The organism is Filomicrobium sp., from assembly GCF_025698805.1.
Taxonomy (GTDB): Bacteria; Pseudomonadota; Alphaproteobacteria; order Rhizobiales; family Hyphomicrobiaceae; genus Filomicrobium; species Filomicrobium insigne.
In genome coordinates this window covers 1-50,721 of the sequence record NZ_JAILWT010000012.1, presented here as the reverse complement: position 1 = coordinate 50,721, position 50,721 = coordinate 1, and the positions used below count along the sequence as shown (strand labels likewise).

General features: G+C 58.7%; 75 protein-coding genes and 1 tRNA gene (1 of these 76 only partly in view). 25 read left to right on the top strand and 51 right to left on the bottom strand.

Annotation, left to right across the window (positions count from 1 at the left end; translation table 11 throughout):
* Both K5845_RS19940 and K5845_RS19935 read left to right on the top strand, forming a co-directional pair.
* Positions 1 to 405, top strand: the 3' portion of a protein-coding gene (locus K5845_RS19940) for an SOS response-associated peptidase family protein (RefSeq protein WP_287959800.1). 45 nt of this gene lie to the left of the window's left edge; only the last 405 of its 450 coding nucleotides appear in the window; its start codon lies off the left edge, out of view; it ends in the stop codon at positions 403 to 405.
* Positions 406 to 408: 3 nt separating this feature from the next.
* Positions 409 to 825: a RidA family protein gene (locus tag K5845_RS19935; RefSeq protein WP_287959799.1), complete on the top strand. Its 417-nt coding sequence runs from the start codon at positions 409 to 411 to the stop codon at positions 823 to 825.
* On the opposite strand, the gene K5845_RS19930 is transcribed toward K5845_RS19935, so the two are convergent.
* From K5845_RS19930 to K5845_RS19880, 11 genes are all read right to left on the bottom strand, one after another.
* A complete protein-coding gene (locus tag K5845_RS19930; protein ID WP_287959798.1) occupies positions 822 to 1,163 on the bottom strand; it encodes a DUF1515 family protein in 342 nt (113 codons plus the stop codon). The two genes, K5845_RS19935 and K5845_RS19930, sit on opposite strands and share 4 nt — an antisense overlap.
* A 159-nt stretch (positions 1,164 to 1,322) precedes the next feature.
* Positions 1,323 to 1,592: a hypothetical protein gene (locus K5845_RS19925; protein ID WP_287959797.1), complete on the bottom strand. Its 270-nt coding sequence runs from the start codon at positions 1,590 to 1,592 to the stop codon at positions 1,323 to 1,325.
* On the bottom strand, positions 1,589 to 2,392 hold the full coding sequence (locus K5845_RS19920) for a lysozyme family protein (RefSeq protein WP_287959796.1): 804 nt from the start codon (positions 2,390 to 2,392) through the stop codon (positions 1,589 to 1,591). The genes K5845_RS19925 and K5845_RS19920 overlap by 4 nt, the downstream gene beginning before the upstream one ends.
* A 1,288-nt stretch (positions 2,393 to 3,680) precedes the next feature.
* The gene (nudI, locus tag K5845_RS19915) at positions 3,681 to 4,112 is read right to left on the bottom strand and encodes a nucleoside triphosphatase NudI (RefSeq protein WP_287959795.1); all 432 of its coding nucleotides are present in this window, start codon (positions 4,110 to 4,112) and stop codon (positions 3,681 to 3,683) included.
* A 275-nt stretch (positions 4,113 to 4,387) separates the two neighbouring features.
* Positions 4,388 to 4,933 (bottom strand): hypothetical protein, encoded by a 546-nt coding sequence (locus K5845_RS19910; protein ID WP_287959794.1) that lies wholly within the window; start codon positions 4,931 to 4,933, stop codon positions 4,388 to 4,390.
* Positions 4,893 to 5,819: a hypothetical protein gene (locus K5845_RS19905; RefSeq protein ID WP_287959793.1), complete on the bottom strand. Its 927-nt coding sequence runs from the start codon at positions 5,817 to 5,819 to the stop codon at positions 4,893 to 4,895. The genes K5845_RS19910 and K5845_RS19905 overlap by 41 nt, the downstream gene beginning before the upstream one ends.
* Before the next feature lie 90 nt (positions 5,820 to 5,909).
* Positions 5,910 to 6,392, bottom strand: a complete 483-nt coding sequence (locus K5845_RS19900) for a hypothetical protein (RefSeq protein WP_287959792.1) — start codon at positions 6,390 to 6,392, stop codon at positions 5,910 to 5,912.
* Complete coding sequence (locus tag K5845_RS19895; protein WP_287959791.1) at positions 6,376 to 7,287, bottom strand: ParB N-terminal domain-containing protein; 912 nt, start codon at positions 7,285 to 7,287, stop codon at positions 6,376 to 6,378. Before K5845_RS19895 ends, K5845_RS19900 begins: the two co-directional genes overlap by 17 nt.
* Positions 7,288 to 7,456: 169 nt before the next feature.
* Positions 7,457 to 7,789 (bottom strand): hypothetical protein, encoded by a 333-nt coding sequence (locus K5845_RS19890; protein ID WP_287959790.1) that lies wholly within the window; start codon positions 7,787 to 7,789, stop codon positions 7,457 to 7,459.
* The gene (locus K5845_RS19885) at positions 7,786 to 8,148 is read right to left on the bottom strand and encodes a hypothetical protein (RefSeq protein ID WP_287959789.1); all 363 of its coding nucleotides are present in this window, start codon (positions 8,146 to 8,148) and stop codon (positions 7,786 to 7,788) included. The genes K5845_RS19890 and K5845_RS19885 overlap by 4 nt, the downstream gene beginning before the upstream one ends.
* 12 nt (positions 8,149 to 8,160) lie before the next feature.
* Positions 8,161 to 8,454 (bottom strand): hypothetical protein, encoded by a 294-nt coding sequence (locus K5845_RS19880; protein ID WP_287959788.1) that lies wholly within the window; start codon positions 8,452 to 8,454, stop codon positions 8,161 to 8,163.
* 88 nt (positions 8,455 to 8,542) lie between these two features.
* On the opposite strand from K5845_RS19880, the gene K5845_RS19875 reads away from it, so the two are divergent.
* The gene (locus K5845_RS19875; protein WP_287959787.1) at positions 8,543 to 8,905 is read left to right on the top strand and encodes a ribbon-helix-helix domain-containing protein; all 363 of its coding nucleotides are present in this window, start codon (positions 8,543 to 8,545) and stop codon (positions 8,903 to 8,905) included.
* Positions 8,906 to 9,337: 432 nt separating this feature from the next.
* On the top strand, positions 9,338 to 9,844 hold the full coding sequence (locus tag K5845_RS19870; RefSeq protein WP_287959786.1) for a hypothetical protein: 507 nt from the start codon (positions 9,338 to 9,340) through the stop codon (positions 9,842 to 9,844).
* Between the two features lie 108 nt (positions 9,845 to 9,952).
* Here the strand turns inward: K5845_RS19870 and K5845_RS19865 are convergent, their stop codons facing one another.
* The 10 genes from K5845_RS19865 to K5845_RS19820 form a co-directional block, all read right to left on the bottom strand.
* Positions 9,953 to 12,178 (bottom strand): right-handed parallel beta-helix repeat-containing protein, encoded by a 2,226-nt coding sequence (locus K5845_RS19865; protein WP_287959785.1) that lies wholly within the window; start codon positions 12,176 to 12,178, stop codon positions 9,953 to 9,955.
* Between the two features lie 74 nt (positions 12,179 to 12,252).
* On the bottom strand, positions 12,253 to 14,448 hold the full coding sequence (locus K5845_RS19860) for a phage tail protein (protein WP_287959784.1): 2,196 nt from the start codon (positions 14,446 to 14,448) through the stop codon (positions 12,253 to 12,255).
* Between the two features lies 1 nt (position 14,449).
* Complete coding sequence (locus tag K5845_RS19855) at positions 14,450 to 14,854, bottom strand: DUF6950 family protein (protein ID WP_287959783.1); 405 nt, start codon at positions 14,852 to 14,854, stop codon at positions 14,450 to 14,452.
* Positions 14,851 to 15,432 (bottom strand): transcriptional regulator, encoded by a 582-nt coding sequence (locus K5845_RS19850; protein ID WP_287959782.1) that lies wholly within the window; start codon positions 15,430 to 15,432, stop codon positions 14,851 to 14,853. Before K5845_RS19850 ends, K5845_RS19855 begins: the two co-directional genes overlap by 4 nt.
* A complete protein-coding gene (locus K5845_RS19845; protein WP_287959781.1) occupies positions 15,429 to 16,130 on the bottom strand; it encodes a hypothetical protein in 702 nt (233 codons plus the stop codon). Before K5845_RS19845 ends, K5845_RS19850 begins: the two co-directional genes overlap by 4 nt.
* Positions 16,130 to 18,907, bottom strand: a complete 2,778-nt coding sequence (locus K5845_RS19840) for a phage tail tape measure protein (RefSeq protein WP_287959780.1) — start codon at positions 18,905 to 18,907, stop codon at positions 16,130 to 16,132. The genes K5845_RS19845 and K5845_RS19840 overlap by 1 nt, the downstream gene beginning before the upstream one ends.
* A 2-nt stretch (positions 18,908 to 18,909) precedes the next feature.
* Positions 18,910 to 19,227 carry a phage tail assembly chaperone gene (locus K5845_RS19835; RefSeq protein WP_502814150.1) on the bottom strand — a complete coding sequence of 106 codons (318 nt, stop codon included), beginning with the start codon at positions 19,225 to 19,227 and terminating at the stop codon, positions 18,910 to 18,912.
* Positions 19,228 to 19,349: 122 nt separating this feature from the next.
* The gene (locus K5845_RS19830) at positions 19,350 to 19,811 is read right to left on the bottom strand and encodes a branched-chain amino acid ABC transporter (protein ID WP_206552749.1); all 462 of its coding nucleotides are present in this window, start codon (positions 19,809 to 19,811) and stop codon (positions 19,350 to 19,352) included.
* A gap of 85 nt (positions 19,812 to 19,896) precedes the next feature.
* Positions 19,897 to 20,685: a hypothetical protein gene (locus K5845_RS19825; RefSeq protein ID WP_287959778.1), complete on the bottom strand. Its 789-nt coding sequence runs from the start codon at positions 20,683 to 20,685 to the stop codon at positions 19,897 to 19,899.
* Positions 20,686 to 20,762: 77 nt separating this feature from the next.
* Complete coding sequence (locus K5845_RS19820) at positions 20,763 to 21,173, bottom strand: DUF4128 domain-containing protein (RefSeq protein ID WP_287959777.1); 411 nt, start codon at positions 21,171 to 21,173, stop codon at positions 20,763 to 20,765.
* 3 nt (positions 21,174 to 21,176) lie between these two features.
* On the opposite strand from K5845_RS19820, the gene K5845_RS19815 reads away from it, so the two are divergent.
* Positions 21,177 to 21,380 (top strand): hypothetical protein, encoded by a 204-nt coding sequence (locus tag K5845_RS19815; RefSeq protein WP_287959776.1) that lies wholly within the window; start codon positions 21,177 to 21,179, stop codon positions 21,378 to 21,380.
* Here K5845_RS19815 and K5845_RS19810 read toward each other — a convergent pair.
* The 10 genes from K5845_RS19810 to K5845_RS19765 all read right to left on the bottom strand — a co-directional run bounded on the left by K5845_RS19810 (position 21,361) and on the right by K5845_RS19765 (position 29,791).
* On the bottom strand, positions 21,361 to 21,810 hold the full coding sequence (locus tag K5845_RS19810) for a hypothetical protein (protein ID WP_287959775.1): 450 nt from the start codon (positions 21,808 to 21,810) through the stop codon (positions 21,361 to 21,363). The genes K5845_RS19815 and K5845_RS19810 overlap by 20 nt on opposite strands.
* The gene (locus tag K5845_RS19805; protein ID WP_287959774.1) at positions 21,803 to 22,858 is read right to left on the bottom strand and encodes a phage minor head protein; all 1,056 of its coding nucleotides are present in this window, start codon (positions 22,856 to 22,858) and stop codon (positions 21,803 to 21,805) included. The genes K5845_RS19810 and K5845_RS19805 overlap by 8 nt, the downstream gene beginning before the upstream one ends.
* Entirely contained in the window at positions 22,858 to 23,250 is a 393-nt protein-coding gene (locus K5845_RS19800; protein ID WP_287959773.1) for a hypothetical protein, read from the bottom strand. Before K5845_RS19800 ends, K5845_RS19805 begins: the two co-directional genes overlap by 1 nt.
* 1 nt (position 23,251) lies before the next feature.
* Positions 23,252 to 23,770 carry a DnaT-like ssDNA-binding protein gene (locus tag K5845_RS19795; protein WP_287959772.1) on the bottom strand — a complete coding sequence of 173 codons (519 nt, stop codon included), beginning with the start codon at positions 23,768 to 23,770 and terminating at the stop codon, positions 23,252 to 23,254.
* 20 nt (positions 23,771 to 23,790) lie between these two features.
* Complete coding sequence (locus K5845_RS19790; protein WP_287959771.1) at positions 23,791 to 24,222, bottom strand: hypothetical protein; 432 nt, start codon at positions 24,220 to 24,222, stop codon at positions 23,791 to 23,793.
* 58 nt (positions 24,223 to 24,280) lie between these two features.
* Positions 24,281 to 25,249: a major capsid protein gene (locus tag K5845_RS19785; RefSeq protein WP_287959770.1), complete on the bottom strand. Its 969-nt coding sequence runs from the start codon at positions 25,247 to 25,249 to the stop codon at positions 24,281 to 24,283.
* Positions 25,250 to 25,367: 118 nt separating this feature from the next.
* Positions 25,368 to 26,117, bottom strand: coding sequence for a DUF6651 domain-containing protein (locus K5845_RS19780; RefSeq protein ID WP_287959769.1), 750 nt, complete (start codon positions 26,115 to 26,117; stop codon positions 25,368 to 25,370).
* Between the two features lie 92 nt (positions 26,118 to 26,209).
* On the bottom strand, positions 26,210 to 27,748 hold the full coding sequence (locus tag K5845_RS19775; RefSeq protein ID WP_287959768.1) for a DUF4055 domain-containing protein: 1,539 nt from the start codon (positions 27,746 to 27,748) through the stop codon (positions 26,210 to 26,212).
* Positions 27,748 to 29,274 (bottom strand): phage terminase large subunit, encoded by a 1,527-nt coding sequence (terL, locus tag K5845_RS19770; RefSeq protein ID WP_287959767.1) that lies wholly within the window; start codon positions 29,272 to 29,274, stop codon positions 27,748 to 27,750. The genes K5845_RS19775 and terL overlap by 1 nt, the downstream gene beginning before the upstream one ends.
* Positions 29,275 to 29,296: 22 nt before the next feature.
* Entirely contained in the window at positions 29,297 to 29,791 is a 495-nt protein-coding gene (locus K5845_RS19765; RefSeq protein ID WP_287959766.1) for a terminase small subunit, read from the bottom strand.
* 89 nt (positions 29,792 to 29,880) lie between these two features.
* Here K5845_RS19765 and K5845_RS19760 point away from each other — a divergent pair, with 89 nt between their 5' ends.
* From K5845_RS19760 to K5845_RS19750, 3 genes are all read left to right on the top strand, one after another.
* A complete protein-coding gene (locus K5845_RS19760) occupies positions 29,881 to 30,114 on the top strand; it encodes a hypothetical protein (protein WP_287959765.1) in 234 nt (77 codons plus the stop codon).
* A gap of 94 nt (positions 30,115 to 30,208) precedes the next feature.
* Positions 30,209 to 30,412: a hypothetical protein gene (locus tag K5845_RS19755; RefSeq protein WP_287959764.1), complete on the top strand. Its 204-nt coding sequence runs from the start codon at positions 30,209 to 30,211 to the stop codon at positions 30,410 to 30,412.
* Between the two features lie 73 nt (positions 30,413 to 30,485).
* Positions 30,486 to 30,797 carry a hypothetical protein gene (locus K5845_RS19750; RefSeq protein ID WP_287959763.1) on the top strand — a complete coding sequence of 104 codons (312 nt, stop codon included), beginning with the start codon at positions 30,486 to 30,488 and terminating at the stop codon, positions 30,795 to 30,797.
* A gap of 87 nt (positions 30,798 to 30,884) precedes the next feature.
* Here K5845_RS19750 and K5845_RS19745 read toward each other — a convergent pair whose 3' ends face one another.
* The gene (locus K5845_RS19745) at positions 30,885 to 31,142 is read right to left on the bottom strand and encodes a hypothetical protein (RefSeq protein WP_287959762.1); all 258 of its coding nucleotides are present in this window, start codon (positions 31,140 to 31,142) and stop codon (positions 30,885 to 30,887) included.
* 169 nt (positions 31,143 to 31,311) lie between these two features.
* On the opposite strand from K5845_RS19745, the gene K5845_RS19740 reads away from it, so the two are divergent.
* A complete protein-coding gene (locus tag K5845_RS19740; protein WP_206993632.1) occupies positions 31,312 to 31,527 on the top strand; it encodes a hypothetical protein in 216 nt (71 codons plus the stop codon).
* Between the two features lie 27 nt (positions 31,528 to 31,554).
* On the opposite strand, the gene K5845_RS19735 is transcribed toward K5845_RS19740, so the two are convergent.
* The 18 genes from K5845_RS19735 to K5845_RS19650 all read right to left on the bottom strand — a co-directional run bounded on the left by K5845_RS19735 (position 31,555) and on the right by K5845_RS19650 (position 41,930).
* Entirely contained in the window at positions 31,555 to 31,785 is a 231-nt protein-coding gene (locus K5845_RS19735; protein WP_287959761.1) for a hypothetical protein, read from the bottom strand.
* 74 nt (positions 31,786 to 31,859) lie between these two features.
* A tRNA-Met gene (locus K5845_RS19730) sits at positions 31,860 to 31,934 on the bottom strand.
* On the bottom strand, positions 31,925 to 32,440 hold the full coding sequence (locus K5845_RS19725) for a DUF305 domain-containing protein (protein ID WP_287959760.1): 516 nt from the start codon (positions 32,438 to 32,440) through the stop codon (positions 31,925 to 31,927). Before K5845_RS19725 ends, K5845_RS19730 begins: the two co-directional genes overlap by 10 nt.
* Positions 32,441 to 32,508: 68 nt before the next feature.
* A complete protein-coding gene (locus tag K5845_RS19720) occupies positions 32,509 to 33,225 on the bottom strand; it encodes a hypothetical protein (protein WP_287959759.1) in 717 nt (238 codons plus the stop codon).
* Entirely contained in the window at positions 33,222 to 33,683 is a 462-nt protein-coding gene (locus K5845_RS19715) for a hypothetical protein (protein ID WP_287959758.1), read from the bottom strand. Before K5845_RS19715 ends, K5845_RS19720 begins: the two co-directional genes overlap by 4 nt.
* Positions 33,680 to 33,991, bottom strand: coding sequence for a hypothetical protein (locus tag K5845_RS19710; RefSeq protein ID WP_287959757.1), 312 nt, complete (start codon positions 33,989 to 33,991; stop codon positions 33,680 to 33,682). Before K5845_RS19710 ends, K5845_RS19715 begins: the two co-directional genes overlap by 4 nt.
* Positions 33,988 to 35,424, bottom strand: coding sequence for a replicative DNA helicase (locus K5845_RS19705; RefSeq protein ID WP_287959756.1), 1,437 nt, complete (start codon positions 35,422 to 35,424; stop codon positions 33,988 to 33,990). The genes K5845_RS19710 and K5845_RS19705 overlap by 4 nt, the downstream gene beginning before the upstream one ends.
* Before the next feature lie 520 nt (positions 35,425 to 35,944).
* Entirely contained in the window at positions 35,945 to 36,499 is a 555-nt protein-coding gene (locus K5845_RS19700; protein ID WP_287959755.1) for a RuvC family protein, read from the bottom strand.
* Complete coding sequence (locus K5845_RS19695) at positions 36,500 to 37,072, bottom strand: MT-A70 family methyltransferase (protein ID WP_287959754.1); 573 nt, start codon at positions 37,070 to 37,072, stop codon at positions 36,500 to 36,502. It lies immediately after the preceding gene.
* A gap of 88 nt (positions 37,073 to 37,160) precedes the next feature.
* Complete coding sequence (locus K5845_RS19690; protein WP_287959753.1) at positions 37,161 to 38,048, bottom strand: hypothetical protein; 888 nt, start codon at positions 38,046 to 38,048, stop codon at positions 37,161 to 37,163.
* Positions 38,045 to 38,785, bottom strand: coding sequence for a hypothetical protein (locus K5845_RS19685; protein WP_287959752.1), 741 nt, complete (start codon positions 38,783 to 38,785; stop codon positions 38,045 to 38,047). Before K5845_RS19685 ends, K5845_RS19690 begins: the two co-directional genes overlap by 4 nt.
* Positions 38,786 to 38,841: 56 nt before the next feature.
* On the bottom strand, positions 38,842 to 39,381 hold the full coding sequence (locus K5845_RS19680) for a hypothetical protein (RefSeq protein WP_287959751.1): 540 nt from the start codon (positions 39,379 to 39,381) through the stop codon (positions 38,842 to 38,844).
* Positions 39,378 to 39,755 (bottom strand): hypothetical protein, encoded by a 378-nt coding sequence (locus K5845_RS19675; protein WP_287959750.1) that lies wholly within the window; start codon positions 39,753 to 39,755, stop codon positions 39,378 to 39,380. Before K5845_RS19675 ends, K5845_RS19680 begins: the two co-directional genes overlap by 4 nt.
* 199 nt (positions 39,756 to 39,954) lie before the next feature.
* Complete coding sequence (locus K5845_RS19670) at positions 39,955 to 40,137, bottom strand: hypothetical protein (protein WP_287959749.1); 183 nt, start codon at positions 40,135 to 40,137, stop codon at positions 39,955 to 39,957.
* A complete protein-coding gene (locus K5845_RS19665; RefSeq protein ID WP_287959748.1) occupies positions 40,134 to 40,325 on the bottom strand; it encodes a hypothetical protein in 192 nt (63 codons plus the stop codon). The genes K5845_RS19670 and K5845_RS19665 overlap by 4 nt, the downstream gene beginning before the upstream one ends.
* Positions 40,322 to 41,137 carry a GcrA family cell cycle regulator gene (locus K5845_RS19660; protein ID WP_287959747.1) on the bottom strand — a complete coding sequence of 272 codons (816 nt, stop codon included), beginning with the start codon at positions 41,135 to 41,137 and terminating at the stop codon, positions 40,322 to 40,324. Before K5845_RS19660 ends, K5845_RS19665 begins: the two co-directional genes overlap by 4 nt.
* Positions 41,134 to 41,700 (bottom strand): HNH endonuclease, encoded by a 567-nt coding sequence (locus K5845_RS19655; protein WP_287959746.1) that lies wholly within the window; start codon positions 41,698 to 41,700, stop codon positions 41,134 to 41,136. Before K5845_RS19655 ends, K5845_RS19660 begins: the two co-directional genes overlap by 4 nt.
* Entirely contained in the window at positions 41,697 to 41,930 is a 234-nt protein-coding gene (locus tag K5845_RS19650) for a hypothetical protein (RefSeq protein WP_287959745.1), read from the bottom strand. Before K5845_RS19650 ends, K5845_RS19655 begins: the two co-directional genes overlap by 4 nt.
* Before the next feature lie 82 nt (positions 41,931 to 42,012).
* On the opposite strand from K5845_RS19650, the gene K5845_RS19645 reads away from it, so the two are divergent.
* From K5845_RS19645 to K5845_RS19630, 4 genes are all read left to right on the top strand, one after another.
* Positions 42,013 to 42,621, top strand: a complete 609-nt coding sequence (locus K5845_RS19645; protein ID WP_287959744.1) for a S24 family peptidase — start codon at positions 42,013 to 42,015, stop codon at positions 42,619 to 42,621.
* 456 nt (positions 42,622 to 43,077) lie between these two features.
* Entirely contained in the window at positions 43,078 to 43,362 is a 285-nt protein-coding gene (locus K5845_RS19640) for a hypothetical protein (RefSeq protein ID WP_287959743.1), read from the top strand.
* 10 nt (positions 43,363 to 43,372) lie between these two features.
* Entirely contained in the window at positions 43,373 to 43,510 is a 138-nt protein-coding gene (locus K5845_RS19635) for a hypothetical protein (RefSeq protein ID WP_287959742.1), read from the top strand.
* A gap of 79 nt (positions 43,511 to 43,589) precedes the next feature.
* The gene (locus tag K5845_RS19630; protein WP_287959741.1) at positions 43,590 to 44,048 is read left to right on the top strand and encodes a hypothetical protein; all 459 of its coding nucleotides are present in this window, start codon (positions 43,590 to 43,592) and stop codon (positions 44,046 to 44,048) included.
* Between the two features lie 163 nt (positions 44,049 to 44,211).
* On the opposite strand, the gene K5845_RS19625 is transcribed toward K5845_RS19630, so the two are convergent.
* On the bottom strand, positions 44,212 to 44,538 hold the full coding sequence (locus K5845_RS19625) for a helix-turn-helix domain-containing protein (protein WP_287959740.1): 327 nt from the start codon (positions 44,536 to 44,538) through the stop codon (positions 44,212 to 44,214).
* Positions 44,539 to 44,732: 194 nt separating this feature from the next.
* On the opposite strand from K5845_RS19625, the gene K5845_RS19620 reads away from it, so the two are divergent.
* The 12 genes from K5845_RS19620 (at position 44,733) to K5845_RS19565 (ending at position 50,645) form a co-directional block, all read left to right on the top strand.
* The gene (locus K5845_RS19620) at positions 44,733 to 45,047 is read left to right on the top strand and encodes a hypothetical protein (RefSeq protein WP_287959739.1); all 315 of its coding nucleotides are present in this window, start codon (positions 44,733 to 44,735) and stop codon (positions 45,045 to 45,047) included.
* Positions 45,047 to 45,229 carry a hypothetical protein gene (locus K5845_RS19615; protein WP_287959738.1) on the top strand — a complete coding sequence of 61 codons (183 nt, stop codon included), beginning with the start codon at positions 45,047 to 45,049 and terminating at the stop codon, positions 45,227 to 45,229. Before K5845_RS19620 ends, K5845_RS19615 begins: the two co-directional genes overlap by 1 nt.
* Complete coding sequence (locus tag K5845_RS19610) at positions 45,226 to 45,450, top strand: hypothetical protein (RefSeq protein WP_287959737.1); 225 nt, start codon at positions 45,226 to 45,228, stop codon at positions 45,448 to 45,450. The genes K5845_RS19615 and K5845_RS19610 overlap by 4 nt, the downstream gene beginning before the upstream one ends.
* Positions 45,447 to 45,761 carry a hypothetical protein gene (locus K5845_RS19605; protein ID WP_287959736.1) on the top strand — a complete coding sequence of 105 codons (315 nt, stop codon included), beginning with the start codon at positions 45,447 to 45,449 and terminating at the stop codon, positions 45,759 to 45,761. Before K5845_RS19610 ends, K5845_RS19605 begins: the two co-directional genes overlap by 4 nt.
* Positions 45,762 to 45,874: 113 nt before the next feature.
* On the top strand, positions 45,875 to 46,882 hold the full coding sequence (locus K5845_RS19600; protein WP_287959735.1) for a hypothetical protein: 1,008 nt from the start codon (positions 45,875 to 45,877) through the stop codon (positions 46,880 to 46,882).
* A 2-nt stretch (positions 46,883 to 46,884) separates the two neighbouring features.
* Entirely contained in the window at positions 46,885 to 47,763 is an 879-nt protein-coding gene (locus K5845_RS19595; protein WP_287959734.1) for a RecT family recombinase, read from the top strand.
* Positions 47,756 to 48,592 carry a hypothetical protein gene (locus K5845_RS19590; RefSeq protein WP_287959733.1) on the top strand — a complete coding sequence of 279 codons (837 nt, stop codon included), beginning with the start codon at positions 47,756 to 47,758 and terminating at the stop codon, positions 48,590 to 48,592. Before K5845_RS19595 ends, K5845_RS19590 begins: the two co-directional genes overlap by 8 nt.
* Positions 48,589 to 48,777 (top strand): hypothetical protein, encoded by a 189-nt coding sequence (locus K5845_RS19585; protein WP_206549241.1) that lies wholly within the window; start codon positions 48,589 to 48,591, stop codon positions 48,775 to 48,777. Before K5845_RS19590 ends, K5845_RS19585 begins: the two co-directional genes overlap by 4 nt.
* Positions 48,777 to 48,932 carry a hypothetical protein gene (locus K5845_RS19580; protein ID WP_287959732.1) on the top strand — a complete coding sequence of 52 codons (156 nt, stop codon included), beginning with the start codon at positions 48,777 to 48,779 and terminating at the stop codon, positions 48,930 to 48,932. Before K5845_RS19585 ends, K5845_RS19580 begins: the two co-directional genes overlap by 1 nt.
* Positions 48,932 to 49,321 (top strand): DUF968 domain-containing protein, encoded by a 390-nt coding sequence (locus K5845_RS19575; RefSeq protein WP_287959731.1) that lies wholly within the window; start codon positions 48,932 to 48,934, stop codon positions 49,319 to 49,321. Before K5845_RS19580 ends, K5845_RS19575 begins: the two co-directional genes overlap by 1 nt.
* On the top strand, positions 49,318 to 49,569 hold the full coding sequence (locus tag K5845_RS19570; protein ID WP_287959730.1) for a hypothetical protein: 252 nt from the start codon (positions 49,318 to 49,320) through the stop codon (positions 49,567 to 49,569). The genes K5845_RS19575 and K5845_RS19570 overlap by 4 nt, the downstream gene beginning before the upstream one ends.
* Positions 49,570 to 49,577: 8 nt before the next feature.
* Positions 49,578 to 50,645 carry a tyrosine-type recombinase/integrase gene (locus K5845_RS19565; protein ID WP_287959729.1) on the top strand — a complete coding sequence of 356 codons (1,068 nt, stop codon included), beginning with the start codon at positions 49,578 to 49,580 and terminating at the stop codon, positions 50,643 to 50,645.
* Positions 50,646 to 50,721 lie beyond the last annotated feature (76 nt).

Here is a 50,721-nt window from a genome sequence, read left to right as displayed (position 1 = left end):
GGAGGAGACAAGCGCACGCCGAACGCATGGTTTGCGCTAAATGAGGATCGGCCGCTATTCATCTTCGCCGGCCTCTGGACGCCGTGGCATGGCAAGCGCATGGCGCGCGAGGAACCAGCCGACCATGAGGTCTATGGCTTCCTGACCACCGAGCCCAACAGCGTTGTCGAGCCCGTTCACAAAAAGGCGATGCCGGTCATCCTCACCAGCGACGATGAAATGACCGCGTGGCTTACGGAGCCATGGGAGGAAGCGAAGAAGCTTCAACGCCCCCCTGCCCGACGACAAGCTTATGATCGTGGATGCGCCGGAGTTGCCCGAATAATCCCGCCATCAGAGAAAGCGACGATGGCTGATCTGTCATCTTTGAACTACCATCCGACAACACGCCGTCTGAGGGAGTAGGTCATGAAGTTCGACAGAGAACTGATCTCCAACGGAAATCCTATGGAGGCAATTGTCGGTTTTAGCCGTGCCATCAGGGTTGGTCCGTTCATCACAATCGGAGGAACAGCGCCAGTTGGGCCAGACGGCAAAACCGTTGGCGTAGGCGATGTTGCCGCCCAAACCCGTCAGTGCATTGAAATCATCAAGGACGCCCTCGAACAGGCTGGCTCGGGCCTTCATGACGTAGTGCGGACACGAGTGATACTCACGGACATAGACAATTGGAGAGCGGCAATCGACGTTCGGAAGGAGTTCTTCAAGGATATTCGGCCCGTGGACACAATCATGGCCATAGACCGCTTTGTGAACCCCGAGTGGCTCGTTGAACTCGAGGCCGATGCCGTTATCTCAGACTGGGGTGAAGGGGCGAACGTCTAGGGTGGTGGTCGACCTGTCAACCAGGTGTAGATGCCGACCAGCCAGCCGGCGAACCCCACAATGCCGATGCCAAGACGGATCAACCAACGGCCCGCAGTCCCCGCGCCCTGAGCCTGCGACCTCAGCCGAACAACATCATCAGTGACAGATTGCATTTGATCGACCTTGGCCTTTGTCGTCTCTGCCTCACCTTCGAGATGCGACAGCCGGTTGCTGACTTCATCCAACCGGCGATGCACCACGGCACGGCTGTCATCCGCGCGCATCAAGCGGTCATCGATGCCCTTCAGCTCACCAAGGATTTGACCAAGGGACCGCTCAACACTCGCTTCTGACATTCGCGTTGTCCATCAACTGTATGTGATCACTTCCCGCAGCGGTATTTCTGATACCGGCCACGATGCTGCGCGATGGCGACGGCGGCCACGCGGTCATTCGCCACCAGGTAAAAGTTTGTGGCCGGCGCCGGGTTGATCGGCACCAGCACGTCGCAGGGCTCAGTGATCGCCGCCGTCTGGCAGCTCGCAGCCGCCAAGAAGGGCACACAGGCCAGTGTCGTCAGCGCCAAGCGCTTCCTCATCGATCTTCTTTCCATCTTTCAGGACTGTGATGCGTTCGGATTGAAGCCGCTGCAGAACCGACGCAGCGCCGCGCTGGTGCCCGTAAAGGTAAATCCCACCAGCGACGGCGGAGACAGCCAGAACCGCAGCCAGAGCCTTCCCCAGCGGCGAGAGCAGGGCTTTGAAGATGGGACCGAACCAGGTCACGCCCTGCCCTCCATTTCGGCTTTCATCGAGCGATACACCTTCGCGATGTCGCGCCGCCGCTTGATCGCATAGACTGCGAACCCCGCCACGATCAGAACGATGGCAAGCTGAACCCGCCAGTCATCGAAGACGGCCAGCACCGGGACGATGATCGAGGTGATAGCCCACTGCCAGACCGTCTTGGATTTGGTCAGCGGCTTGTCGAGGTGTTCGGGGTCTTCGAGCACCGGCTTCTCGACCACGGGCAATTCGTTCCGCGCCGCCGCGAGAACCTGATCGAGCACCGCCTCGACATTCTCAGGCGAGACCAGTGCCTTGTTCAGGCTATCGCCGGCGAAATAGCTCTGCCCGCGCAGGATATGCCGGTGCGCGCCGCGCGTGTCCGCCAGAACTGGGAATGATGCCCACTCCCCCGAAAGCCGACGGCCGAACTCGGTGCGGCTGATCTCGCCATTGATGAACTGATGATAACCGCGCCGGATCAGGAGATGATAGGCCAGCCGGTCCTGAAGGTCGCCGTCAAACACCTGGGTGCCGCGCAGACCAAGCTCCTCTTTGAGCCCCATCAGCGTCTTGCGGATGAACTGCGGCGCCCCGGCGGCCGAGGAACCATGATGACGCGACCAGGTGCGCTGTGCGGCGATCACCTCGTCAACGGTCATGCGCGTGAGCGGCTTCGGCAAGCGATTCTGCCGGTGCGCGTAGATCACTTCATAGCATTCGGGCGGCCTGCGGCTCGTTTCCGTCTCATAGACGAACGCAAGCAGCAGCGCCGCGCCTGCGGGCACGGTGCGGTCCATCGGATTTTCCTTTCAAGTTGTCAGTGGTAGGTTTGAGACAGTCCCTAGTGGGGACCTGCTTCCTGACGGCTATAACCTCGGACCGTTATTCGTCCGCATCGGGGAGCCACTTCGCCCCTGCTGGCTTCAGAGCGCTCCACCCACACTCACGCCAGCAGGGGTTTTCCTAATTCTAAGCCAGCCCACTTACTCATACACTGGGGGTCTCAGCGCTCGCTTACCGAACAAGGTCCGCCCTGCAACACAGTTGAGCCAAGGATTCGACAAATGTTCATGTTCTTGGTTTTATTCGGCGTTGCTCTGAAAAGAGCTCCCCCTGCCGGCATTGACGCTTCCCCAACACCGTCGGCAGGGACTTTTTCTTTTGGTGATTTACACTTAAGCTCACAGAGCTGGCGGGTGCTTAGAGCGCCCCACGTTCAGAGCGAAAAGCCTTCCCCAATCCGAGGTTTACCCGCCAGCTCCTCTTACAAGATGTAAAGGATCGTTATTGGCACCACGGTGTCGAATCTAATCAACTCCCATCGCGGCGGACCTGGCGAGGCCCGCTAGGCCGGTGCCCCCATCCGCCCGATAGAGTGGCACCGGCCGCTCCCCTTGCCGATATTGCAGAGCCCCTCGATTTGGCTTCTGGTGGACGAACATGTAGCCTTTGAGGGCTGGCGGACTGTTTGGGTTTCAGGGAACTCTAGAGCAGCATTGGCCATAGTTCGACGCATGGCCCCGCCAGCACCAATTGTCGCTCCGCTTTACCAATCATCAACAGCTTGCGCTAAGAATGGAATGGCCAGCGCGCGTTATGTTCGGGCATAAAGCCCACCCGCTTAACCCAACAAGCCCCGCGCGCTGGCATACTCTTCCCGAAGCGATCTTGCCGCCTGCCGCAACGGAAACCAGTCGTTCAGATTTCACCGGTAGACTTGTTCAGCTGGCGGGTCGAAGAATCTGGGGCTCTTCTGAGAGATAGGCGGGGGCTTTTACCCTATCCACCTGCCAGCGCCTTCCGCAGGTGTGCTAAAGCACCATTCAATCGATCAGGCTTAGGACATACCTTCCGGTCGCCAACTCACACACGACTCCCGGCAGTCAGATGGTGAGCAAGCATCCAGCATGTTACAGCCTCCTCTGCCCCGCCGAACTGAGCCCCAACTCATTAAGCGTTCGGCGGGGATTTTTCGCACCTGAGTTTCGATGTTTGTCTGAAAGCACGCACCAAGCCTGGACCGGCAGAAAGCGCACCATTAGGCAGGTAGTGGAGATGGTGTCGCCATAAACTAGAAGTGGCGCACTACGAGGTTATCAGGCCTTTGGCCGCGAGAGTGACACGCGTCGCCTCATTCAGATCGTACTGCCCAAGGTCACCGGGCAGAACCCACGCAAAGTCCTCGAATTCGTCGTTGATTGAGACGTTACGATTGGCCGCCCTGCAGTCAAAAATCAGATAGATCATATAGATCTGTTCGGATGTGCCGTCAGGATAGGTCTTCGTCCTTACATCGTCGCGGAATGTCCACGGCTGCACGTCCTCGATCGCCAGCTCGGACCCTAATTCTTCAGCGATCTCTCGAAGCAGCCCATCGGAAATGCTCTCACCTTGCTCCAAGCCACCACCTGAAAGCGCCCATTGACCGGGGAAGACGCCACGATCACTGGGCATCTTGCAAAGAAGGTACGCGCCTTCATTCTCGATCAACGGGCAGACAATAGTTCTTTGGCGCATTGCTCTCTCGATCCATCTTTTTGCGCGAGCAACATATCCGTTTCCCACGTACTGGCAATGACAGGATACCTCGCCAAGCAACCCTCGCCGCCGGCCCCTTCAAGTACCCGACACAGTTCAACGAGCGCTGGGCACAACCGTTTTGAGTTACGCGATCACACCAATGGTGCGATCACATCACTTTGCTACCTTAGATTGCCGACGAGCAAGGTAATCGCCCTTGAAGCCCCAAGCTCAAGACGTGAATTAGAACGCACTCGCTCGTCGGCAACCGACTAGTTCTTCTCAATCTTTGGACTTCCAGCCCTTCTAGACTCGACTACAGCGTCCAACCGGTCCATTTGTATTGCCATCAACGTCCAAGGGAGCCTGAACGAGAGGGTGAACGCTGTGGTGGCCAGACCGAAGTAGACCCGCTCCAGCCAAACTAATACCTCTTGGTGCTTTTCTCCGAGAAGCGACGATACAAAGATTATCGCAAGCGTTACCAGATACAGACAGAAGAGCCACTTTTGACGTGTCAACTTTGCCCGTATCCGGGTCTTGTAAACGCTGGCAAATCGCCAGCTTCCTGGAAGCATTGACTGATCACCAAGTAGCGTCATTACCGCGATCAAGAAGCCAGCCAAAATTGAAAACACGGTGACGATCACGCCTGTGGCGCGCTCATTGCCCCGGATCAATTCACCTCCCCAGAGAAATACCGCTACCCCCGCCAGAACACAGGTAGCGCCAAAGAACCAGTGCAACCACGGAAGTGAACGAACTGTTTTCCAGAGCTTAGACATTTTGCGAAGCGCGGATTTCTTGGTTGAACTCAATCAACCGTTCCCAAGCGTCCTCGTGTCTAACCGATTTTCCAAAGGCGGGCAGCATCACCGCCTTCGAAAGCAAAATGTCATCTGCACGGACCTTGCGGCCCGCAAGGGTTTCAATTGCGAACCCCCCATCCTCGTCATCCAAAATCGTCTCAGCCATCACTTGCAATTGACGCTTATCGATTTCGGTTCCTCGGCGTTTGTCAAACGTAAGTGAGACTTCAACCTTAAGATTTTCCGCATCTTCAGGAACTTCAGCCTCGACCCCCAAAATATCTCGCACCTCGTCAAAAATAACACCTGCGAACTTGCGTCGTACAGTGGATCGCTCAGCAGCATCAACGGAAACTGAATGCGCTAGAGCATTCATAGACAATCGATGCACGCCTTCCTTCTTGATCATCGCCATCTTGTCGATATCAATTCGCTTTCCAAGGTTGCATCTCACGATCTCTGACTCAAATCCGAGCTTCTCTCCAACCTGCTCAACAAAATTCAACATCGCGCTTTCTGAGAGACCACATTTACACATCAGGACGTCATTGCCCTGAACAAGTAACATCATTTCCCCATCGAGATATTCCGTCTCATCGGGCGGATCTGCCAGTTCCAACTCGGCATCGGTGTCGGTCAGGGGAACAACCTGCATCTTATCGTCTGGCACATACGCAACCAAATGCAAAAGGTGATAGGAGGTCTCATTCAGGAAATTGCGGGCCTGCACGATCAAGTTGCCAACTTTGGCCTTGCGGTCCGCATGGTTCAAGTCATCCGTGTGCGCGGAGCGCAGAAGCGATTCTAGACTACCCGGACCACCGCTCTCTGCACCGAAGTTATTGATATTATAGGCCTCACGTAAACTTAGCGTTCTATTTACGAGCTCCGCCATACTGCCTCCCCCTGTAGTAACTCAGGAGATGAAACCCAAGAACCGAAATAGAGTCGAGTCTAAACACTCCACCTGTTGATAAAGGGCTGCCTAAGCCGCCCTTCCCTTTCCCTTCTTCATGTCCCGGCTGATCGCCTTTACGCACTGCCCGAATGACCAGTCTGGGTGCTTACTCCAATATGGTCGCGCCAAACGTTCGGCGTTTTCCCACTCTTTGAGCGATGCCTGATCATCTTTGATCTGCTTTCGCCTGATATCGATAGCCCGCTTGAACTCGATCTGGCTTAAGGACTCCGTCAAACGGATTTTGTGAGAGTCAACGTCGATTGCGATTGCACCATCCAGTCGGAACGGCAGCTCGATCTGCTTTGCTCCAACTTGTTCAAATGCTCTCGCGGTGAGCGTCCGCGCCGTTCCTTTCATGCGTCGGATGATCTCGGCGATACCGCAAACGGCGCGGCTTTCTTCGTCCAGCTCCGCCCAGACCTTCGGAGCGATCAGTCGGGGCTCGAACCCATCATTGTTCAAGGCTTCCTGAACATGGCGGGTGATCGTATCACTCAGCTGCGTCAATGGTTTTCTCCTTGGCCTTCCATGCTGAAACGAACGCGTCGAACCATTTCGACACGCCTTCCAGCGATGGCATTTCTTCTCGGGTTGACGGCTCAAATGCCGGCGGAATCGTACTCACGGCTTCTTCCGGTGCCGGGAACTCCGCAACGGTTTTCGCGATGTTCCTGATCTCCCAAACAAGGCTACGCTGAGCTTCGGTCCCTACAGCTTCAGCCAGTGCCTCTTTGTCGTCTTCTGACATCGGCTCTGCGTCGGGCATCGCCTCGACCTCAGCGGCAAACTTCTGTGCCGCGCGAAGCTCACTCGCGGCCTTGTTCAAGCGCTTTTGATCCTTGGCGCTGATGATCTCGATTTGTTTATCGGCGGGCTGCTTGGCGATCACCGACGCTGCAGATACTGAGACTTCACCATCCTCGACTGCTTTGCTCAGCTCAGGTACGCCTCGCTTCTGAACCTGCTTGGCACTGCGAATGCTCCGGTCAGACACATTGAGCATGGTCGCTGCGTTGGATTGGGTCGGCAAATTTTCCGACCCTGTATGCTGGTTTGCTCCGACCGGCAGTTTCGCCAGCTTCGCGGCAACCATGCTCCGCTGACTTTCTGAAAGATGCCGACGCTTCAAATTCAGGCTGATCACAAACGCAGCCGGATCGCTGCCATGAAATTCAGCAAAACGTGGCTCGACACCGCCCTCCCGACAAGCTTTCAGCCGGTTACGGCCATCGAGAACCTCATCGTCCAAGAGAACGATGGGTTCTCGCAAGCCATGCTCCTTGATGTCGTGAACAAGGTCTGTGAACGCCTCGCCCTCCATCATGGGAAACAGGTCCGCCAGCGGATGCGCTTTCAGCGTATTAGGATCAGGTGTTTCCATTTTCTTGAACGCTATTGCCATTTGGTCTCCTTCGGCGCTCAGCCGGCCAAGCCAGAAAGCGCACTGGTCCGCAGACGCGGAACCGAGCACCGAAGGAGGTCTCGTGATCCGCGCTTCATCCCCTTGGCCAGGGAATTTCTTGTTATGAGTAGATGTCTCGAGCGGCGGGAAAGCCGCTCAAATCAGGCGATCAGTACAGATCGTCTTTCCAACCGTCTTCGCGGACGATGTAATTGCAGGCCAAACGATCAACCGTCATCGTGGTGACGCCGATCTCCTCGACAACCGTCCTGTGTCCTTCAACACGAAAGACAGGGGTCTGCCGGCCATGCTTGTGGGAACCGAACACCTGAATGCGACAGTCGGCAGGCACGATGTCTTCAAGGGCTTCACAGAACTCCATCCATGCACGAGCAGCTCGTTCTTCCGGTGGTAGTGCCTCCGCCTTCGCTTGGGCAAAGCCGGTAGCCACGGAAACACCAGACAGAGAAAGGGCTTTGAGAACACTGCGGCGGGTGGTCATTGTGCTATCTCCATCCGCAGGATGTGCTCGGCCCGAACCGCCACATCGGCAACGACAATGCCGAGGCAAATCTCCGAGAACTCATCGCGTGTCAGAAAGTGCTCGCTGTAGAGCTTGTTTTCGTGCCAGAGCCGCAACTTGCCGCCCAGCGTTGAATGCACGTTGCAGAAGCTCTTGCCGACGCCATCCGACCAAAGATAGGTGCCCTCGCCCTGATAGCTGTCGACCGGCTTGATAAGGACGAAATCGCGGCCACCACGCAAACGGGGTGCCATACTGTCGCCAATGATCGGCTCGATCCGCAACCGGTCGGAGTAGATCGTCTCGGGCGCGATAGTAACGGGGAATAGGTCTTTCATAGTTCCCTCCCCTTATGCGGCGATCTGGTGCAGTTCGGCTTCAAGCATCTGCTGCCGAGCAACTGTGTCGTAGCGCAGCGACTTGAACTTGAGGACTTCCAGCTCTGCACGAATGCTCGACGCGCGCGCTTCTCGTTTCGTCTGGCTCGACTTCGCAGCCTTCCAAGCGGCTCTCAAACCCCAAGAAAGCAGCTTGGCATAGGACCAATCACGACCAGCGTAGGTGCGAGCATAACGATGCGCAGCCCGCATAATTTCGGCACGGTCGATTTTGGACGGAATCGTGGTATTGGATGCAATAGCCATATCGAACTCCAGCTAGTTCGGTTTCGGTTAGGGTCGGTGTGGAAGTTGCAGCTTCCCATCGGCCTGTTAACTGTGGTATCAAGGTTTTATGAGCAAGTCAACAACTGTGATATCACAAAAAAAGCGTGGGCCGAAACCAACGGGTAAAGGCACGCCTGTAATGGTGCGCCTTCAGCCCGATTATTTGGCCGCACTGGATAAACTGGCTGAAGCTATAGAGGGCTCGCGCCCCGAAGCGTTGAGGTACGCGCTGAGCACCTATATGGAGTCTGATGGCTTCATACCGCATCAACCTCGAATTGGTCGGAACCTGCTTGTGAACCTCACTGCGCGCGAACTTGCAGCGCTGACAGAAGCAGTCGGTCCGGAATTCTCAGTCCAACAGAAAGCCGTTGAGGGCCAGGTCCGCGACTGGCTCCATTCCAAGGGCTACCTGAAGGAATCGGAATGAGGCACGAGCGGAGCGGCTAGTCTCGCCAATTTCCTTTTCCAAACAAAGCTTCCGGTCTGGTTTATTTGGTGGGAAAATGGGTAATTTGAAAATCAAGCACGCTCTCACGCATTAATTGCTTCTTAATCGGCGGGAACGTATTTTGTTGACATTCGTTTACACAAATTCCATGTTGAGGTTATCTAATGGGTAGCCGGCCTCGACACCCAAGCAAGGAAATCGAGGAAGCGGTTGCGCACCTTGAATCAATTGGTTGGACATGGAAAGAGACCGGAAAGAGTGCCCATGCTTGGGGGCGAATGCTCTGTCCGCAGAATGATTCTAGCGGTTGTCAGGTGTCTGTTTGGTCTACACCCCGCAACCCACAGAATCATGCCAAGCACCTGATCGGACTTGGAAAACGATGTGCACACGACAAATAGGAGGCATGTGATGAAAACCTTTGAATTCACGATTATTGCCTCGGGGCTTGATCACGAAGCGGACGATTTCGAAGATCGCTTCTTTGAAGCTGGCTGTGATGACGCGACGATTGCATTCGCTCGTGGCGCGATCCTTCTGCATTTCGCGCGTGAAGCGGAGAGCATAGAGCACGCAATCGAATCTGCTATCTCCGACGTGAGAAGTGCTGGCGCGCAGGTTGATCGTGTTGAGCCTGATAACCTTGTCAGCTTGTCGGAGATTGCCACCCGGGCGAATATGACTAAAGGGGCGATCTCGCACTACTCCAAAGGTGCGCGAGGGAGAGGCTTCCCTCACCCAGTGGCTCGGGTCACAACTGACTCTCCACTGTGGGACTGGGATCAGGTGTCCAAGTGGCTTGCAGATCGCGGCAAAATCGACGCCATCCTTGTAGCTGAAGCGTCTGCAGTTCGGAAGTTCAATACCAGGTTGGAAATCGAGCAATCCGAGTGCGCAGTCTACGCTGCTGTGCATTAGCCGCATCAACCCAAATAATACACCGATGACCATCGCCCCGCCTAGTGCGGGGCTTTGTGCTCCTGCCCCATGCGAAAGCGCCGCGCCCGGAAGGCACGGCAGGAGCTTTTAACCTCCCCCGCCCGCCATAAATTGCACCTCGACATTCCTCGCAGCACCAAATCGGTTTTCGATATAAAGGTTGCCATCCGAGTGTGCTGAAACCGTCATTTTCCCATCTGCGCCGGTCGTCCCGGTGAGAGGCCCTGTCGTGACAGCGGATGTTGCGCCAGACGGCTGTGCGATCACATCCAACGCTCCCGAAGAGGCCACGCGATACCATAAGAAAGCTCGTGTACATGCGGAGGATGCCGATTGTGTCGTTACAACCACCATGCCCTGCGTGTAAATCTCTGGAACTGCGACGATCCAAACGTCATCATCATCAACCGTGTTCGAAAGAATTCCATCAACCGTTGAAGTCGGTTCAGTGACGTTGAAAACGCCATCTGTCCCAGCGCCGACACGCTCGGTTGAAATGACATTCCCCGACCCACCGAATGCTCGAACCCCGTATAGGTGAGTTGCGCCCTCGATAACGTTCCTTACGACTCTTGTGGCAGAGCATGAAGTGAGCTGGATAGCATGATTAGGCGCAATGTTCCCGGCGTCTTTGATGTGGTTGCCCGTTACATCCGAACGCTCACATTCGCTCAGAAAAACAGCCTGCTCCCCAACGCCGTCGATGTCGTTCCCGACTACTTGCGCTCCATCCCAATAGCGCCCCCAGATAGCATACTGCACTGAGTTCTTAATGCTGTTGTTGATAATCTTGATCCCCCTGGGTTTAGTCGGAGGAACCGTCGAACCATGGGAACCCGCGAGAACCTGCATCCCATCGCTGTGGCAATTTTCGATGATCAGGTCATCGCAAACAGTATCGTCATAAGCCCCGAAGAGCGGAAAGCCGGAAGCGTAAGCGAAATCAATGTTGATTGCTTCTCGCCCGCTGTCTCCCACATCGAGTACTTGCCCTCCAAAATAGCAGTTCCTCACACGCCCCTTTCTAATCGCGCAAAGGTCCATGCAGTGGCCGCGCCAAAGGCTTTCAAATCGGCAATTCTCAACAAGAATGTTTTCGGCGTGGGCGAACTGGATAAAGGCGGTTTGATTAGAGCCGGGGGGACGCGGCAACGAGACATTATAGGTCCCGCCGTCAATGTGAATGTTCCCGTCGCCATTATAGCCAGCAGCGTAAGCGGCATTGCCAATCTCGCCATTAACGAACAGGCTATCTCCAGTGATGAGTACAGAGGCGTTAGGATGGAAAGTGATCCGCGTGTTCGCAAAGAGGCGAACAGGAGAGCCGACAACGTACTCCCCCGCCGGGAAATAGACGTGCTTATCGCCACCATCTAGCGCCAAGTTAATGGCCGCTGCATCATCTGTGACACCATCACCGGCTGCGCCAAACTCCTTGACGTTCAACGGGATCGAGGGCGACAAGTCAGCGCCAATTTTCGCCCGCGTCACGCCCCCATCGGCAACGATGGCATAAGGGAACGTCTGCCACGCGCTGCCATCCCAATACCGCCAGACATCAGCCGTGGTGTTGAAATAGATCGTGCCCTTCTGCTTGGTCAGGCCTTCAGCGGTCAGAAAGGCGTCTGCAGAAGCATTGTCCGGAAACGCGCCAACGGACTTCTCGCGCATCTCGGCCAGTGCGGCCTCTGCCGCAATCTGCGCAGCCTCGGCAGCAGCCTGAATGCCGGCGCTCGCCTGATCGGACAAGAGGCGGAAATCCCCGCCCTGCACAACGCCCAGCATGACCGAGCCCGCAGGAAGCCCGCCGGCAGCCACGTCATTGCCCGAGACGGTCTTCACCGTCAGCGCTGCCCCGCCATTGAACGCCACGGTCACGGGCGAAGCCGTGTTCGCGGCCGTGATGGGCAGAAGGATGAGCTGCGTTTCGTTCACGGCCACAGGCGCGGTGGCGGCAATGGCGTTCGCCGTCCCCGCCCCCGCGTTCGTGGCCTTGACGAAGCCCTGCCCCGGAACGTTGCCGATCTTCACCCACGAGCCCGAGCCGGATGCGCCTTGCTTCATGTAGAGGCCATCGTCGGCAATGCTCTCGCCTATCAGGATGGCGCCGGTATGGGCCGGGTGGTCGAGGTCGGCATTCAATGCGGTAAGGCTGCCATAGACCAGCAGGTCGCCGCCCTCGAGCGCCACCTGAATGATCCGCTCAACCTCTGTCGACCAGACCTGAGCGTCATGATTGATGACCTGGCGCGGGTTGCCGGCTGCATCCGTAGGCGCAAAGATGAGCGCGCCGAGCTTGGAAAAGATCGACATCAAGTATCTCCGATTTTGATAGGCTTCGCCGGCCGAGGCGCGCGGGCTTCGGTGGCTGGATCAGTGATCAGGAATTACGGGGTGGTGTTCGGATCCTGCGGGATCACATAAGTGAAGGTCGCAACCGGGCTCGGGGTGCCGTTCGATGAGTAGGCCGTGGCCGTGATCGTCACGTTGATCGCTGCCGGGCCGTTCGAGATTGTCCCATCGGCGGTGTAACCAAGCCCCGGTCGGGTATCGCCGTCATAGCCGGGCGTAATCTCTGGCTGATTGGAAGCGAGCACAAAGCGCACGGCATTCATCGCCGGTGAGTACGCCACCACCTCGAAGGTGTAATCACCCACACCGTTGTCCGTGACCTGCACATCCAGATAGGGCTCGGGCGGCGCGGAGTTATCGATCTGCATGTCCGGCACGTTCACGACATCGGAGAAGTAGGATGCCTCGTCTTCGCCATTGAACCAGCGCGCCCGGAAGTCCGCCTCTTTGCCGACGGTGTTTGCCGCCACATAACCGTAGTGGCCGTGCTCGCTGTATTCGATCATGGGAAGCCAGAGATCTGGCAGACCATCCGTGTAGGTCCGGTAGTTGGCTTCCGCTGTCGCGCCACCAGACACCCCGGAGAACTTCACCCGTGTCTCATAGGCTCCGCCCGGATACTGCACCACCGAACTTGCCAGAACGTCCGGCGTGTCCAGATCGCTCTCATACTGCATCGGCGGGGCCGGTTTCGGTGCCGGTGCTTCCATCGTGGCCGGGTTCCATGGGGCGTTCAGAAGCTCGTCAGGAATGATCTTGAACGGTGCATTCACCCTGCCCGTGTCCTGATCCTCTCTTGGAGATTCGATCTGCGCAATGACAGTCTCATCCATATCCGGCATCGGGAATGACACTGCACTCACGCCCCAACAGGCCATTCCGGAATAGAGCAAATCCATTTGACCAGACCGAGCACGTTCCATCAGGAACAGACGCCGCGCGATCCTTTGGGCCTGAGACGCAGACGGGCAAAACGGCAGCCTGACATCCAGATATTTCGGCCCGTACTTGTCGACCTCCTCCGGCACGGACGCCCAAGGCTGACCCGAGATATCGACTTCCGTCATTTCGAAATTGCGTTCCGGCGAGTAGTACCAGACCCGGCAGATGTTTTTGCGTCTTAGCCCATCGGGACCGTACTTGATCCCGAGCTTCAACAGATCGACGGTGGTGAACTCCACCTCGGGCTGCCGGGCATCATCGATCAGGGCAACGTAGTGCTTGTTCTCTCGCGTGGTTTTGATCTCACCACCGATTGAGCGCAGAACCTCCACCATGGTGTCGCCCTTGGCGGTTTCAGACAGCCAGACGCCAGAGAAGGTCGAACGCGGCTCCGTACCGGTCAGCGTCGCAACTGGCGCGTCTGCCTTGTCAGCCTCTGCCGCTATCTTACTCCAGTCGAAATCGGCACTGGTGAACTGCGGGTTCTGGCGCGCGATGTGGACTGCCCAAAGAACCCCGTTCATGCTCCATTTCCAAGTCGCAGGATTGTCGACGCTCTGCGTTCCGTCGCGCGGATCGTAGATTTCACCAATCCGTGCCGTTACCTCGATATCTGGATATCCACCGCCATACATCTTCTGGTGTTTGGCGGCATTATCGTTGCTTCCGAACCCTGGGCTTTCGTAGCGGATCAGGGATTGGAAGACGCCTCGCCCGCGATGGTTGACCGTCCAGAGCGAGGGAAACGCGGACAGCAGGTCCGGATAGGCTACCTCATCGTCCGAACCCGGTTTGGTTTTAACAAAGACCCACGAGGTTCCGGGTCTTGCAAACGGTGGCGAGCTCACCGCGCCGTCAGGATCGATGACGATTTCGCGTCCGCCGAGCAAATACTCCTCCAGCCCGACAGCGGGGCCACGACAGTGCCAGATCCAACGATATATCTTGTCACGCTTTGTGTTGCCGAAGGCCTTGAGCCCACCAAGGCGAACCCGACCTCCAGCATTCACCTCGGACATCTCCGAGTTCTCGAATTGGTTCTTGAACTGGCCGGGATCGATGTTTTGTGTGCCCCGCTGCTGGCCTGCCAGAAGTGAACCGCCAATAAGTGCACCGGCAGCTGCAAGCTGAGAAAACCCGACCAGTGCGGAGAACGAAAACACCGCTCCGAGCGGACTTGCAAACAGGGCATAGCCGAGCCCGATTACGATGCTCTCAATGGCATGAGCGTGCGCCGTCATCGCCAGCAGGGAAACGCCCGCCAGCGCAGCAATCCTGAATTTCTTCATGTCAGAAGGACCAGACCCTTTGGATCATTGAGGGGCGCGGCGAGAACCACCGGATTCCCTCCCCGGTGCGCCAGAACGAATAGCCGCCATGTGCGAAGATCACGCCGAAATGCACCCCCGGCGTTCGCTCGATGAGGCCGATATCACCCAAGGACGGTGTTTCGACCTCGAAGACAGGAAGATCAGCAAGGGCAGCATCCCAGAGCGCGACCAAGCCATGCCTCTCGATGAGCGCTTCGGCTTCCATTCGGCTGTGATACGGCTCCATCGGGACAGAGAAGCCGGCTTCGTGCTCCACCCAGCGGGCACAGAGTGCGGTGCAATCGTCCCCGTCAGCGCTGTCATAGACAATCGGCTTTCCCTGAAACGGCTCAAGGAACGCCCACAGACGGTCGGCGCGGCTCATAGATCGATCGTCTCGTTGACTTTGATGCCGATGAACTCGCCGCCCTCATCGTCTGGAAACCGCTTCAGCTGACCCGTGTAGCTCCATGTTCCGCCGTAGGGATCATCCTGGCTAAGCCACACGCTCTCTATGGTGAACCCCACGGTGCGCACCCCCGAGCCCTCCCACTGGATTGCGGGGGCACTCAGGAGCCCGGGAAATGGCTTGTGCATCCCGAATGGCGCGGTTCCGCTGTCAGCGTCGAATGCGGCCCAGTAGAGGTTTGCGGCCACCCCTTCAATGGAACCGGCATTCTCATGGATGTACCTGATGAAATCCCTATTCGCGCCAGAGATGACGATTTCCACGGAGACCGCCTGCCCGAAGCGAGGGTCCTCTACCGCATTGATGTACACGAGCTGCCCGCCCCCGTGCGCCATAGGATCGGAGACCCCGCGCCACTCATGCCCATCAATGATGAAGTTGCCAACACCGGGATGAACGCGCGAGATCCCGCTGGGCAAGTGAAGCTCGGCGAACCATGCACGGGCGACATGCGGCCGGCGCAGGAATGCCAGCTCTTCAGCTGACACCGTCACGTGACGTTCTCCCGAACAACATAGTCCTCAACCTGGCGCAGGATGATCGCGGTTCCCTCCATGTGGGTGCCGCCTCGGTAGAGCGTCACGGACTCCTCGCTCTCAATCGTCATCGCCATCACCGGATCGAGCGTGCAGTAATCCCCTGCCTCGATATCCTTGTGGAGCCACGGCCAGAGCAGATACTTGCCCGGCGCGATGACACGTCGAACCTGATGCATCCCGAAATAGAACGGGAAGAACCCCACAAACGACCCCCAGCCCAGCCGGTGGCCCCAGAACTCTTCTTCAAGCTCGATTACTGTGCCCTGTCGTGAGGCCGTGGCAGCCACCCTGACCGGCGGGCGTGACGGCCCCCAAGAGAGTCCATTCGACCATGGCTGACCGTTGCTCCATGTCTGGGGCGCGACGTTGAACATGCCGCACTCCTCGAATGTCATCCTGTCGGGGTCAAGGAACGGCAAGCGAGTGATATTTGCACCGCCCATCAGGTCCGCTACCCATCCACGGAACTGACGTGCCTCCTGTCCCTCTTGGGGGGCATACAGAAGGCGGATGCGCCACGAACCGAAAGGCGAGGAAAACCCTTGGACGTACCCGCCGATGGCTTCGTTCTGCCCTGCTTTTATCGAGCGCGGCCCCGACAGGGGCTCCCACCCGACAAGTTCCATATCGAGAGGCGGTGAGATGATCTCCATCAGGCCCTGACCTTTCGATATGAGCTGTCAAAATTGCGCTTGTCGACCATCTTCGGAATGTCACGGGCAAGCTTCTTGTCGCGCTCTTCAAGCATTCGCCTGAGTTCCTCACGCGTCTGCTTGTCCGGATTGCCATTGATGACGACCTGCGTGCCCTCAACAACGACATTGGCACCACGCTCGTTCGCAGGCGCATGCATGCGAGGAAGACCGACAGGGCCGCCCTCAGCGTAGCCCTTGGCCTGCTTGTGCATGCGGTCGAGATTGCCAATTCCGATGCGCTGGGTAGCGGCCTTCGAGAACACAAACTCGCCTTTGTGTACGATGCCTGCGGCCTGATGCTTTGCGCCGTGACCGGTGTAGCCGCCGCCAGCAAAACCAAACAGGCTTCCCACCACTCCGATCAGGCCACCAAGGAAACCGCCACCGCCGCCAAAGCCGCTGGCTGCGCCATTCAATTGGAACAGAGCGTCCAGAACGTCATTCAGAAGCTTGTCCACGATCTTGTCGAGCGCGTTAAGAGCAGCATTCTTGAAGCTTTCCCAGAAGCTCTCGCCCTGCTTGAGACCGGACCGAAGATCGGAGACAAAACCGCCAGCCACATCACGCGCGAAATCAAAGGTCTCTTTCAGAGCCTTGGTTGCCACTTCTGCAGCAGACATGCTCTGAGCAAGGCCAGAAATCTCTTCCTTCTGAGCGGCGGTGAGGTTGATGTTGTCGTTTGCCGCCTGATTGAGCATGTCCTGCTCATACCGAAGTGCATTGGCTGCCTGCTCCGTCATTCCCAGCGCGCGAGCTTCAAGCTCCTGAGTGGCGATGAACTCTTTGGCTCCATCAACGATCTTTCGGTAGGAGTTCGCCGCTTTCTCAGCAGAGCTTTGGCCACCGCCACCACCGATCTCGGGGACGGTCACGCCGCCGTTGTTCAGCTGGTCAATCAGCTTCTGCAGCTCAGCCACAGAGCTATCTGCGCTGCTCTTGGTTTCGCCATCGGAACCGAGTAGCCCGCCAATCGTGTCTCTGGACATGATCTCTTCGACATTGGCGCGATGGGCCTTGTTCGCCTTCTCCAAGCGCTCGGCGGCGGGGTTCGCCATCTCTTCCAGGTTCAACGAGCCGCCAACCTTGGCAATATCAATGCCAGGGATCTTATTGATCCCGTCGATCAACAGGTTGATGCCGGCTTTGGCGCTATCGATCAGCGCGTTGATCGCCCGGATCGCTATGTTCACGCCACCGATCACGGCAGCGCCCATGATGTCACCGAAGTTGCCCCAAATGAACTTCAGGTCTTCATAGGCTGCGGTAAACGAGTTCAGGATGAAGTTGCTGACCGTTTTGAAAACACCGACGACATCAACCCCGAACACCTCGGAGATCTTGTCCCGAAACTCATAGGCCGCGACAATCGCTGACGTGATGGCGACGAGCAGGAAGCCAATGGGGTTGGTCATCATTGCCGTGGTGATAGCCTTGATGCCGAAGATGACCGCGCCGACGAACGTTCCGAAACCCGTTGCCATAGCCGACAGGATCGCAGGACCGAACGCGACAAGCATCGCTGCGCCCGCTACTTTTACAAGGCTGGCAATGGTCCCCATGTTGTCGGCGACTGCCTTCAGCGCGGCCACAAGCGCCCCAGACATGGCGCCACTGACGCCCAGCACTTCGGCTTGCAGCGCCGACCAGACACGACCAGCCTGAAACCCCGGAGAGTTCGCCATCTTGTCGAACGCTTCCTCGGTTGCCCCGGCTTTAACACCCATCTGCTCCAAGATGGCCGCGAAATCCACTCCAGCCTGCCCGGAGAGCGCCAAGATGGGCACCAGAGCCTCAACACCGCCGAACAACTGCGCAAGCGCGTCAGTGCTGCCGCCTGTCTGCTTCACGAGATCCTGAACAAAGCCGGCGAAGCCTTTGGATTTCAAAGCAGCCGAGCTGAACTGGATACCCAGCTCCTTCGACAGGTCTGTCGCTTCCTTGGTCGGCTTTGCGACGGCTGCGAGAATGGCCCTGACACCGGTTACAGCCTCGGTGGTTGCGATACCGCCCTTGGTGAGCGCCGACACCGAAGCAACCAGTTCATCGAAGCTGACGCCGGTCTGTGCGGCCAATGGGGCAACCTTGCCCAAGCTGGCGGACAACTCGCCAATTGTCGTCTTGCCTGCGCGCATGCCAACAAAGAGGGCGTCGGAAACAGCGGTCGCACTCTCAACCTGGGAGCCATAGGCATTGAGAACAGATGTCAGACCATCGGCTGCGGTCCTGACATCGGTGACGCCACCAACGGCCAGCTTGTTTGCGGCAGTGAGGATGTCTGTTGCTTCGGCCGCTGACGATGCCCCGGCTGAAATCACCTGATAATACGCCTTGGCCTGACCGGCGGCGGTTCCGCCGAATGCTGCGGATTGCTCCAGCGCCGACTTCTCCAGCGACTGCATATCGAACGTCGCGATATCAACGAGCGTCGACACTTCCGCCAACGCATCCTTGAACGCGAACATGGGCTGGACCGAGAATGCAGCCGCTATCGCTGCTCCTAATGCGGGCGCAAGCCGCAACAGAACGCGATAAGAACCACTCAGCTTCTCGACCGATACCGCCGCCCTTCGATTGTCGTTCGCGACTTTGTTGGCCGCAGCACTCGCCTTGGTACCAAACCCGCCAGCGGCACTCTCTGCCTTCTTTGCTGCTGCGCTCAGCCGGTCGAGTTCTCGCGCTCCCTTCTCGACTGGCTTGCTGTCGACGGCCAAGCCCAGTGCTGCAACATCTTCCATGTTCAGCCTCGCTTTCTGACAACCGTTTTGTTCACGTTGGACGCATCTGGGTTCTTTAGCGACTTGCCCGAAACATCATCAGCCAAAACAGGAACTTGCGCCCGTTCGCTGAGGTAGATGTTGTCGATGTCTTCGAGCAGTTCGATTTCCCACGGAGCGAGCGTGATACCGGTTCTGCGAACAAAGGCATCCATGTCGATCCACTGGATTGGCTCAGGGCCGGCGTAGCCCATTGCCTTCCGGCTTCTCAGGCGTCCATAGGTGCGCCAGAGATAATCGAGGGCATGAGGGAAAGGCGGCATTGCAAGCTCAGCCGCCAGCGCATCAGCGATATCCGGCCGATTTTTGCGCTCTGCCCGATCAAGACGGGATTCCAGTCGATCCCGCCTTGTCCGCCCTTCCTCATCTTGGTTCAGATAGAAAGCACGCTCGGCAAAGGCTCTCAGGCTTTCTCCGAGCGAGGCATAAAAGCATTTTCGTCCCCGAGGAACTCAAGCGCCTGAATTAGCAGCGCCCCCTTCCTCGGATCAGCCAGCAACTTGCGGGCGTTCTCAGTCGAGAAGGGATAGGGCTCGCCATTCATCTTGACCGGGGACCAGTCGAGAAGTCGCTCGATCACGACATTGATGTTGCGCGCCTTCACCTCATCCGGGGTCTCTTCCGGTGGCTTCCACTTCTTGCCGTTGACCTGGGCCTGTTCCTGCATGCGCTCCCGGTGCAGACGCTCCCGTCCGAACCGGTTGGATTGCTCGATGGCCTTGGGGTGCCCGGGGCCGGCAAAGGTCCAGACCCACGAGGTCTCTTTGCCGTTTGAAAGCACGGTCATGTAGGACTCGTCCGCCGTGTCCAGTTCAGACAGGTCAAAATCGTCCATGGCAGCCTGTGCCGCTTTTTCCTTTGTCATGTCTCACCTATCGGGAATGTCGGGCGTCGGGACGGGCCGCTGATGCCCGACAACATCAGCAGCCCTGCTCTCTTGCGAGAGGTTCTTACGCGATGACGAGATCCGTGCCGCCGCTCTCTGCAACGGCATTCCCAGCACCATTCGTACCGGTTACCTGGACCCGGATGGAGTTGCCGACATCACCGGGCACGACCGTGTAGGTGCCGCCCGTAGCGCCGCCGATATTGACGTAGTTGTTGTCGCCGGCCGCATCCGCTTGCCACTGGTAGGTGAACGTCGGATTCCCGGTCCAAGCGCCGGTAATTGCGGTGAGCGTCTGCCCGTCTTGAGCGACACCGGAGATTGAGGGGAGCAACGTGTTGGTGGGAGCAACCTCCACCTGCGAGGACACCTCGAACACGGCAGTGTTGATGCCGACCGTAAAGGTCCGCCGCACCACATTGGAAACGTTGCCGAGATTGGTGGGAGTGCCCTGCACCATGCCGGCGTAATACTGGACCGAATTGCTGTAGGCGTCCGTTCGGGCGTCATCCAGCAGAACCTTCACGGGATAGTCGAACTTGGTCTTCTGCGCATCAATGAAGGCTTCCTGACCATCATCCAACGGGTCGCGCCCCGCTACAATGGTCTGGGTGCCTGCATTTCGCGGGCCCTTGAGCTTGCGAACACGCGCGTCTTTCAGCGAGGTGAAAGTGATCTCTTCCGAAGTGTCGCCAAGTTCGCCAAGGTCTTCCAGTTCCTCGACCTCGAGCCAATCATTGATCGCCTCGAAAAACGCCACGGCAGCGGCATCGCCCATGTCGTTGATGGTTTTGACGTTCACGGGCGTCGGCGAAATGAAGACGCGGGTTCCTGCATTCGTATGGATCGCCATCTGGGATGCTCCTTTTCAATGGCTCATGAAAAAGGCCCGCCGAAGCGGGCCGCGTTACCCGGATGGCCGGGAATGGTTTAGGCAAATGCCTCATAGCTGATGCTGACAGGCACGCTCCACGACACATCGGACTTGATCGGCGGAGGGATGTCTGGCGCTTTGGTGATCCTGACCCTGACACCATCGTTGTGAAGCGATAGGTCCGCCGGGAAATGCTCGGCCACCTGCCCCGCGATGTCTGTGGCGGCCGATCCTGTCGCCAAGGGCCAGACTACAGTGATCTGCAAGATGCCCATGCGCTGATGCGGGTTGCTCCCCTTGAGGAACCGCCTGCGACTTCGGTTCGGCAGGTGAGAGACCGTGAGATACTTTTTCGATGCCGGAACCGTGAACGGAACATTCGGCCGCGAGATCGGCAGCGCTGGCGAGAGTGCGAGATTGGCCACCCTCATGAACAGCGCGGCCTCAATGGTTTTCTCAATCGTCATGCCGTGCTATCCCTGTCCGCGATGTCGAACCCGCTATCCGATAATGAAGTCTATGAACGGCTGCACGCCGCGTGGCTTCTGTTCAACAATCAGGAAGTCCAGACCCCTTTGGGCCGGGATGTGCTTGCCATCATGCTTCGCCAGATTGAGACCATGCAGAAAGCCATGATCATCGTTCGCGAAGACCTCAAGGAAACGCCCGAATAGCCTTCGCGGCATTCGCATCCACGAATTCCTGCCAACGCTGTGCGGTCAGCCGGACGAACCCGTTGCCTTCCTCATTGTAGGTTCTTCCGAGGCTGTCAGTCCCGTTGAACCCGTATTCCCGTCTCCGGGCATGAGCGGCCTGAAATCCGAGATAGATGGTCTCGCCAATGTCGGCACCTGCGATGGTCAACGTGATCTGCCCGTCATTGTTCGGGAAATCCTCGGCATCGCTGATGCCTGGCATTGCCGCCGTCGAAGCCATGAGCGATCGGCGAAGCGCCCCTGTCAGAATAGGCATGTGACCGCCCTCAGACTTCGGCTTCTTGACCTCATTCGCGAGGTCTTGCGCAGCACCCCGAAAGGTGGCGGTCAGACGCTTCTTGTAGGCCGCGATACGCTCATCAACCTGGGCCGAAAAACTCTTAGCCATCGCCTCGTCCTTCAAAGAAATCGATATTGATCTCCTCGTCGCAGCGACACGCGACCACATCTTCTGCGCCGGCACCGAGAGACGTATCGAGCGGATGCATCATGCGAGCGCCTGTGACCGGCGAGACAAATGGTGCGCTGAGCCCCCGTACCGTCTGGCCATTCATCTCCTGATGAGAGTGCCTGACCTTCCCATCGCCTGCAGAACGCCATTTTCGCGTGACGGCCTGCTCGGTATAGCCCGACTTTTCCAGCCCCTGGCGGAATGCCTCGTGCTTGGCGGCCATGACGGCATTGCCGGTCTCAGTTCGGGCGATCATCTGCCCTCGCAGTTTCACGGCGTTGTCGGCATAGCGGCCGTACATCTTGTTGACCACGTCGGACGGTAGAGCCTTGCCCTCCTCAATCGCCTTCATGATGGTGCGGTCGAAGCGCTTATCGCGCAGGTTCATCCCGAGCACCTTGCGCATTTCCACCGTATCACCCGACAACAGCCGGTCGCGAAGATTCTGCGCAGCCTCTGCCTGCGGTGAGGTCATTCCGAGGACGCCGCCCTCCCGGCGCCCTGTCGCCCGCGAGATACGTCCTGCCAGATCGAGACCAATCCTGTGCGGATGCGCGCCTTGTGAAAACCCATCCAGAATGGTGTTGCGCGCGACGACAATGGTGTCATCCACGATGCCCGTGATCAGCTTTCCCGCATGGCGCGCGATCTGTGCCTCGGCGCGAAGGTCCGCAACATCGAATCGAACGACAACTCGCGCACCGGTCTGATCCCTCAAAACCGGCATTGCGGCGATGGTTGCCTCACCACCTGCGCCATAAGCTTGCTCGACCGCTCTCCGCAGCGGTGAGAATGCAGCGCGATCTATGTTGAGCGCACGAATGGCTCGATCAACGTCACGCGCTTCCAGCGCCTCCACGACCTGCTTGAGTACGATCTGGTTCCGAAGGTCGCTGACGGACTTGAGGAAAGCCTCTTGAAGCGAGGGCTCCAGATCATCGATCAGAGAGCGGATACGGCGATAGAGGGGAATTTTACGGGCCATCAGAACGCCACCTGGCAAGTCCATAGAACAACAGTGCCGCCGGGTTCCAGCGGATCGACCCGCACCACCTCGTGCGCCCTGCCCTTGATCACGATCTGATCGCGTTCTGTCGGGGCGTTTCCGCTGGCCGGCGCATCTGCGTAGGCCGGGATCGAGACGCCCTCCGTCGAGATCAGAACCTTCTTGTCGGATGTCCCAATGAGCGAGCTCTCGCGCTCCTTGAGGCTGTATTCCGTCACGACCAGCGTGCAGGGATAGTCGATGTCCTGAGTTTCGGGGTTCCAATCGGTCCCACCCGTTCTGGTCTTTCGGCGGATTGCGCCCGTCTGGCCGAAGCGCTTGATAAGACGCGCTGCAGTTTGGGCCGATTTCGCATAGTTGAAGCCCGCCATGTCAGCCCCGCGCCGCAGTTGCGAAATTCAGGCTGGCCTTGGATGCCACCAGACCGCGCAATAGGCCATCGACGGCGGTCACAACCGGCAACACGTCAGTAACGCCCCCGGCGCCGTCCTTGTAGGTCACAGAAAGCGGGCCAACCTGCTCCTGCTTTACGCCCTCCGCCGGCACATAGTCGGGCGAAAGGCTGTTTGGCTCCGTCGCTTCCCGCCATGCGGCTTCACTGGCGGCGTTCTTGACATTCCGGGGTATCTCATCACTCGGGAGCGCCTCACCGCGATACACGGCGTCCTGACGAGGCCACTCCAAGCTTTGGTCAAAGGTCGATGTCTTGCCGATGAAGCGCGCGCCATAGGTGCCATCGAGCCAAGCCGTGCCACGACGCAAGGCCTGCTCGAGCTCGGCATCAGCCATAGCGCTGTAATCCCGCCCGATGCTGTCCCAATAGGCCTTTGCTTCGACCAGGGTGGGGTAGCTATCTGCCGCCGGATCGCCGGGGGTGGTGTTAAGAGCCATCGCTGGTGCCTTTGTGCTGGTTAAGCGCGCTGTTCCCGCTCCAGATCGCGCAGAGCGGCGAGATCTTCCAGCGCGTCTTCTGCATTGAACTCAACGTTCATGGCGACCAGATCGGCTTCGATCTCGCGGCGGGTCAGGCCATTGGAAGCCTCTTCTTCCTGATCGGCCGGCATGTTTAGCGCGTTGAATGCCTCGATCAGCTTTTCACGGCCCAGCTTGTGGTGTGGTGCCTTGCCTGTCGCTTCCTTGATCGCGGCCCGGAGCTGGTCGTCGCTGAAGCCGGCACCGCTGTCCGTGCCCAGTTCGATCTTCTGCCCACCGCCTTCGATCTCGTCGGCACCCTTCGGCTTGAAGCGCGCATCGATGATCCTGAAGCCCTTGGCGACCAGTTCGGCCTTCTTCTTCGCTGACACCGGATGCTTCACGTATGCGATCTGACGCTCTTTCGTCATGGTTCTTTCTCCTGAAAAGGGGGAAGGAAAAGGGCGAGCCGTGGCCCGCCCCAATCGCTTACTGGGCAGCGTCTGCGATGGTCACGACGCCTGCGGTGTGCTTCACGCTGGAAGCCGTGCGGTCCCAATTGGCACCCGTAGCAAGCGCCGCATCCGAGGGAGACTTGCCGCCGCTGGCCTCATCCCAGGTGTAGCCCTTGAGGCCGACACCGAAGGTGTAGTCCATCTGCAGGGTGGTCTCGATCCGCTCCTTGCCGTTGGCGGTCTCGATATTGGTGATGACATCGCCACCATCCATGACCGTTGCAGCGCCCTCGGAGAGAGACAGCACCTTGAGCTTGTTCGGCGTGCCGGCCTCGTACAGCGCCGGAGCATCCGTCACCACGACAGCCTTGCCGAGAATGTCCACGACGCGGACGTTCTGGGCCTGAAAGAGCTGCTGCGTGTTGGTGAGGTTGTTGCCGATCAGCTTGTGATAGGCGCTGCCGTTCATCACCTGGGCGATCAGATTGCCGGAGTGATCACCGAACTTCGCATGCGCGTCGTTCATCGCAGTGTAGGAGATGCCGCCGGTACCAGACACGTCATTGGTCGCGTCCGCCTGATTGGAGATTGCAGCCACAAGCACGGCAATCGCCGTGTTGAGCTGGTCGGCCATCAGCGCTTCCGCAAAGTTGCGGGATGCAACCTCGATGCCCTCGGCAGTCGGCTTGTTCAGCCAAGTCATCTGCGAAGGCTCGTAGCGGATCGGGCCGAAGCCGCCCGCGATCTTCACCGAAGAATGCTTGACCTGGGTCAGATCGGTTGCCGCCTGCGCACCATTGGCCGCATAGCGATCAACACGGCGCTGTGCGGAGTGGATGGAGGCGAAGAACGACTCCTGAAGAAAATCGCCGTCGAAACCCTCGGTGGTGAGGCGGATCGAGCCGTTTGAAGCGGTGTTGAACTGCTCCACCATCTGATCCAGCGTCTCGATGATCGCCGGCATGTAATAGGTGTTGAACACCTGCATTTGAGAGAGAGACATGGTTTTGTCCTATGCTGATTTCGGTTGAGTTGGCTGGCACATCGCAGCCCGTTGCGTGAGGCATCCGCCCCTATGCGCCGCCACTCATCCGAGCGGGCAGCAAGTCGTGACGCGGGCCTCAGCCCTGCGCCAGATCCGGGTATTTCGCGGCAATGGCTGCCGTGCGCTCTTGGCGATTGCCGCCCATGTTGCCCTTGGAGACACCCTGCCCCTTGCCGCCACCGCGCTCGATGTCGCCACCGCTGGCAGACTTGGCCTTGATGATGGTGTCCTTGTATTCGAACTGATCGACCAGCACTTCCAGCGCTTCATCGAAGTCCGCCAGCTCGCCGGGACGCGACGTGGAATAGATGCGGTTGCCGTTCTTGTCGGTGGCAACGATCTTGCCTTCTTCGATTGCGAAGTTGTCGCCGAACGTCTTCTCCACCATCGGGACCGGAACCGTCAGCTTTTCGCCGATGAACTTGGACCGAGCGAAGGAGCCGCCAATCTTCTCCTGATAGAGTGCGCTTTCGGCCTTCTCGCGCGCCGTGTTCGCCTCGGCTAGCTGGGTTTCATACGCCTTGCTGATCTCGGCCTTGACGGTTTCGATCTCGCCGGCGTCCACCAGCTTCTTCTGATCGAGGTTCTTGACGGTCTCCAGCGCCTTGCGAGCGGCCGCAGCGTCTTCGATGCCCTCGAAGCCCTTCAGCTTGCCCTCGGCGGCTTCCTTGGCCTCTCGGTGGGATTTCGCTTCGGCATTCAGACGCGAGATCGTGGCGACGGTGCCCGGCACATCGACCGCGACTTCCTTTCCGTCATCCTTCACATAGACGGGCTTGCCGTCTTCCAGAACCGCATTGCCGTTTTCGTCCAGCTTCAGTTTCATGCTTCACCTTCCGGCCATCCGGCCATTGAACGGGCAATCCTGCCCCATTGCGCCCGCGCTCATCCGAACGGCGGGCAATAAAAAAGCCGCTCTCAGGCGGCGTCTGTCTGGTCTTCCTCTTCTTCATCGTTCTGATCGCCGGGCGGCATGGCGGCTTGCTGATCCTCCAGCCTCTCCGTGATCTGCTCGATGATCCGCTTGAGATCTTCGTCGCGGTCGTAGTCCGGCCCGATGATGTTGCGGCGCAGGGCCTCATCAATCACCTGGTCGGCGGAGATCAGCCCCTTTTCGTACATCTGGATGATGAGACCCATTTCCTCGGCGGTCTGCGCGCCGATTGCAAAGTCAGTGTTGACCTTGACGTTCGGGTGGTCCTTTTCGGAGAGCCCTAACCATTTGCAGGTGATGACGAACGCCTGTTCCAGCGCATCCTTGAGCGCCAGCGCCCACATCTCCACTGCGGAGTGCGCCTTGGCGTCGTTCACCATGACTTCGGTCGCGGTCAGGCTGCCGGAGAACTTGGTGAGCGGCTGCATTCCCGCCTCGCGCATTTCGCGCCGGAACTCGGTCAGGTCTTCCCGAAGCATGGTCCCGGCCGCGCCTGAAGGCTCCGCGAACTTGAAATCGCCAAGCTGGCCGCCCTCACCGGCCGGGGGAAAGAAGAACGCGGCGCGCGGGCCAAGCGTGACCTTTTCGCCATCGTCCGGCGCTTCCACACCCCTGAAAACCGAGACCGGAAAAGCGGTCATGGTCTGAACCCGCTTGCGATCACTCTCCATCTGGAACTCGGTGATCTGCATGTAAGCCAGATCGCGCAGAGGCGGACGGATTTCGAAAGAACCGTCTTCCCGATCACCAACCACGAAAGGAACGAGTGGGATCACATCGATGGAGATGCGGCCTTCCTCGATCACTGCCCAGCTTGCAGACCGGCGCCCTTTGACTTCCTTGCGCTCCCAGAGCTGATATGTCGGCTGGCCGTACCTGACCTTTGTGACGCCGTTTTCAACCGTCTCGATGCGCTCCCGGTCGAGAACCCGAACGCGCTCTATCGTCTCTTCGCCAAAGCCAACGCGGCGCTTGATGCTCTCATCAAAGCGGGCATGGACGATAAGCACCTCGCCCTCTACCACGTCTTCGTAGACCGCCAGCATTCGCTTTGCCGGAATGCGGGTCCAGTAGGGTCGGGCTTTGAGCGCCTTTCTGGTCGCGACGGATGCGCCTTCGGGCACGTCTGTGTGGCCGATCCAGATCCAGTCAATCGCGTTGTTGATGCCCGCTTCGAACACCTTGCGGGCGAAGACGTGAATATGGTTGCCGGCCGCATCGATGTTCTCAGAAAGCGTCTTCAGGTCGTCGTGCGCTTTCTCATCCAGCGCAAGCTCCTTGTTGAAGGGCTTGGATGCAAGGTTGCGGAACGCATCGGAATAGAGCGGCGTCCACGGCGCTGTTTTAACGCGCTCCTCGTATTCCTCCCTGTCTTCCTTCTCGAAGCGCGGGAGATAGCGCTCCTTGGCCGCCCGCATGGTCTTTGCACCGCCCATGATATCGTCAATCATGGTCCAGTAAGGCAGCATGGCGTCGTAATCCGAACTGGTATTGTTCGGCGGCGTGGTGGTCGTGTCTGCCATCAGTAGCTACCTATCTGCAGTTTCGGTGCGGCCCTGCCCACCAGGTCATTGAACGCGCGCGAAGCTGCATCCACGATGTCTTTCAGCTTGCCCGCCGGGAACACCTCCACCTCATCGAGGAACATGTCGTTCCACGCCCCTTCGAGGATATCGACGTTCCCCGCCTCGCATTGAGCGGCCAAGGGCTCGGCTCTCGTCACCTTGTCCCCGCTTTCAGGCGTGGCGCTGACCACATGGCCGGCGAGCATTGCCACAAGCTGCTGCGCCTGATCCTTGCCGGCCTGACCTGGGTCTTTTGGGAGCGAGACGCGGCAGCGCTCGCCATTTGCATCGTCCAGATCAGCGGTATTGCCGATCAGGGTGCGAACACGTGCGGGCGAAGCATGCTCAGCCACGCAATGCGCGATGACGAAACGCCCGTCAGGCATTTGCCCGATCTTCACGCCCGCCGTTCGCGCCGCATCCGGATTGTCATCCGTTGCCGCCAAGTCCCAGCCCCGGACGAACCGCGTTCCCGCAGGGATGGCCTTGATGGGCTTGAAATAGCTCCGTTTGAACAAGCTGCCACCACGCGGTGCCGGGCGCTGCTGGTTCTGCCCCGCATGACCCACGGACCCAAGAGAGACCTTGTCGCGCTCGACAACGGTCCGAGGGAAGCGCTCCTCGAACAGCAATTCCCCTTCAGCCGTTCGCCGGTCCTGCCGATAGACGGTCTTGGGCCCGGCTTTCTCGACGTATTCCTTCCGCCCGTCTGGAACCTCGGAGCCTTCCAGATACCAGACCTGCTTGAGCGCATCGTAACGCCCCTCCACCGGCTCGGCCTTCATGTAGCTCGGCTTCACCACGGTGTAACAGCACCTGTCGGGCTCGAACTCCATCGGGAGCATCAAATGCTCGTAGCCAAGGTTCTTTGCCAGCGCGATACCGGTCGTGTCGCCTTCGTGCAGGCGCTGCATGACCAGAACAATGGCCGACATCTCAGGGTCGCTGAGACGGTTCGGCACCGCCTCCAGAAACGTCTCCTGCGCATTCAGACGCTCTGCATCCGACTTGGCCTGATCCACCGACAGCGGGTCATCGATGATTACCCGGTCGCCGCGCTCGCCCGTCAGCGATTTAAAGGCCATCGCGGCCCGGAAGCCGGACTTGTCGTTCTCGAACTTCAGCGTCGAGTTCTGATCTGGCATCAGATCGAAGTTCTGACCCCACCGGTCTTGGAACCAGTCTGATTGCACCAGTCGGCGCGCCTTGATGTTGTCACGCTTGGCAAGGCTCTCCTTGTAGGAGGTTGCCAGTGTCCGCAGGTGGGGCTTGTTGAGCGGCCCCCATTCCCATGTCGGCCAGAACACGCCGACCGCCAGCGATTTCATGGTGCCCGGCGGCACGTTGATGATCAGCCGGTTGATCTGGTCATTGGTTATGGCGCCGAGGTGATCCGAGATCGCATCGATATGCCAGCCATGGCGATACGCCCTGCCCGGCTCCAGAACATGCCAGGCACCGCGAATATAGGCCGAGAGCGACACACCGGCCGCATCTGCTTCTTCCTCAATCCTCCGGTTCGCTTCCCGCGTCTGACGTTCCGCTCTGATCGCCTGCAGTGACAACCCCGAGCTTCTGCAGAACCGGAAATGCTCTTTCGAGGTCGGCAAGTTCATGGTCGCTCAGGTTCCTGAGTTGATCGGGCGTCACATTGAGAACCGTAACTTGACCAGAGTGATGGCGGCGCTCGATACCAAGACCGAACAGCTTCGCTTTACCCATTGTGGCCGCGACCGCCGCGCTAGATTGCTTCTCACCAATTGCAATGCTGCGCGCCTCTTCAAGCTCAAGAGCGAGGCTTTCAACGGTGATCTCCACCTTTTTGACAGCCTTGGACTGCAGTTCAGCCACTCGCTTCATAACGCTTTCATTTGCTTTCAAGCGAGTGGCATTCCCCCGGTTCGGGCTGTAGCCGGCCTTCTGGTATGCCTCATCGGCTGACAGGCCTTTTGCCAATCCCTGCGCGAAGGCTTCATGCTTGGCGTTTTTCAGGACGGGCATGTGAAGGCCTCAGATGATTGGCGGCATGGGAGTAAGCTTGCTGGCAATCGGTATGTGTGGTTACCTCATACTTGTCAGGAGGCCAATCCATGGATCTCATCGACATCAACGAGCCGGCGACCGTCAACTTTGGATCGCGCACCAGAGATTTCACGCATGTCATTAACGCGATCAAGTTCGCGTACGAAGAGTGTCAGCCCGAGGACCGGGGCAATCTGGTGATCACCATGAAATCAGGCAGACTGCTATATTGGCCTGAAGTGAACGTGCTTTACCGACGCCACCTGGCCAAATCGAGCTGGCCGAGCATCGTCATGCATTGACTGGCTCTCCGTTGGCTTCGTTTCAGATGCCCATGCCCTTAAGTGCCATGCACTGAGAACGATGCCTCACATCCCAGCAAACGAGAGACCCGTTATGCCAAAGTACTCTGTCCGCTTAATCAGCGGTGACACCATATCCATCGAAGACGACCGGAGTTTGAAAGAAATGGCTCTTGCCATCGGCAGGACTCCGCACTTCTCAACGAAAGAAGCGATTAACGGTGCTGAGCGCGCTTCCCGCGATAGAGAGATTCTTATCTATGGCCACGCAGTCGCATCAATCGCTGGCGCAGACTGATGGTGAACGCATCGCTGTGCTATTATCACTCTAAACGGGGGCTGACCAATCACATCGCCTGGCAGGAGATGTAATGATGAGCAAAGACACCCAAGAACACCAATTTCCGCCAGAAGTCAGAGCGGCAATTCACGAATTCCTGGACGACACTCATGGTGCTGACGGACCCTTTGCCTTATCCGAGGCAATCGAAGCAGTAAGGCGCGTCTTCCCTGATCTGGATATACCAGATGATGACCTTGCCGATGCAATCACGAGCGAAGCGTCTGTCGTTGGCTTCGACATCGAATACGACGAAGAGGCTGCACCAACGGCGATCAAACGCAAGGAGATTGACCGCTGGGATAATGAAGGCGGGGCAAGTGGCAAAACTGGTCGTGACTGACAAGTTGGTTAAAATCAGGTTTCGCTGGGGCTTTGACCGTTGAGTGGTATTCCTCCCCACGGAAGCCGACGAAGTGAGTGCATGCCCTCACCATGACGCATGAGGCTGGCTTGCTGCAGCTTTCCAATCACCGGCTTGGACATTGCCCAATGCCTGTACAGCGAACGCGACCGGCGCGAACTTTCCGATAGGGCTTCGCCTTGCCTGACCGGGCAGCGGCCACCATGCGCACCCTTGGCCGCGAAAGCCATAGACGGCGCGATAGACCCGGCCCGACGACATTTTGAGATCAGCGACCGTCCCATATCGAATATCGCGGGCCTCGCTGATCGGCTGCCACTGCATGCCAGGTCTCCACATACGAGAAGCCCCAGCGCAAGGCCGGGGCGTTCTGATCCATTCTCTTCTTATGCAACGACCACCACCGTGAGCATTTGTCGCAGTGAGCGGGCATTTGTTCGCCGTTTATTAGGCTATGTTGCGCCACACCTAATAAACACAGGAACTTAAACCTATGCTGGTACTAGCATGGAGGGCAATTCTCCTTGGCTTCCTTATTGCCGGTCTGGTGCACGTAGCGGCCGCCATAACCGTGATGTTCTTCGATGATCACCACTCGATGGCCGCGACCATTGTGCGATCCATCCTTATCACCGTCATCATCGCTCCTGTACTCTTCTACGTCCTATCGCAGAAAGGCTCACAAGAGCCGGAACGGGACGCCATCTGAAGCCTGCCAGCCCTGCCCTCGCGCCAGCTACCATTTCCGATTGAACTCGGGATAGTGATTGCGAGACCTCAGCATGGGGGCAAGCCACCACGCCAGCGGAACGGTCAACGCGATACTTGTCACGATCACGGCCGGCAGCAGATACTCGGCCATCGCAAACAGTGCCGGGACTGATAGAACCAGCACCGCTCCCGCTCCGAAGAGCATGGCGTTGATCGGAAGCGCGAGCATCCCTGTCATATACGTTCGAGTGCGCATCATCACCTCCTGTGGTGGTTGGTGTGCTGCACTGAAAACGTATCGCGTAGTGCCAGGTTCCGAGTTGTGATCGGTGGTTGCACCGGCGCGGATCGAACGCGCGACCTCCAGGTTATGAGCCTGGCGAGCTACCACTGCTCTACGGTGCTGTTGAAGCCAGTCCCTCGTCTGTGGACCGCGCCGGCAGATCGGGCGCGCCATCCGGTACAGGGTTCTTCTCAAGATCCGCGATCAACGCCTTCATCTCACCGATCTCGCGCACCTGTGCCTCGATGATCTCATCGGCCAGTTCGCGAACGCGCGGGTCTTTGATGTGCGCCCTCTCACTCGTCAGAATGGCGATGGAGTGATGCGGGATCATCGCCTTCATGTAGGAGACGTCATCGACCGTCTCCTGACTGCGCACCAGCCATAGCGACAGGGCAAACGCGACAGCGCCGGCTGCCAGAATACCGATATTGGCAGTTCGGCTGTTGTACATGGCCCACATGAACGAGAGCATCACCACGGCCATGGTTGCGCCCATCAGGAGGGCCATCCAAGCACGTGTTTGGCTGAACCAGATATGATCGAAAGCGTACGTGTTGAGGTACATGAGCCCGAACATGACGAGCGTCGAAGTGGCGATCATTGCGCCGAAGCGAACATAGCTCATTCTCTCCTCCACATCTCTCCATGAATGTGGGGGCAAGTCGTGAGCCGTTCGATTGTTCCAAGTTTGGTCTAAGCCGCTTCCTGCTTCCGCTTCTTGGCCTCTCTCTGCCGCCGGCGCTCGTTGCGCCGATCAGACCAGGAGAAGTCCGCCGGATCGTTTGAGAAGTAGCTGGTGAACGCCTCGTCTGAGGCCCATGACGTGACGCCTCTTTCTTCAACGCGCTCGTCTTCGATGTTGGGCTCAATATGCCCGTTTTCCGGGGAAACAGGGAACCCCTCATATTCGGGGTTATTGCAATTCTGCACACTCCTGCGAGCCAGATGTGCAAGAATTGACGAAAGAGCGCGATTTTTCCGCGCCCTTCCCGTCTTCGGCGTGATGTCCTGACCGGCGCACCAGTCCTTGAAGAACAGCCGCTTGTGGTCGGCCATGCAGCGCACCCAGGCAGCGAGCGCGGCCCTGTTGGCCTCGTTGTCGACCAACGCATACCATCCCTGCGCCTCCTCGGCCTCCGAGATGTCTCGCGCCGTGTATTCGGTCTTCTCGAAGAACTCCCGCCGATAGAGCGCATGGGCGTCCTCGTCCTCGCGGAGAAGGCGGCAGGCGTTGGCCAGAGGATCGCGGCTGCGGCGCTCCCCTCGCCTGTGGCCCCAGTTCCTCATGTCGTCGTCGGAATGGACGTAGGGAAGCTGCTGGGCGCGCAGCGGGGCCGGCCCGACACGGTTGCCGACGCTCTCGATCTCTGCCGCCCGGATAAGGCGCTCTGCGATCTCTTCGATGTTCATGTCATCCTCCGGCGGTCATCCAGCATGTCAAGTTGATCCGAGTTCGGACCGAAACGGCGAAACAGCCGCTCATAGACCATCCCGCCAAGGGCGAAGCGCGTCGGGACAACGCTCCTCAGCTCCTGCGCAACGAACTGCAGTTCACCGCCGGGAATCATGTCCCATGTCTCAAGCCATGCGCTTGCATCCCGCTCGATGATGCCCTGACAGGCCCTCACCATGTCCGAGACCATCCAGAAGCCCTCCTTATCCAAGAGGAGCTTGTTGTTGCCGGCCTCGATGATCGTGGTCATCACCATGCGGGCATGCTCCATGCCGTAGCGGTCGATGATACGCCGAAGGGTGTCCGGCGCGCGGGTCTGGCCGACCTCCGGGTATCTGGTGCCGGGGATGATCTCGACGCTGAACTCCCGGCAAAGCTCGATGACGCGCGGATCGATCATCCGATAGTCAATCACGCGCGCCTCCTGACCGTTTCAACCTTCGTGTATCGGCTCGACCCCTTCTGCCTGACCAGAGTCGGGAACAGCGCGTCGGCGGCTGCCTGGTGGCTGGATATAGTCTCCCCGCCGCGCACAAGCTTCAGATCCTCGATCTTGTGCTTGATCCTCCATGCGGCGAGCTCGGCCTCGCTGGCAGTATCGAAATAGAGAACCTCGCCATCCCGTTTGGTGCGGACGGCAAACGCCTCTGACCGCCATGCAAGCTGGAAATAGCCCACAAACCCGCGCATGGTCTCTTTGGCAAATGCATTCGACTGGTTCAAAGCATGGCCTCCTGCATTTCGCCAATATCCTGACGGTCTGACCGATACCGGGTGAACGTGGCTTCGAAGATCAGCCGGCTTGTGATGTGCGGGTTGCCGAACCGGCTCTTGATGACGCCAATCTCTGCGATGTCTTCGTTTTCCTCGCGCACGGCGGACGGAAACACCTTGTCGATTTTCTTCCAGTCCGAGCCGGTCGAGGCCGTCGATTTGGCCTGCTGATAGAACTTCAGGAAGCGGTAGAGGTAGAAGATCGCATCGAACGGGGCCAAGGCACCCTCACCGCCGAACAGGTCAGCGATGATCGGCCGGGGATTGTCGCGCCTCATGCCCGAGGTGTTGCGCTGGTTTAGGATCAGCCAAGCTGCGCGAGTCTGCTCAGCTCCGCCCTTGAGGATGTTGCCGATCTGGAGCGCTTTCGTGCCCTCGTCGGACCTGCGGTCCTCTGCCTTGATCGCCCGGATATGATCCACAACGACGAGAGGCACCTTGCCGTTGCCATTCGTGCGGATGAAAGACCGGGCCAGCCCGACGAGCTGCGGGGCGCTCTGATCCGTGCATTTGATGACCTTGAACGGCTGGCGGTCAATCCAGGTGGCGAAGTCGACCGCCTTTTTCATTTCCTTTTCCGACACGTCGCCGAAAAGCTGGCGCCGGGCCTCGATTGAGAACTCCTGTGCCACCATCTGCCGGATGCACTGATCGGCATTCTGGTCGAACGACAGGAACAAGACCGGATGCCCCTTCCTGAGCGCATGGGCGATGACCTGGAGCGTCAGAGAGCTTTTGCCCTCGCCACTGGATGCCAGAAGGCCATAGAGGTTGCCCGCTTCGAACACCGGTGACGAGATCACCTCGGATATCTCTTGCAGGCAGATCGGGACGCCAGAGACGCCCCCGCGCTGCTGCGCCTTCGTGATGCTGTCCAGATAGCTCTGCCCGTGCTGGCTGGCCTCGCCTGTCGCAATGCGCTGACCGCGCAGCTTGGCGATCCGGTCTTCGATTGGAGCAATGACTGCGAACGGATCGACATCAGGCTCACGATTGGCAAGCGCCATACGGGCGTCTTCAAGATCCGCCATCAAACCCCGTGACACCCAAAGATCGTGAATACCCAGTGCGTATTCCCGCGCCATGACCGGCGATGCAGCGTTGACCGCCAGTCGTGCCAGGTACTGCCCGAGGTTCAGATCGTCGGCGATCTTCGCATCTTCCGGCATATAGCTCTTGAGCGTGGTGGGGTTCACCTTCCGGCCGATGGTGATCATCTTCCCCATGGCCTCGAAAACGATCTGGTGAACCCGCTCATAGAAATGCTCGGGCTGCAGCGACCGGGCAACGAGGTCGAAGCAGTCGTTATTCATCAGGATGCAGCCCAGCAGCTCTTGCTCGAGCTCGATGTTGTGAGGGAGTGCTTTCTGGATATCGGTCAATGGAATATGCTCCCCAAACATGCGCCAATAGGAAGACTTTCTGGGGGGACGCTCGATCCATGCCGCTTTACCACTCGACTAGAAACGAGCTCGTATCGGGCGACGTGGTTGAACCCGGTAATTTCGGTAAAATAATTGCCGAGGCCGGGGAACAGCACAAACTCTGGGAGCGAGAGAATAAGCTTGAGGCTTTTAGGCAGCAGCACTACCCAGCCAAGCCCTCTCGACTGAGTGCTACATTTCACACAGACAAGCTTGATACCGCGGTCGCATACAGAGACTCTCGCACGCCAGGAGACACGATTTATGAAGTCGAACTCGTAGATATCGAGGCACCTGTGCATCGCGCGTGCATGCATGCAATCCAAGGTTACCCTGAAAGCGGATTTACCGAAGAACAGGTATTTCACGGATACTGGACAGGATCGCTCTGGTTCCCGGTCCATGGATACCCGGGCATCGTATGGGACGAGTTTGTAAGCCCATCTGCTCTGCGCGTTGTCGGTAAAGTATAAATACTTCACGCTGCCCTCCCCGTGCGCCGCATCAGCTTCAACTCCTGACAGTGACCGGCCGCCCACATTGCGATGATGCAGGCGTCCCTGCTGTCCATATTGGGCGAGACAATCCGGTGCATGTCGCAGAATGCCTTGGCGCGCTGCTTGGGCTTTCCCTTGATGTGCTTCGGGATGATCGTCTGCCAAGTACGGGCGGCGACTTCGACACACGGGATATTGTTGCCCATGACGGCCATCTCGGCCGCGCCGGCATACCGATTCAGAACGGCGATGGTCTTGGAGTTGATCGTCGTTTCCTGCTCTTGCTCCCCGAGCATGTCCTTCTTCGCTCGCGTGAACCGAGGCGCGATCTCCATCGGGGCTTCAATGGCCGCAAAGCTCGGCCGGTGTTCCTTGATCAGACGCGGCAGGTGCGAGCGCATGTAGCGAACCCGCTCAAACGGTGTCGCGCCCTGCAGGCGGAATGATCCTGAGACGATGGCTGAGGGCGTCTTGTCGGTGTCGTAAATCGCCCAGCCGGTCGTAGTGGCGATGTCCAGTCCGAGAATGAGTGCCATCTATGCTGCCTCCCCGAATTTGCCTGCCTCATCGCCCCAGACTGTCCAGCCTGGCCGGTTGGTGCGGCTGAAAAGCTCGATCCGGCGCGCGCGGGGCATCAACTGCTCGGCAGCCCGGTAAGCTTCTTCCGGTTTGCGGGAGTGCTCTCTAGCCTGCCCCATGATCAGCGATCGGACGGATTTGGTGGTCTTCGGCTCACCCCGCGTTCCGATCAGGATGGGTTCGTGAGCACTGCGAAAGATGTAGCCGGTGCCGAAGGCAAGCTTGCCGTTGACCGTCGTCTTGCCCCAAGCCCCGGCAGTCTTGAAGGTAAAGCCCCAGGCATTCAGAACCTCGAGCGCCTGCGGCAGCATTGGATTGGTGGCCCAGAGCCAAAGGAGCGCGTCCGGTGCAGCCAAGTCGAGAACCGGCAGCGCTTTGATCTCATCAAGGCTCTGGCAGCGGTATTGCGCCTGCGCCGACTTCCCCTCGCCCTTCCCCGAACGCAGTTCGAAGGTCCAAGCAGGATCTGCCATGATCAGGTCGAAGGAATGCGGGTTGATGTCGCCAAATGGCCAGTCGAACAATCGCATCACTCCCCTCCCCACATAGCCGCGCCAAGGATGAGAATGCCCGCAATGGCGATGGTCCAGTTCACGATCAAGAATCGGGTGCGCTCGGTCATAATCCGCACCCCGATTCGCAGACCATGAGCATGCCCTGCCCGCGCTCTTCATCCGTAGAGAGGTCGACCTGATCGAGCGGGACGCGGTCCTTGTGCAGAAAGAGGTTCGCGCGCATGCCGGGCGTGTCTCGGATCAGCCGGTCGATCTCGATAGCGTCGGCCCATGCTGCCGGCTCATTCTCTTTGAGCCAGCGCCATTCGGAATTCTCTCGATACGGGCAAAACGTACACTTGCTTCGCGGTGGCACCGGGTATCCATGGCGCGTAAGCCATGCAATGCAGTCGTTGATGTCCATCCGCGCCTCAAGCAGCGGGAAGCGATGAACCACCCACTTCTCAAATGCCGCTCCGGCCCGGACAACTTCGTCCGTCGAATAACCGATCCACACCTCGCAAGACGCGGCCGGAATGCGCTGGCGCGGCTTGTAGCCGAGAAGCTCGCGCTGTTTAGCGTTGAGGCGTTCGGATTTGTATTCGCGCGTGCATTGCCGCCGATCCATGCCCCTCGATGCCCCTGCGAGATGCGCGGGGATGGAGACGTACCTCTCTCCATTCTGGTTGACGCGATTTAAAATTGACTGCCGAAGGGAAACCTGCGGCTCGTCCAGTTCGATAATCGGCGTCGACAGCACGTTGCCAGATGCGAGCCAGCGGATATGGTCGCGTGTAGCCTGCGCGTCTCCGACTGGAGCGTAGAGCCAATAGTCCGGCTTCGGCCCAACTTCACCGTGCTCAGCCATCAGCGCGAGGGTTGTGGACTGGATACCACCGCCGAGCGACCCTACACGCAGCTTTGCGCCTTCTGCGGGTCCCCATGACCAACCCCCGCGGCGGACCCGACCAATTTTTGCCTTTGGCGCAGTAAGTTCGAAATGCTCGGTCATGCTGCGGCCCTCATCTTGCTCAGGCTCTCTTCCTTCTCTGCGAGAAAGGCCGGTGAGAACCGGAGAAAGCCATTTCGATCACGCTTGAAGAGACCATCTTCCAGCCCGTGGATCGCAGCCCAGACGGATTGTTCATTTCGGGACCACATGCCGACAAACTTGCCCTGCTGTGCTTCCGTCACTCTGACACTTTCGCTCCGCAGAAACGCTGCACTTCGGTCTTGCGGCTCCGCGCATTCGAACTCTGCCAAGACGCAGCGGGCGTTCTTGATCGAGAGACCGCCGTAGTCCATGTGGAAGCGGAGCCCATTCAGCACGGCGCTCTTGTCGGTGAAGTTCCGGGTTTCGAGCATCCCATGAAAATGCTCATCCGTGAGCAGATCGATCGCATGCCAGAAAGGGCCGATATCCCGGTTGCGCCCGAACTCATCGAGTGGTTGCCAGACCGGCCGTGTCCCGGTCGCATCCTCAATCGCGTCAAGCTCAGGGAAGCCCTCGAAGTCAGGATGACGCAGCCAGAGCTTGCTCTGACCGTCTGTCTGCCGCCGTCTCTCAACGAACTCGATGGGAAAGTTGAAGAGCCTCGAAGGAAGCTCGCCGAACGAGACCTGAATGGCGCGGTTAAGGCCCAGAAGATATTCGTTGTGGGCCAAACCCGCATCGACCAGCCGAGCAATCAACGGATCAGGCGGCAGCGGTGCGGGCTTCGGCTCTGCGAACAAATCAAGCTGTTGCATTCGTCTCTGACCTAGATTGGGATGCGCCGATAGCCCCGGCGCCGGGCACGCAACGGCTACTCGGCGGCGACGGCCGCAGGCTCTTCGTCGGGAAACTCGGGATCGACTTCGTTCAGGACGTGCGACAGATCCTTGTTGGCGAATGCGTGCCCGTCATTCAGACCGCGCTGCCACTCCTGCCCTGCCTTACTGTCGGCGCCATATGGGTTCGTCGCATCCTTGCGGAGCTTGCCGGCTGCAAGACCTTCCTCATAAGCGCGCTCTTCAATGGGAGTGCGATCCTCGTCGAACATGTCGAACTGGCGGGCGAGACCGTGGCCGAACATGCGAGCGATGCGGATGCGCCGCTGCATCGTCGCGATGATGTCGCCGGCGTCCTTGTCTTCGAGTTCCTTCGCCCACTTCACGTCGGCCTTCGTGAAACCCAGGTTCTTGATCCGGTCATAGACACCCGACATTTCCCCTTTGATGCCGGCCATGTCGGAGTCGTGCTCCTTGATCTGCCGGTAGGCATTGAGGAACTGCTGTTCCTCAAACTGCTCGCGTTCGGAGTTGTGGCCCACAGTGGCGGGCTCGGTCTTCTTCGACTTGCTCATGTCAGTTTCTCCTCGCTGTCTTCCGCGCACTGCTGCGCCTGCGCCATGCCTTGCAGAGCCGGCAGAGGGCTGTGATCAGTCGCATTGATTTCCTCGATTGCCTGCGCCTGGCGCTCCATCGCGTCGGCTTTGTTTTCGAGCCACGAGCAAAGGTGCCCGTATCGGTTACGGAGGCACCGGTAGACATCGCCGTTGACCGACTTCATCGTCTTCCAGTGCTTCCAAAGCCTCTCTGCCTGCGCCGGTGTGATCCCGGCTTCTTCGGCAGCCCTGTCGCGTGCCGCAGTCTGGGTATCGCCCCAACCGCGCCAAACATCTTTCGTGCCAGCGTTCAGGAGTTCGAACGCTTCATACGCAGCAACACTCGTACTCATGGTTTCACCCCGTTTCGGTGCGGATTCGCACCGTCTTGGTTCGGACATGACCCTTCCTTTCCGCCTAGATTGGTCACGTCCGTTGAGGCCGCACAGCCAAACGGTTTGATCGGAAAAGGAAGGAAAGGAACCCAGAATGCACAGCCAGAAGCAGCAACCTCAGTCTGTGCAGCTTGAGCTCTTTGAAGATTGGCGGGGGTCATTTGCGCCCCCGCTGAAACGGGCTCATGGCAATGGCGGCTACAACTGCCAGAGGCCAGACAACGCAAACTGCCCATTCACGGAGGCCCGTGGGCACATTCCGCCCATAGGCGTCCCGGCCTACAGAGGCCACCGCGCCAATCACGCCTAGGAGATAGAGGGAGATGGCGAGGATCGTCATGCGGACTGCTCCGCGAACGAAACACCGGCATTGCCCAGAACGCGCTCAACCTCATGGGGAGCGCAGGGCTTGCCCGTCACGCAACGGACAGTTCTCGCGATCTGGGTTGGCGTCTGACCGCGCCGTGCAGCTGCAAGCATCTGGTCGGTATCGGCCACTGTGAATTTTAAGTTCAAATGCCGGGTCATGACGCCTCCGCAAGGATCGGCGCCAGCCCCTCGGCGGTCCGGAACTCGTCGACCAGTTCCAGCACCTGCCGCCATGCAACGACCTTTGGGCGTCCGCGCCCGTTGCTGATGCTGTACTTGGCCCTCTGGAAATTCAGGCGATAGCCCCATTCCTCCAAGTAGGCCTTGATCGAGAGGTAGTCCGTATTGTCGCCTCTCTCGAACCTGCGAGGCTCGCCATGCTTTGCCTTCCAATCCGCGATCAGGAAATCAACGTCATGCGAGAAGACGCGCGGGGCCGGCTTTGCAGTGCTCTTCGGTTTGGCTTGGCGTTCCGGCTGCACCTTCACCGGGCGCATTCTCTTGCGCGGACCGCCAGTGGCGGAGAACTTGACGCCGGTACGGGTGGCGCGACCAAGGACGGCATTGCGCGACCGGCCAAGGGCCTCCCCCACATCCGTTGCAGACCGACCGTCCATCGCCATCTCGCGCATCAGGCGATCATCTTCCTCGGTCCAGCCTTTGCGAATGGGTGCCGAAGAGTCAGTGAATTCGTTGGCGGCGCGCAGCGATTTGCGGTGATGGGTAACGCCTTCGGCGTCCCGGCCTCTGTCGGGGATTCCGGTCCCGCCAGATTTTTGCGCCCGCAGAGCATCGCTGCTTGGTGTGCCCGGTATGCCGCCGGATACCGTGGGAGAGTGCGGGCCGGGGAATTCCGTCTCTTCGCGAACGAGTGCCGAGGGGGCCTCTTGGGGGGACCGGGTAGCCCCCTCGGCTGTAGCCGCGCTGGGGAGGAGAGAAGCGCGGCGTTCTTGTGTCTGGTGGGAGGTCATGCGGCGGCTCCCATGATGGTGCGCGCGTCGAAATCATCCCAAGGAGCGATATCTTGAACCGCAGCACGGATCTGATCACGAACAACCAGCTTCTCGACAACGGGCTTGCTTCCGACTGCCAGGTTGCAGGGCTCGCAGGCGATGCCGAGGTTGAACTCGTGGTTCGGCCCGCCCTTCGAGATCGGAACGAAATGCTCGAGAGTCGAGCTTTCACGCGTGACGAATTGCCCGCAGTAGCAGCAGCAAGCGTAGCCAGTTTCCCGCTCCAGCCGGTCGATGATCGAATTGCGCAGAGCCGCGCCGTTCTGCCGGCGCATCTTCTGGATGGCCTGTTCGCCCCCTGCCCCGGTCTCATCGAGGAACTGGCGGTAATCCGCCCTCGTTTCGTCGGAGACCGTCAGCTTCCCCTTCTTGTTGCGGTAGATGATCAGGGGCGACTTGCCGGTGAGACGGTAGCGGAGAACTTCCCACTCGCTGGTGGGGGCATCGACACTGCCGCCTTGTGCTTCGATCCATTCAGCAAAAGCTCGGAGTTTGAGCATGGTGGGCTGGAGGTCGCTCATGCGGCGACCTCCGCCGAGGCCCAGGCGCGCGCCAGCCACTCATACGTCACGCCCTCAATGCCTTGTTTCGAGCTTGCCTCGATGACAGCGGCCCAATGCCTTGGCGCGATGCTCTCGCGCTTCCGCATCTGCCTTGCAGCCTCGTATCCGCAACCAACTTCGGTCGCGAATTCAGCGATCGTTTTCCACTCATCAATGAGGGCCGAAATGGATGTAGGTTCCTGTGCCATGTCAAATTCGTACAATACGTACGATAGCAAATCAAGATACAATCGTACACCTTGGACGATGAATTTCGGCCATTCTGTACGAATGGAAGAACCGAAGGACAGATTGCGCCAAGCCATGATCGACGCGGGCTACAATACGCCCGCCGAGGCCGCGCGCGCATTTCGCGAGATCAATCAGAACACTTTAACCAGCAACCTAAACGGCAATCGTCCGATATCTCGGAAGGCCGCTGAAAAGTATGCCCGCCTGTTTGGGACACGCGCTGGATGGATCCTGTTTGACGAAGAAGCCGAAGAAGACCGGAGCGATATGGATGTGCCCCTCCTATCGATGGTCAGCGCCGGCCACCTGCGCGAGCAAACAGCCATCACGACCGACGACATCGAGCGATGGGTGCGCGTTGCTGACATGCCCAAAGGTGAATGGATTGCCCTGACCGTCGAAGGCGACTCCATGGACAGAGTGGCCCCTGACGGCGCAATCGTCCTCGTGAACCGCGCCGACGACCGCCTCATTGATGGACGCTATTACATCTTCTCGCACGGGAACGGGGCAGCTACGTTCAAACGCTATCGACGCAACCCAGAGCGTCTGCAACCATACTCCACAAACCCTGATCACACGTCGATCCCGGTGAATGGCGATCTATACGTTTTTGGCAGGGTCCGGAGGATTATCACGGACGTTTAAGGGAGGGGAAACCATGAAGAGGACAATCACAATTGTCGCCCTGGCACTGATAGCCATGACAAGCGCTGCAAATGCCCATGGAGGTGGATGCCGCAAAAGCTCACCACCTGGACAATGCTGCCACGCTGACAACAGCAACGGTGGTCGCGTGCACTGTCACTAAGGGCCGCTTTGATTAGTGGGAGGCGGCAACAGGCGGAGGAAGCTTGCAGCCATGCCTCTGACAGGCGTCCCGACAAAATGCCACAGCACTCATTGGCAGCGACGCGATGAACGAGCGATACCCTCCCCGTGAACGTGCCGCCCGCGCCCTATGCGCATCAGTAGGCATGTCAGAAAACTCAATGATCGAAGGACGTCCAATTTGGGAGAGCTTCCTTCCGGTGGTTGATACTGTACTCAAGGCGGCGCTGACACCAAAAGAGTGGATGCGCATTCGAGAGGAAGATGGGAGCCATGACTGACAAGCTCGCCGAAGAACTCCTCAAGGCCGCGAAGACGCTGCATGATTTCACACCCATGGAGATCCAGGCACTGCTGCGGCGGGCTGCATTTCGACTTCAAGGCAAGCTCGTCAAAGCCGGTGAGCTCACCCTGATTTCAGAAGTGGCCGATCTGGCTGACGAATTCGCTAAAGTGAACGACATGAGCCGGGATGAAGCCGTCAACGCGATCATACTGGATTGGGGAATCGAGGCCGGCCTGATCGAGATTGACGATCTGGACGAGGAAGACGAATAGAGGAAGCGTCGTGGGTCGCAAGAAGCCAAACCGAGAGCAGAAGGAGATGAACTGGCTCCTGCTCTTCATGTCCGTCGTGATCGCCGCAGCCTTCGTCTGGGTGGTCTATGAAGTTTTCCATCTGGCGCTAACACCAGCCGGCGAATAGGGAGGGGAGATGGAGTGGTCGACTGCAATCAGCGCGGTAGCCGCATTCATCCACAGGCGCAGGCCTAGCACTCGCGTATATGACCCGCCGCGACCAGATTTCGGTCAACCTCTTCTTCGCTTACAAGTCCCCAGTGGACGGCGGCAGCAAGCCATGGTCGCCCATTAGTCGAGATGACCTTCCCCAGGTGATCGAGATCAAATGCACGGTTAACAACCGTTCAAGCCATACTATCGCGTTGGATAGGATCGAGGCGGCAGGAATCCCGTTCACCTATGCCCGCCCGGACGGTGTTACCTATCTGACGGTTGACCATGAGATCGCATCAGGCGGCGAGCACACAGTCTCCTTTGAGGTGTCACCAGACTGGGTGTCCCTTCAATCACAGTTCGACGGCGGCGTTCGCAATCCCAGTTTGCGCGCGTCCGCAATCATCGACTGCAGAAGGCGGATGTATCGACACACTTCACGCACAGCCCATAAGATCGTCCCAGAAGAAATCATCAGAAAAAATGCAGTCACGGCGAGCCAGAATTGATCGCTCATAGCGCCCTTCCCTTCTACGTTTGAGAGTAGGGCCCTAGAGATATAATACTCCCTCTCCAGAGCCCTATAACCCTAATCATAAACTACCGTTATTATGATCTACCGTTATTAGGGGTATCACTGGTGACACCCAGTCTAAGTGTCACTGGTGACACCTAGGACTGCCACGGGAAGACCAGCCAGTAGAGATTCACGGCCCGGTTTCGACGCCCTCGCATGACCTGATCTCGATCGATCAACCCCTCCTCCCGCAGCTTCTTCACCGATCGCTTCACTGTCTCGATGCTGAGGTTCAAATCCTTGGCAATCGTCTTCTGCTGGTGCTTCGTGTGGTTATCCCGCCTGTTCATGTGCATGGCGATGAAGATGCCGACCCGTTGACAATCGGCGGTCAGGTAATCCCGCCCCAGAACATGCCTGATCCATTCATCCCGGTTTCGATACCATTGCCCGGCCGGCGTGAGTTCCGTCTCGTCGTTCATTGATTTCCCCTGAATTCCTGCCGCTCGCGCCATCGCGATGCATGGCCATTTGTACGGGCGCGATCAGCCTGTGTCAAAAAAATCGTACAAAACGTACTTGACCGCTAATCGTACATTTCGTACGTTATCAGCATTCCAACACGAAGAAGCGCCCCCGCGCCGATCTGCCGGACACAATGGAGAGGAAGAGAACGATGAGCCGATACGACTTCTGCCATACGATCCATGACGAGAAGCTTGGAATTGGCGTCGTCTACGACCTGGAATGCGAGGTTGAGCTTTCCGTCGAACTGGATGCGGGCGTCCCTATGGTGTCGGTGGATGCCGTCTACGTGGGCGGAAAGAACCTGTTCCACGGCTCCGCTCTGACGAAATCCATTGCCGCCGAGATTGCGAACGCAGCCGAGAACGATGAGGCCTTGCAGGCGCTCGCGGTTTCCGACGAGGGCTTCACCTATCGCGGTCTCGGCGGGAACGACCCTGAGGGCCGGTATGTGAGGGCGCTCTGATGGACGCCGAAGCCCTCCACATCACCCGCGCAGCCGCGTCCCTTGGCGATGAGTTCGTCAATGTCGACCAGCGGCTCCGCGAGATCGAACAGGCCCTTAAATTTGACCCGGACCACGATCACCGCCGCGAGCTGGTGCGTGAGTATCTGGATCTGACCGAACCGAAGGGGAGCGCAGCATGAAAGCCACCCGCGAAAGAAAGATCGAGTTCATGCAGGACCTTGGATACGCGCGCCTCGAAAAGGCCATCGCGCGCCGCGTCCGCCGGGTTGGGGCCGAGAACTTCCTGACCGATGAACAGCTTGACGAGATCGTCTCTGACGAGGTGGCGGACCTGCGCATCACCATACACCTCAACATGCTGAACCGGAGACACGCGCGGAACCGGAGGAACGTGGCATGAGCGAATTGTCGACAAATTGGCAGCAAGCCTTTCAGAGCTTCACCACCAGCACAGCCTTTGCGATGCAGCTTAGCCACGCGCAGGTTCGCGCCTTGGACGCCATCAAGAATGATACCTGGCAAGGCAACGACTACCACATGTTCTACGCGTCAGCGCGAGCTTTGCAGCGCCGTGGGCTGGTTGAATTCAACAGACCGGTCAAAGGCGAAAGTCGCTCTTGGATTTATCGCCTGACCCCAGCGGGCGAGCTGGTCCTCGACCTCATATTTCTGGCCGGCGCCGGTCCCCAGTCAGACGAGGCCGCCCCGTGACCTTTCTCGCCCTCCTTCCATTCCCCGAACACCCCACGGCCCGCGCTCTGGCTCTGATCGTCATCAGCGCAGTGCTCGTCGGGTTCTTTGAAACGCCAGCATAGGAAATCCCCATGGATACCGTCATGAACGCGGGCGAAGTCGCCCAGGTCGCAATCATCGAACGCTGGGGCTGGTGGCAAGGTGCCCTCGCCGATCCGTCCAAGATTGGAACGGAAGAACTGCCGATCCATCCCGGCGAGTATCAGCTCGGATACTACCGCACCCGCCGCAAGAATGGCCCTTGGGAGCCTGTCGGGATTTATCCGGACGAGAATGGCGTCGTTGTTGGGTTCCGCAACGGTCGGCAGGTCGAGGATCTGGTCGATCTGTTCCTTTGGTCCTGCCGCAACCCGATCAGCTACGAGGCCTATGTCAAAGCAGACGCAGGCGAAGGCTTCGATGACGAGCCGCCGGCACCGCCTATCGGTGACAACAGCGGCGCGTCTGATCCATTTAAAGCCCTGAAGCTCGAGCTAGCTGGTGAAGTCGAGCAGTTAACCGACTTCATGCGCAAGCCAGTGGAGACACAGGCCGACGCAGACCGGTGCGGCATCTGGGCAAAGAGATGCTCAGACCTTGCCAAACGCATCAACTCGCTGCGCGAAACCGTCAAGGCCCCGCACCTCGCCAAATGCCGTGAGATCGACGGCGAGTTCAAGCCGGTTGAGGCAGAGGCAAAGGAATGGGCCACCAAGGCGAAGCGCCATGTCGAGCCATTCCTGATCGCTGAGAAACGCAAGCGCGACGAAGAAGCCCGAAAGGCCCGCGAAGAGGCCGAGAGGAAGCGCCAAGAGGCAATGAAGGCCCAGAACGAGGAAGCGAAAGCGATCGCGCTCAAAGCCGCACAGGACGCCGAGAAGGCTACGGAAGCGCCCAAGGCCAGTGCAGGTCGAACAGGTGCGCGTGTGTCCATCCGCGTCGAGAAGCGTGGCGAGATCGTTGATCAGGACACGTTCTATCAAGCGGTTCGGGACCGGTCGGAAATCACCGACTTGTTGCAGTCGCTGGCGAACCGCGCCGCCAAGTCCGGTTTTGACTTGCCAGGCATGAAGATCGTTGAAATCGAGAAGGCTGTTTGACCATGAACGCCGTTACGAAGACCGAGGCGGCACGGCCGTCTCTCATCGCTACCATGGCCTCAAAGTTCAATATGGACCCGAAGGCGTTCGAGGCTACGGTTCGCTCAACTGTCATGCCCCAGCAGCACACGAACGAGCAGTTCGCCGCGCTGATGATGGTCGCCAAGGAATACGACCTGAACCCGCTGACGAAGGAAATCTATGCCTTCCCGGCGAAGGGCGGCGGTATCGTTCCCGTGGTCAGCATCGACGGGTGGCTCAATCTCGTGAACTCGCATCCGGCCTGCGATGGCTTCGAGATCGAGTTTCAGGACGATGACGCCGGCAACCCGGTCTCTTGCACATGCCGTATGTACCGGAAGGATCGCGGTCGTCCGACAACGGTGACAGAATACCTGTCCGAATGCATCCGCAACACTGACCCGTGGAAGATGAAGCACCGCATGCTTCGCCACAAGGCAGTGATCCAAGCGGCGCGTTATGCGTTCGGCTTCTCCGGCATCTATGACGAGGACGAAGGCGCGAAGATCGCAGAGATGCGCGATGTGACGCCACCAGCCCCGCCCAAGCCGCCAGTCCCGCCGACGCACCAGATTGCGCGAGCTGAGACCATCGATGCAGAGACCGGCGAGATCACCGAAGATCCGGTAGCCGACGGCATTGACGCTGATGGCGATGTCGAGGGCGAATTCCTCGATGACGGTGACTTTCTTCACAAGCTGGATGAAGACCTTGCCGTCTGCATGGATGAAGCCACGCTCGAAGAAGTGTGGAGCGACGCCGATCCTCTTGCTCGGTTCGAGGGCAACGAAGACGCTCAGAAGCTCGCGACTATCGTCCGCAAGCGCCACCTCAAGCGTATCGGAGGTGGCAATGCCTAAATCCGAAGCGCCGCCACTTCGCTTGATCCTCGACAAAGGACGTCTTGTCCCCGCATCGGCATGGGATGCTGAGCGGCTTGCAACATACCGCAACGGCTCCACCGTCAGCGCCCGCATCACGCAGGAGAAGAACCGCAAGCTGGAACGGAAATACTGGTCGATCCTCACGCGTGTGGTCGACACCTGCGCAGTCAAGCAGCGCACGTCAGAAGAGCTGCATCGGGCCATCAAATGGGAATTGGATATGGTCGAGGGTTTCTCGACCATCGACGGGCATCTTCGCGTCGAGGTGAAGAGCACCGCAGGCATGGAAGAGCCTGGGTATAGCCAGTTCTTCGAGGACGCGATGTGCTTACTCCGGGAGAAACTCGACATCGACCCTGAAACGCTCGGGGCAGAAGCCGCCGATGTCGGGGAAGATGATGACACCGAACACAGTTCACCGGCAGAAAGCCCCACCGGTGACGGCATCGGGGCGCTCGTCGCCACAAACTCAGATCGCTCCGCTGCCGACAATTCACCCGCCACGGCGGACGAGGCCGGCTCGCAAGACATGGGAGAGAGCGAAAGCGAGCCGGCTTCTGTCGATCCGGATTGGCTCAAGACGTTTGCCAAAGCGATCATCGGCGCCATCGGGGAGGATGAGGTTGTCGTCGTCAATCAGTCCAAGGGGCTCTTTGTCGAAGGCCTGAGCGACGATGTGCGGGCCAAGGCGAAGTCGATCACCAATTACGCCCGCGCCTGCTGCCGGAATGAAATCGAGCTTGATGACTGTCGGGCGACGATTGCCGGCGTTGTCGGGTGCGAGGAGAAGGATCTGGCGGCATGACCATCTCAGCCGACACCCTCGCCGAGGTTGCGCGCTCATTTCCGAAGGGCAGCCGTGGCGCTCGGGCAATTGCCAGAAAGACGCTCGACCTGCGCACCGATGAGCTTCGCCTCGACGTGATGTGCCTCGAACTGGCCCGTCTGGTTGAAGCGGAGATCGCGGAGCATCAACGGAGGACGCGGTGATGGCCAAGGTTCCACGCGAACACCGCGTCCCGATCATGCTCACCGACGACGAACTGCAAGCGATTGACGACTGGAGATTTGAGAACCGGGTTCCTACCCGCTCCGAAGCCATCCGGCGCTTGATCGAGATCGCTCTGCAATCGGAGGGCAACTGATGGCCTTCGAGATCGTCAAAGCCCCGACCGCCTTCGCACTCGATCCGTCGAGCAAGGCCACGGCCCGTATCAAGGACGAGCGCCACCTAGCTTGGATCAGAACCTTGCCAAGCGTGATCTCTGGCGAGATCGGCCGGTGCGAGGCCTGCCATATACGCTACGGCGACCCAATGTACCGGAAGAAGAGAACCGGCAAGGGTCAGAAGCCGGACGATTGCTGGACCGTCCCCATGACGCCCAGCGAGCATCGCGAACAGCACGACATGAACGAAAAGGCGTTCTGGGACTCGCAAGGGATCGACCCTTTGAGGATCGCCCACGCGCTATACACCGTCACTGGCGAGACCGAGGCAGCCATCAAGATCATTGTGAATGCGAGGGCGAGATGAACATGCACCACGCAGACCCCGCCAAACGCACTACCCGCATCAGAGCCAGCGCGAATGCGATCAAGGCCGCGCTCAGCGCCATGCAAGAGAGCGGCCTGAGCGTGGAAAGGGTGTGCGTTACAGGTGGAAAGGTCGAAATCCATTGCGGTGGCGTTGATGAACACCGGTCGACAAAGAACGATGGCAGCGTTGATGAGGCAATGGCCGCCGGACAATCAGACAAAGACGGCGGCCTTGAGGATTGGTGAAGTCGCCCATGAAGGTGCATTACCCAGGTTTGCTGATCGAACCTCTGCCCTCCGGAAATTCGCGCTATCGCGTCAGACCGGAGGGGGAGAAATCCCGGCGCATTCGCATCTATTGCGGCCCGGAAGATCCTGACTTTCAGCGTCAGTACCTCGCTGCGCGCCGTGGCGAGAAGCCAGAACCGCTTAAGGCCGCATCGGACTATGCAAAGCCCAGGTCAATCGCATGGCTCGTCAACTCGTACTTCGAATACCTCGAGCAGCGCGTCAAAGCTGGAACAACCAGCCCGAAGACCTTGAAGAAGAAACGCAATCTTCTGTCCCGCCTCCTCAAGCATCCTGACCGGAAAATGCTCATCCCCCACGAGAAGCTTATCGAGATGCAGGACGGCATGGGCGCAACACCGGCCCAGGCAGATGCATTCATCGAAGCAGTGGCCGTGATGTTCGATTGGGCGATTGAACGCAGATACCTGCAACAGAACCCAGCGCGCGGCATCAAGCCGATCTACCGCAAGGGTGATGGCGCGAAGCCTTGGAAAGCGGCTGACGTTCGAAACTTCCTGAAAGTGCATCTCCCCGGCTCCAAGGCACATGTGGCGCTGTCCGTCCTGCTCTGGACCGGTTGCCGTATTGAAGACCTGACGGTGCTGGGCCGCGAGCATGAGTGCCGGATCGAGGGCATTGAAGCGCTACGCTGGACGCCTCTCAAGAAAGGCTCGACCGAGGTATCGATTCCCCTGCTGGCGCCATTGAAAGATGCCACGCGCGCAATGAAGGTGCAGGGCACGACATATGTGCTTGGTCGGGGTGGAAAGCCCTTTGCCAGCGGAGACAGCATGTCGGCGATGTTCAAGCGCTGGTGCAAGGATGCCGGGCTGCCTCATCTCTCCGCTCACGGCGTCCGCAAGGGGCTTGCAGAACTCCTCGCGGAGCTGGGCTGCAGCCAGTATGAGATCATGGCCATCTTGGGCCATTCGGAAGCGAAAACGAGTGAGGTTTACACCCGGCGCGTGGAGCGTTGGAAGCTGGCCAAATCAGCGATCGAGAGGATTAACGTGTCCCACGCATGGGTCTGACGTGGGACACTTTCGCATCCAAGTCATTGAAAACCATACTCTTTGGGAGAGAGCTTGGTGCGGTCGAGAAGACTCG

What these genes read in the sequence shown, in the direction of transcription:
- K5845_RS19785 (WP_287959770.1), bottom strand. Translation starts at nt 25,249, where the DNA reads ATGTCTCTCTCTCAAATGCAGGTGTTCAACACCTATTACATGCCGGCG.
- K5845_RS19605 (WP_287959736.1), top strand. Translation starts at nt 45,447, where the DNA reads ATGAGCGAATTGTCGACAAATTGGCAGCAAGCCTTTCAGAGCTTCACC.
- K5845_RS19905 (WP_287959793.1), bottom strand. Translation starts at nt 5,819, where the DNA reads ATGGCGGAGCTCGTAAATAGAACGCTAAGTTTACGTGAGGCCTATAAT.
- K5845_RS19690 (WP_287959753.1), bottom strand. Translation starts at nt 38,048, where the DNA reads ATGACCGAGCATTTCGAACTTACTGCGCCAAAGGCAAAAATTGGTCGG.
- K5845_RS19615 (WP_287959738.1), top strand. Translation starts at nt 45,047, where the DNA reads ATGGACGCCGAAGCCCTCCACATCACCCGCGCAGCCGCGTCCCTTGGC.
- K5845_RS19695 (WP_287959754.1), bottom strand. Translation starts at nt 37,072, where the DNA reads ATGCGATTGTTCGACTGGCCATTTGGCGACATCAACCCGCATTCCTTC.
- K5845_RS19735 (WP_287959761.1), bottom strand. Translation starts at nt 31,785, where the DNA reads ATGCGCACTCGAACGTATATGACAGGGATGCTCGCGCTTCCGATCAAC.
- K5845_RS19660 (WP_287959747.1), bottom strand. Translation starts at nt 41,137, where the DNA reads ATGACCTCCCACCAGACACAAGAACGCCGCGCTTCTCTCCTCCCCAGC.
- K5845_RS19625 (WP_287959740.1), bottom strand. Translation starts at nt 44,538, where the DNA reads ATGAACGACGAGACGGAACTCACGCCGGCCGGGCAATGGTATCGAAAC.
- K5845_RS19805 (WP_287959774.1), bottom strand. Translation starts at nt 22,858, where the DNA reads ATGGCCCGTAAAATTCCCCTCTATCGCCGTATCCGCTCTCTGATCGAT.
- K5845_RS19575 (WP_287959731.1), top strand. Translation starts at nt 48,932, where the DNA reads ATGGCCTTCGAGATCGTCAAAGCCCCGACCGCCTTCGCACTCGATCCG.
- K5845_RS19670 (WP_287959749.1), bottom strand. Translation starts at nt 40,137, where the DNA reads ATGACGATCCTCGCCATCTCCCTCTATCTCCTAGGCGTGATTGGCGCG.
- K5845_RS19885 (WP_287959789.1), bottom strand. Translation starts at nt 8,148, where the DNA reads ATGAAAGACCTATTCCCCGTTACTATCGCGCCCGAGACGATCTACTCC.
- K5845_RS19595 (WP_287959734.1), top strand. Translation starts at nt 46,885, where the DNA reads ATGAACGCCGTTACGAAGACCGAGGCGGCACGGCCGTCTCTCATCGCT.
- K5845_RS19620 (WP_287959739.1), top strand. Translation starts at nt 44,733, where the DNA reads ATGAGCCGATACGACTTCTGCCATACGATCCATGACGAGAAGCTTGGA.
- K5845_RS19830 (WP_206552749.1), bottom strand. Translation starts at nt 19,811, where the DNA reads ATGACAAAGGAAAAAGCGGCACAGGCTGCCATGGACGATTTTGACCTG.
- K5845_RS19840 (WP_287959780.1), bottom strand. Translation starts at nt 18,907, where the DNA reads ATGGAAGATGTTGCAGCACTGGGCTTGGCCGTCGACAGCAAGCCAGTC.
- K5845_RS19720 (WP_287959759.1), bottom strand. Translation starts at nt 33,225, where the DNA reads ATGAACATCGAAGAGATCGCAGAGCGCCTTATCCGGGCGGCAGAGATC.
- K5845_RS19935 (WP_287959799.1), top strand. Translation starts at nt 409, where the DNA reads ATGAAGTTCGACAGAGAACTGATCTCCAACGGAAATCCTATGGAGGCA.
- K5845_RS19725 (WP_287959760.1), bottom strand. Translation starts at nt 32,440, where the DNA reads ATGAGCTATGTTCGCTTCGGCGCAATGATCGCCACTTCGACGCTCGTC.
- K5845_RS19855 (WP_287959783.1), bottom strand. Translation starts at nt 14,854, where the DNA reads ATGAGCCGCGCCGACCGTCTGTGGGCGTTCCTTGAGCCGTTTCAGGGA.
- K5845_RS19650 (WP_287959745.1), bottom strand. Translation starts at nt 41,930, where the DNA reads ATGGCACAGGAACCTACATCCATTTCGGCCCTCATTGATGAGTGGAAA.
- K5845_RS19680 (WP_287959751.1), bottom strand. Translation starts at nt 39,381, where the DNA reads ATGAGCAAGTCGAAGAAGACCGAGCCCGCCACTGTGGGCCACAACTCC.
- nudI (WP_287959795.1), bottom strand. Translation starts at nt 4,112, where the DNA reads ATGCGCCAAAGAACTATTGTCTGCCCGTTGATCGAGAATGAAGGCGCG.
- K5845_RS19795 (WP_287959772.1), bottom strand. Translation starts at nt 23,770, where the DNA reads ATGGCTCTTAACACCACCCCCGGCGATCCGGCGGCAGATAGCTACCCC.
- K5845_RS19860 (WP_287959784.1), bottom strand. Translation starts at nt 14,448, where the DNA reads ATGAAGAAATTCAGGATTGCTGCGCTGGCGGGCGTTTCCCTGCTGGCG.
- K5845_RS19565 (WP_287959729.1), top strand. Translation starts at nt 49,578, where the DNA reads ATGAAGGTGCATTACCCAGGTTTGCTGATCGAACCTCTGCCCTCCGGA.
- K5845_RS19765 (WP_287959766.1), bottom strand. Translation starts at nt 29,791, where the DNA reads ATGCCCGTCCTGAAAAACGCCAAGCATGAAGCCTTCGCGCAGGGATTG.
- K5845_RS19700 (WP_287959755.1), bottom strand. Translation starts at nt 36,499, where the DNA reads ATGGCACTCATTCTCGGACTGGACATCGCCACTACGACCGGCTGGGCG.
- K5845_RS19865 (WP_287959785.1), bottom strand. Translation starts at nt 12,178, where the DNA reads ATGTCGATCTTTTCCAAGCTCGGCGCGCTCATCTTTGCGCCTACGGAT.
- K5845_RS19875 (WP_287959787.1), top strand. Translation starts at nt 8,543, where the DNA reads ATGAGCAAGTCAACAACTGTGATATCACAAAAAAAGCGTGGGCCGAAA.
- K5845_RS19790 (WP_287959771.1), bottom strand. Translation starts at nt 24,222, where the DNA reads ATGACGAAAGAGCGTCAGATCGCATACGTGAAGCATCCGGTGTCAGCG.
- K5845_RS19820 (WP_287959777.1), bottom strand. Translation starts at nt 21,173, where the DNA reads ATGACGATTGAGAAAACCATTGAGGCCGCGCTGTTCATGAGGGTGGCC.
- K5845_RS19570 (WP_287959730.1), top strand. Translation starts at nt 49,318, where the DNA reads ATGAACATGCACCACGCAGACCCCGCCAAACGCACTACCCGCATCAGA.
- K5845_RS19740 (WP_206993632.1), top strand. Translation starts at nt 31,312, where the DNA reads ATGCTGGTACTAGCATGGAGGGCAATTCTCCTTGGCTTCCTTATTGCC.
- K5845_RS19640 (WP_287959743.1), top strand. Translation starts at nt 43,078, where the DNA reads ATGACTGACAAGCTCGCCGAAGAACTCCTCAAGGCCGCGAAGACGCTG.
- K5845_RS19895 (WP_287959791.1), bottom strand. Translation starts at nt 7,287, where the DNA reads ATGGCAATAGCGTTCAAGAAAATGGAAACACCTGATCCTAATACGCTG.
- K5845_RS19890 (WP_287959790.1), bottom strand. Translation starts at nt 7,789, where the DNA reads ATGACCACCCGCCGCAGTGTTCTCAAAGCCCTTTCTCTGTCTGGTGTT.
- K5845_RS19585 (WP_206549241.1), top strand. Translation starts at nt 48,589, where the DNA reads ATGACCATCTCAGCCGACACCCTCGCCGAGGTTGCGCGCTCATTTCCG.
- K5845_RS19600 (WP_287959735.1), top strand. Translation starts at nt 45,875, where the DNA reads ATGGATACCGTCATGAACGCGGGCGAAGTCGCCCAGGTCGCAATCATC.
- K5845_RS19775 (WP_287959768.1), bottom strand. Translation starts at nt 27,748, where the DNA reads ATGGCAGACACGACCACCACGCCGCCGAACAATACCAGTTCGGATTAC.
- K5845_RS19810 (WP_287959775.1), bottom strand. Translation starts at nt 21,810, where the DNA reads ATGGCTAAGAGTTTTTCGGCCCAGGTTGATGAGCGTATCGCGGCCTAC.
- K5845_RS19880 (WP_287959788.1), bottom strand. Translation starts at nt 8,454, where the DNA reads ATGGCTATTGCATCCAATACCACGATTCCGTCCAAAATCGACCGTGCC.
- K5845_RS19630 (WP_287959741.1), top strand. Translation starts at nt 43,590, where the DNA reads ATGACCCGCCGCGACCAGATTTCGGTCAACCTCTTCTTCGCTTACAAG.
- K5845_RS19800 (WP_287959773.1), bottom strand. Translation starts at nt 23,250, where the DNA reads ATGGCGGGCTTCAACTATGCGAAATCGGCCCAAACTGCAGCGCGTCTT.
- K5845_RS19825 (WP_287959778.1), bottom strand. Translation starts at nt 20,685, where the DNA reads ATGGCGATCCATACGAATGCAGGAACCCGCGTCTTCATTTCGCCGACG.
- K5845_RS19745 (WP_287959762.1), bottom strand. Translation starts at nt 31,142, where the DNA reads ATGCAGTGGCAGCCGATCAGCGAGGCCCGCGATATTCGATATGGGACG.
- K5845_RS19930 (WP_287959798.1), bottom strand. Translation starts at nt 1,163, where the DNA reads ATGTCAGAAGCGAGTGTTGAGCGGTCCCTTGGTCAAATCCTTGGTGAG.
- K5845_RS19610 (WP_287959737.1), top strand. Translation starts at nt 45,226, where the DNA reads ATGAAAGCCACCCGCGAAAGAAAGATCGAGTTCATGCAGGACCTTGGA.
- K5845_RS19665 (WP_287959748.1), bottom strand. Translation starts at nt 40,325, where the DNA reads ATGACCCGGCATTTGAACTTAAAATTCACAGTGGCCGATACCGACCAG.
- K5845_RS19870 (WP_287959786.1), top strand. Translation starts at nt 9,338, where the DNA reads ATGAAAACCTTTGAATTCACGATTATTGCCTCGGGGCTTGATCACGAA.
- K5845_RS19750 (WP_287959763.1), top strand. Translation starts at nt 30,486, where the DNA reads ATGATGAGCAAAGACACCCAAGAACACCAATTTCCGCCAGAAGTCAGA.
- K5845_RS19685 (WP_287959752.1), bottom strand. Translation starts at nt 38,785, where the DNA reads ATGCAACAGCTTGATTTGTTCGCAGAGCCGAAGCCCGCACCGCTGCCG.
- K5845_RS19780 (WP_287959769.1), bottom strand. Translation starts at nt 26,117, where the DNA reads ATGAAACTGAAGCTGGACGAAAACGGCAATGCGGTTCTGGAAGACGGC.
- K5845_RS19760 (WP_287959765.1), top strand. Translation starts at nt 29,881, where the DNA reads ATGGATCTCATCGACATCAACGAGCCGGCGACCGTCAACTTTGGATCG.
- K5845_RS19920 (WP_287959796.1), bottom strand. Translation starts at nt 2,392, where the DNA reads ATGGACCGCACCGTGCCCGCAGGCGCGGCGCTGCTGCTTGCGTTCGTC.
- K5845_RS19580 (WP_287959732.1), top strand. Translation starts at nt 48,777, where the DNA reads ATGGCCAAGGTTCCACGCGAACACCGCGTCCCGATCATGCTCACCGAC.
- K5845_RS19755 (WP_287959764.1), top strand. Translation starts at nt 30,209, where the DNA reads ATGCCAAAGTACTCTGTCCGCTTAATCAGCGGTGACACCATATCCATC.
- K5845_RS19645 (WP_287959744.1), top strand. Translation starts at nt 42,013, where the DNA reads ATGGAAGAACCGAAGGACAGATTGCGCCAAGCCATGATCGACGCGGGC.
- K5845_RS19675 (WP_287959750.1), bottom strand. Translation starts at nt 39,755, where the DNA reads ATGAGTACGAGTGTTGCTGCGTATGAAGCGTTCGAACTCCTGAACGCT.
- K5845_RS19845 (WP_287959781.1), bottom strand. Translation starts at nt 16,130, where the DNA reads ATGGAGATCATCTCACCGCCTCTCGATATGGAACTTGTCGGGTGGGAG.
- K5845_RS19590 (WP_287959733.1), top strand. Translation starts at nt 47,756, where the DNA reads ATGCCTAAATCCGAAGCGCCGCCACTTCGCTTGATCCTCGACAAAGGA.
- K5845_RS19655 (WP_287959746.1), bottom strand. Translation starts at nt 41,700, where the DNA reads ATGAGCGACCTCCAGCCCACCATGCTCAAACTCCGAGCTTTTGCTGAA.